General features: G+C 51.8%; 58 protein-coding genes (2 of these 58 cut by a window edge). 1 reads left to right on the plus strand and 57 read right to left on the minus strand.

Features of this window, described 5'->3' with window-relative positions:
* The 56 genes from rimP to MKX63_RS31270 all read right to left on the minus strand — a co-directional run.
* Window positions 1-365: the 5' portion of a ribosome maturation factor RimP gene (rimP, locus tag MKX63_RS30995; protein WP_341022632.1), read on the minus strand. Its footprint begins 103 nt before the window's first position; 365 of the gene's 468 nt are visible here — the first part of the coding sequence; its start codon is at window positions 363-365; the stop codon falls past the left edge of the window.
* A gap of 202 nt (window positions 366-567) precedes the next feature.
* The gene (locus MKX63_RS31000; protein ID WP_341022635.1) at window positions 568-4,899 is read right to left on the minus strand and encodes a PolC-type DNA polymerase III; all 4,332 of its coding nucleotides are present in this window, start codon (window positions 4,897-4,899) and stop codon (window positions 568-570) included.
* Between the two features lie 178 nt (window positions 4,900-5,077).
* Window positions 5,078-6,526 (minus strand): proline--tRNA ligase, encoded by a 1,449-nt coding sequence (gene proS / locus MKX63_RS31005; protein WP_341022639.1) that lies wholly within the window; start codon window positions 6,524-6,526, stop codon window positions 5,078-5,080.
* 52 nt (window positions 6,527-6,578) lie between these two features.
* On the minus strand, window positions 6,579-7,853 hold the full coding sequence (gene rseP / locus MKX63_RS31010; RefSeq protein ID WP_341022642.1) for an RIP metalloprotease RseP: 1,275 nt from the start codon (window positions 7,851-7,853) through the stop codon (window positions 6,579-6,581).
* 148 nt (window positions 7,854-8,001) lie between these two features.
* A complete protein-coding gene (locus tag MKX63_RS31015) occupies window positions 8,002-9,141 on the minus strand; it encodes a 1-deoxy-D-xylulose-5-phosphate reductoisomerase (RefSeq protein WP_341022644.1) in 1,140 nt (379 codons plus the stop codon).
* 23 nt (window positions 9,142-9,164) lie between these two features.
* Window positions 9,165-9,968, minus strand: coding sequence for a phosphatidate cytidylyltransferase (locus MKX63_RS31020; RefSeq protein WP_341022645.1), 804 nt, complete (start codon window positions 9,966-9,968; stop codon window positions 9,165-9,167).
* Window positions 9,969-9,988: 20 nt separating this feature from the next.
* Window positions 9,989-10,756, minus strand: a complete 768-nt coding sequence (locus MKX63_RS31025; RefSeq protein WP_341022647.1) for an isoprenyl transferase — start codon at window positions 10,754-10,756, stop codon at window positions 9,989-9,991.
* 78 nt (window positions 10,757-10,834) lie between these two features.
* On the minus strand, window positions 10,835-11,389 hold the full coding sequence (gene frr, locus MKX63_RS31030) for a ribosome recycling factor (RefSeq protein WP_341022649.1): 555 nt from the start codon (window positions 11,387-11,389) through the stop codon (window positions 10,835-10,837).
* A complete protein-coding gene (gene pyrH, locus MKX63_RS31035; protein ID WP_341022651.1) occupies window positions 11,390-12,118 on the minus strand; it encodes a UMP kinase in 729 nt (242 codons plus the stop codon).
* A gap of 102 nt (window positions 12,119-12,220) precedes the next feature.
* On the minus strand, window positions 12,221-12,871 hold the full coding sequence (tsf, locus tag MKX63_RS31040; RefSeq protein ID WP_036724710.1) for a translation elongation factor Ts: 651 nt from the start codon (window positions 12,869-12,871) through the stop codon (window positions 12,221-12,223).
* Between the two features lie 130 nt (window positions 12,872-13,001).
* On the minus strand, window positions 13,002-13,703 hold the full coding sequence (rpsB, locus tag MKX63_RS31045; RefSeq protein WP_036692565.1) for a 30S ribosomal protein S2: 702 nt from the start codon (window positions 13,701-13,703) through the stop codon (window positions 13,002-13,004).
* 161 nt (window positions 13,704-13,864) lie between these two features.
* The gene (locus MKX63_RS31050) at window positions 13,865-14,467 is read right to left on the minus strand and encodes a hypothetical protein (protein WP_341022652.1); all 603 of its coding nucleotides are present in this window, start codon (window positions 14,465-14,467) and stop codon (window positions 13,865-13,867) included.
* A complete protein-coding gene (locus tag MKX63_RS31055; RefSeq protein WP_341022653.1) occupies window positions 14,464-15,036 on the minus strand; it encodes a hypothetical protein in 573 nt (190 codons plus the stop codon). Before MKX63_RS31055 ends, MKX63_RS31050 begins: the two co-directional genes overlap by 4 nt.
* 68 nt (window positions 15,037-15,104) lie before the next feature.
* Window positions 15,105-15,413 carry a hypothetical protein gene (locus MKX63_RS31060; RefSeq protein ID WP_341022655.1) on the minus strand — a complete coding sequence of 103 codons (309 nt, stop codon included), beginning with the start codon at window positions 15,411-15,413 and terminating at the stop codon, window positions 15,105-15,107.
* A gap of 69 nt (window positions 15,414-15,482) precedes the next feature.
* Complete coding sequence (locus tag MKX63_RS31065) at window positions 15,483-16,886, minus strand: DUF342 domain-containing protein (protein WP_341022656.1); 1,404 nt, start codon at window positions 16,884-16,886, stop codon at window positions 15,483-15,485.
* Window positions 16,887-16,916: 30 nt separating this feature from the next.
* On the minus strand, window positions 16,917-17,705 hold the full coding sequence (locus tag MKX63_RS31070; protein WP_341022658.1) for a FliA/WhiG family RNA polymerase sigma factor: 789 nt from the start codon (window positions 17,703-17,705) through the stop codon (window positions 16,917-16,919).
* Between the two features lie 78 nt (window positions 17,706-17,783).
* Complete coding sequence (locus tag MKX63_RS31075) at window positions 17,784-18,194, minus strand: hypothetical protein (protein ID WP_341022659.1); 411 nt, start codon at window positions 18,192-18,194, stop codon at window positions 17,784-17,786.
* Between the two features lie 2 nt (window positions 18,195-18,196).
* Window positions 18,197-18,694 (minus strand): chemotaxis protein CheD, encoded by a 498-nt coding sequence (locus MKX63_RS31080; RefSeq protein ID WP_036724701.1) that lies wholly within the window; start codon window positions 18,692-18,694, stop codon window positions 18,197-18,199.
* The gene (locus tag MKX63_RS31085) at window positions 18,687-19,313 is read right to left on the minus strand and encodes a chemotaxis protein CheC (protein WP_341022661.1); all 627 of its coding nucleotides are present in this window, start codon (window positions 19,311-19,313) and stop codon (window positions 18,687-18,689) included. The genes MKX63_RS31080 and MKX63_RS31085 overlap by 8 nt, the downstream gene beginning before the upstream one ends.
* Before the next feature lie 3 nt (window positions 19,314-19,316).
* On the minus strand, window positions 19,317-19,778 hold the full coding sequence (locus MKX63_RS31090) for a chemotaxis protein CheW (RefSeq protein WP_036692546.1): 462 nt from the start codon (window positions 19,776-19,778) through the stop codon (window positions 19,317-19,319).
* 27 nt (window positions 19,779-19,805) lie between these two features.
* The gene (locus MKX63_RS31095; protein ID WP_341022663.1) at window positions 19,806-21,896 is read right to left on the minus strand and encodes a chemotaxis protein CheA; all 2,091 of its coding nucleotides are present in this window, start codon (window positions 21,894-21,896) and stop codon (window positions 19,806-19,808) included.
* Between the two features lie 34 nt (window positions 21,897-21,930).
* A complete protein-coding gene (locus MKX63_RS31100; protein ID WP_341022664.1) occupies window positions 21,931-23,319 on the minus strand; it encodes a protein-glutamate methylesterase/protein-glutamine glutaminase in 1,389 nt (462 codons plus the stop codon).
* 35 nt (window positions 23,320-23,354) lie between these two features.
* Entirely contained in the window at window positions 23,355-24,236 is an 882-nt protein-coding gene (locus tag MKX63_RS31105; protein ID WP_341022667.1) for a MinD/ParA family protein, read from the minus strand.
* Window positions 24,233-25,651 carry a flagellar biosynthesis protein FlhF gene (gene flhF / locus MKX63_RS31110; RefSeq protein ID WP_341022668.1) on the minus strand — a complete coding sequence of 473 codons (1,419 nt, stop codon included), beginning with the start codon at window positions 25,649-25,651 and terminating at the stop codon, window positions 24,233-24,235. The genes MKX63_RS31105 and flhF overlap by 4 nt, the downstream gene beginning before the upstream one ends.
* Window positions 25,648-27,681, minus strand: coding sequence for a flagellar biosynthesis protein FlhA (flhA, locus tag MKX63_RS31115; RefSeq protein WP_341022670.1), 2,034 nt, complete (start codon window positions 27,679-27,681; stop codon window positions 25,648-25,650). The genes flhF and flhA overlap by 4 nt, the downstream gene beginning before the upstream one ends.
* 20 nt (window positions 27,682-27,701) lie before the next feature.
* Window positions 27,702-28,796 carry a flagellar biosynthesis protein FlhB gene (flhB, locus tag MKX63_RS31120; RefSeq protein ID WP_341022672.1) on the minus strand — a complete coding sequence of 365 codons (1,095 nt, stop codon included), beginning with the start codon at window positions 28,794-28,796 and terminating at the stop codon, window positions 27,702-27,704.
* A gap of 22 nt (window positions 28,797-28,818) precedes the next feature.
* Complete coding sequence (gene fliR, locus MKX63_RS31125; RefSeq protein ID WP_341022675.1) at window positions 28,819-29,610, minus strand: flagellar biosynthetic protein FliR; 792 nt, start codon at window positions 29,608-29,610, stop codon at window positions 28,819-28,821.
* A 4-nt stretch (window positions 29,611-29,614) separates the two neighbouring features.
* Window positions 29,615-29,884 carry a flagellar biosynthesis protein FliQ gene (gene fliQ / locus MKX63_RS31130; protein WP_036692523.1) on the minus strand — a complete coding sequence of 90 codons (270 nt, stop codon included), beginning with the start codon at window positions 29,882-29,884 and terminating at the stop codon, window positions 29,615-29,617.
* A 22-nt stretch (window positions 29,885-29,906) separates the two neighbouring features.
* A complete protein-coding gene (gene fliP / locus MKX63_RS31135; RefSeq protein ID WP_341022677.1) occupies window positions 29,907-30,671 on the minus strand; it encodes a flagellar type III secretion system pore protein FliP in 765 nt (254 codons plus the stop codon).
* Window positions 30,668-31,198 (minus strand): flagellar biosynthetic protein FliO, encoded by a 531-nt coding sequence (locus tag MKX63_RS31140; RefSeq protein ID WP_341022679.1) that lies wholly within the window; start codon window positions 31,196-31,198, stop codon window positions 30,668-30,670. The genes fliP and MKX63_RS31140 overlap by 4 nt, the downstream gene beginning before the upstream one ends.
* 9 nt (window positions 31,199-31,207) lie before the next feature.
* Entirely contained in the window at window positions 31,208-31,573 is a 366-nt protein-coding gene (locus tag MKX63_RS31145; protein ID WP_036692515.1) for a response regulator, read from the minus strand.
* Window positions 31,574-31,599: 26 nt separating this feature from the next.
* On the minus strand, window positions 31,600-32,934 hold the full coding sequence (gene fliY, locus MKX63_RS31150) for a flagellar motor switch phosphatase FliY (protein ID WP_341022680.1): 1,335 nt from the start codon (window positions 32,932-32,934) through the stop codon (window positions 31,600-31,602).
* Complete coding sequence (gene fliM, locus MKX63_RS31155; protein WP_036692509.1) at window positions 32,924-33,922, minus strand: flagellar motor switch protein FliM; 999 nt, start codon at window positions 33,920-33,922, stop codon at window positions 32,924-32,926. The genes fliY and fliM overlap by 11 nt, the downstream gene beginning before the upstream one ends.
* A 40-nt stretch (window positions 33,923-33,962) precedes the next feature.
* Window positions 33,963-34,430, minus strand: coding sequence for a flagellar basal body-associated FliL family protein (locus MKX63_RS31160; protein ID WP_341022681.1), 468 nt, complete (start codon window positions 34,428-34,430; stop codon window positions 33,963-33,965).
* Window positions 34,427-34,651, minus strand: coding sequence for a flagellar FlbD family protein (locus tag MKX63_RS31165; protein ID WP_036724671.1), 225 nt, complete (start codon window positions 34,649-34,651; stop codon window positions 34,427-34,429). The genes MKX63_RS31160 and MKX63_RS31165 overlap by 4 nt, the downstream gene beginning before the upstream one ends.
* Before the next feature lie 73 nt (window positions 34,652-34,724).
* A complete protein-coding gene (gene flgG, locus MKX63_RS31170) occupies window positions 34,725-35,543 on the minus strand; it encodes a flagellar basal body rod protein FlgG (protein ID WP_341022684.1) in 819 nt (272 codons plus the stop codon).
* Window positions 35,544-35,665: 122 nt separating this feature from the next.
* Window positions 35,666-36,049 (minus strand): TIGR02530 family flagellar biosynthesis protein, encoded by a 384-nt coding sequence (locus MKX63_RS31175; protein ID WP_341022685.1) that lies wholly within the window; start codon window positions 36,047-36,049, stop codon window positions 35,666-35,668.
* Window positions 36,046-36,597 carry a flagellar hook assembly protein FlgD gene (gene flgD, locus MKX63_RS31180; protein WP_341022687.1) on the minus strand — a complete coding sequence of 184 codons (552 nt, stop codon included), beginning with the start codon at window positions 36,595-36,597 and terminating at the stop codon, window positions 36,046-36,048. The genes MKX63_RS31175 and flgD overlap by 4 nt, the downstream gene beginning before the upstream one ends.
* A 27-nt stretch (window positions 36,598-36,624) precedes the next feature.
* Window positions 36,625-38,100, minus strand: a complete 1,476-nt coding sequence (locus MKX63_RS31185) for a flagellar hook-length control protein FliK (protein WP_341022689.1) — start codon at window positions 38,098-38,100, stop codon at window positions 36,625-36,627.
* Between the two features lie 22 nt (window positions 38,101-38,122).
* Entirely contained in the window at window positions 38,123-39,067 is a 945-nt protein-coding gene (locus MKX63_RS31190; RefSeq protein WP_341022690.1) for a MotE family protein, read from the minus strand.
* 18 nt (window positions 39,068-39,085) lie between these two features.
* Entirely contained in the window at window positions 39,086-39,529 is a 444-nt protein-coding gene (gene fliJ, locus MKX63_RS31195) for a flagellar export protein FliJ (RefSeq protein ID WP_340940068.1), read from the minus strand.
* Between the two features lie 6 nt (window positions 39,530-39,535).
* Window positions 39,536-40,849, minus strand: coding sequence for a flagellar protein export ATPase FliI (gene fliI, locus MKX63_RS31200; RefSeq protein WP_341023377.1), 1,314 nt, complete (start codon window positions 40,847-40,849; stop codon window positions 39,536-39,538).
* Window positions 40,842-41,705, minus strand: a complete 864-nt coding sequence (locus MKX63_RS31205; RefSeq protein WP_341022693.1) for a FliH/SctL family protein — start codon at window positions 41,703-41,705, stop codon at window positions 40,842-40,844. Before MKX63_RS31205 ends, fliI begins: the two co-directional genes overlap by 8 nt.
* Window positions 41,698-42,714: a flagellar motor switch protein FliG gene (fliG, locus tag MKX63_RS31210; RefSeq protein WP_036692485.1), complete on the minus strand. Its 1,017-nt coding sequence runs from the start codon at window positions 42,712-42,714 to the stop codon at window positions 41,698-41,700. Before fliG ends, MKX63_RS31205 begins: the two co-directional genes overlap by 8 nt.
* A 4-nt stretch (window positions 42,715-42,718) precedes the next feature.
* Window positions 42,719-44,308 (minus strand): flagellar basal-body MS-ring/collar protein FliF, encoded by a 1,590-nt coding sequence (fliF, locus tag MKX63_RS31215; protein WP_341022695.1) that lies wholly within the window; start codon window positions 44,306-44,308, stop codon window positions 42,719-42,721.
* A 34-nt stretch (window positions 44,309-44,342) separates the two neighbouring features.
* Entirely contained in the window at window positions 44,343-44,651 is a 309-nt protein-coding gene (gene fliE, locus MKX63_RS31220; RefSeq protein ID WP_341022697.1) for a flagellar hook-basal body complex protein FliE, read from the minus strand.
* Window positions 44,652-44,680: 29 nt separating this feature from the next.
* Window positions 44,681-45,127 (minus strand): flagellar basal body rod protein FlgC, encoded by a 447-nt coding sequence (flgC, locus tag MKX63_RS31225; protein ID WP_341022698.1) that lies wholly within the window; start codon window positions 45,125-45,127, stop codon window positions 44,681-44,683.
* Window positions 45,128-45,133: 6 nt separating this feature from the next.
* Window positions 45,134-45,541, minus strand: a complete 408-nt coding sequence (gene flgB / locus MKX63_RS31230) for a flagellar basal body rod protein FlgB (protein WP_341022699.1) — start codon at window positions 45,539-45,541, stop codon at window positions 45,134-45,136.
* A 376-nt stretch (window positions 45,542-45,917) separates the two neighbouring features.
* Window positions 45,918-47,318 (minus strand): ATP-dependent protease ATPase subunit HslU, encoded by a 1,401-nt coding sequence (hslU, locus tag MKX63_RS31235; RefSeq protein WP_036724651.1) that lies wholly within the window; start codon window positions 47,316-47,318, stop codon window positions 45,918-45,920.
* 33 nt (window positions 47,319-47,351) lie between these two features.
* On the minus strand, window positions 47,352-47,894 hold the full coding sequence (gene hslV / locus MKX63_RS31240) for an ATP-dependent protease subunit HslV (RefSeq protein WP_341022701.1): 543 nt from the start codon (window positions 47,892-47,894) through the stop codon (window positions 47,352-47,354).
* A 40-nt stretch (window positions 47,895-47,934) separates the two neighbouring features.
* Window positions 47,935-49,323: an FADH(2)-oxidizing methylenetetrahydrofolate--tRNA-(uracil(54)-C(5))-methyltransferase TrmFO gene (trmFO, locus tag MKX63_RS31245; protein WP_341022703.1), complete on the minus strand. Its 1,389-nt coding sequence runs from the start codon at window positions 49,321-49,323 to the stop codon at window positions 47,935-47,937.
* Window positions 49,324-49,346: 23 nt separating this feature from the next.
* Complete coding sequence (gene topA / locus MKX63_RS31250; RefSeq protein WP_341022705.1) at window positions 49,347-51,443, minus strand: type I DNA topoisomerase; 2,097 nt, start codon at window positions 51,441-51,443, stop codon at window positions 49,347-49,349.
* Window positions 51,444-51,541: 98 nt separating this feature from the next.
* Window positions 51,542-52,660 (minus strand): DNA-processing protein DprA, encoded by a 1,119-nt coding sequence (gene dprA, locus MKX63_RS31255; RefSeq protein ID WP_341022707.1) that lies wholly within the window; start codon window positions 52,658-52,660, stop codon window positions 51,542-51,544.
* Between the two features lie 205 nt (window positions 52,661-52,865).
* Window positions 52,866-53,795, minus strand: a complete 930-nt coding sequence (gene sucD, locus MKX63_RS31260; protein WP_341022709.1) for a succinate--CoA ligase subunit alpha — start codon at window positions 53,793-53,795, stop codon at window positions 52,866-52,868.
* A 66-nt stretch (window positions 53,796-53,861) separates the two neighbouring features.
* The gene (gene sucC, locus MKX63_RS31265; RefSeq protein WP_036724647.1) at window positions 53,862-55,019 is read right to left on the minus strand and encodes an ADP-forming succinate--CoA ligase subunit beta; all 1,158 of its coding nucleotides are present in this window, start codon (window positions 55,017-55,019) and stop codon (window positions 53,862-53,864) included.
* 414 nt (window positions 55,020-55,433) lie between these two features.
* Window positions 55,434-55,904: a MarR family winged helix-turn-helix transcriptional regulator gene (locus MKX63_RS31270; protein ID WP_341022710.1), complete on the minus strand. Its 471-nt coding sequence runs from the start codon at window positions 55,902-55,904 to the stop codon at window positions 55,434-55,436.
* Window positions 55,905-56,051: 147 nt separating this feature from the next.
* Here MKX63_RS31270 and MKX63_RS31275 point away from each other — a divergent pair, with 147 nt between their 5' ends.
* A complete protein-coding gene (locus tag MKX63_RS31275) occupies window positions 56,052-56,480 on the plus strand; it encodes an organic hydroperoxide resistance protein (protein WP_341022712.1) in 429 nt (142 codons plus the stop codon).
* 102 nt (window positions 56,481-56,582) lie between these two features.
* Here the strand turns inward: MKX63_RS31275 and MKX63_RS31280 are convergent, their stop codons facing one another.
* Window positions 56,583-57,671: the 3' portion of a YifB family Mg chelatase-like AAA ATPase gene (locus tag MKX63_RS31280; RefSeq protein ID WP_341022715.1), read on the minus strand. It continues 609 nt past the right edge of the window; 1,089 of the gene's 1,698 nt are visible here — the last part of the coding sequence; its start codon lies beyond the right edge, outside the window — the gene reads right to left on this strand; its stop codon occupies window positions 56,583-56,585.

Consider the following 57,671-nt stretch of genomic DNA (forward strand, 5'->3'; position numbering starts at 1 on the left):
AAACGGCCTTCGAATTCTTTGAGTCCTTGAATCGGCTCATAGACCGTTACATATACGTCCTTGCCTACCGCCTTGGCGACATCCGCAGCTTTCTTGAGCGGACGCTCAGCTCCCGGCGAGGAGACTTCAAGGAAATACGCTTCGGAGAACGGATCATTCTCATCCAGCTTCTGGCTGATATATTCGCTGATGGTACCGCAGTCATCGATATCGATGCCGCCTTCTTTGTCTACGAATACGCGCAGAAACCAGTTGGAGCCTTCCTTCACGTATTCAACGTCCACCAGTTCGAAATCATTGTCCTCGAGATAGGACCCGAGCAGCTGCTCTACCGTTTGTTTAATTTTGGATTTGGGTGTGCTCAAAAGAAGATTACCTCCACGAACTTGTCTTTTGCTATATACCAAAGATAAAGAGTGGGTTTCCCCACTCTTTACACAACGGACTTATCTCATTATTACCAAAAAAATTATACCATAGTGAGGCAGCACTGACAAGTACCAGCCCTTGACTCCCCTTTCTAAGAGGTCAATAGAGGGCTGTACATCCTGCCACTTCGGGCAGCCGTCAGAACAGCGAAAGCTGGTTGCTCTCCGGCAATCCGCGGAAGCAGCCCATTCCTGTGAGCAGCTCTATCACCGTTTTACTGGCCTTGGATTTCTGCTGAAAATCCTCAATGGAGAGGAACTCGCCTGCGTCCTTGGCAGCGGCGATATTAATGGCAGCATTATCCCCAATCCCGGCAAGCGAAGAGAACGGAGGAATCAGGCTGGTACCGTCCACCGTGAATTTGGTAGCATCCGAGCGGTACAGATCAATGTTCTTAAAGGTGAAGCCGCGTGCCGTCATCTCCAGGGCCATCTCCAGCACCGGAAGCATGGCTTTTTCCTTAGGCAGCGCCTGGAAGCCCTTGGCTTCAATCTCTACCAGCTGGCGCGCAATGGCTTCGTAGCCTTTGCAGCACAGCTCGATATCGAAATCCGCAGCACGGACAGAGAAGTAAGTTGCATAGTATTCTATCGGATGATACAGCTTGAAGAAGGCAGTGCGCACCGCTGAAATAACATAAGCCGCGGCATGGGCCTTCGGGAACATGTACTGGATTTTGAGACAGGAATCAATGTACCACTGCGGCACCTTGCAATTCTTCATCTCCTCGATCCACTCCGGCGGCAGGCCCTTCCCTTTACGCACGCTCTCCGTAATTTTGAAAGCCAGACTGGCATCCATGCCCGCCTTATAGATCAGATAGAGCATAATATCGTCACGGCAGCCGATTACCGTCTTAATGTTGCAGGTATTGTTCTTGATCAGCTCCTGAGCATTTCCCAGCCATACGCCGGTTCCGTGGGACAGCCCGGAAATCTGCAGCAAGTCGGCAAAGCTGGACGGCTTCGCTTCCACAAGCATCTGACGGACGAATTTCGTCCCCATCTCCGGCACCCCATAAGTAGCTACCGGGGTTCGGATCTGATCGGGCCTCACTCCCAGCGCATCTGTGGAGTTGAACATGCTCATGACCTTCGGATCATTCATCGGAATGGTCGTCGGGTCTACGCCGGTCAGATCCTGCAGCATGCGCATCATGGTCGGATCATCGTGGCCGAGAATATCGAGCTTGAGCAGATTGGCATCGAAGGCGTGATAGTCGAAATGGGTAGTCTTCCACTCAGCTGTAACGTCATCCGCCGGGAACTGCACCGGAGTGATATCTTCAATCTCCATGTAGTCCGGCAAAACTACGATACCGCCGGGGTGCTGCCCCGTACTGCGCTTCACACCGGTACAGCCGGCGGCAAGCCGTCCGACCTCCGCACCGCGCCAGCGCTTCTGGTGATGCTCTTCATATTTCTTGGTGAAGCCGAAGGCGGTCTTCTCCGCCACCGTACCAATGGTCCCCGCACGGAATACATTATCAGGACCGAACATCGTTTTGGTAAAATTATGGGCGTTCGGCTGATACTCCCCGGAGAAGTTAAGATCGATATCGGGAACCTTGTCCCCTTTGAAGCCCAGGAAGGTCTCAAACGGAATATCCTGGCCCTCTCCCTTAAGCTTGCCGCCGCAATCCGGACAGTCCTTATCCGGCAGGTCGAAGCCGCTTGGCACACTTCCGTCCAGGAACCATTCGCTGTGCCGGCATTCCGAATTGGCACAAATATAGTGAGCCGGAAGCGGGTTAACCTCCGAGATGCCAAGGAATGTTGCCACTACAGACGAGCCTACCGAGCCACGGGAACCGACGAGATAACCGTCCTGGTTCGACTTTTTGACAAGCCGTTCCGAGATCAGATAGTTGGCGGAGAACCCGTATTTAATAATCGGGGCAAGCTCCTTCTCCAGACGGGCAACCACAACCTCAGGCAGCTCCTCTCCGTAGATCGATTTGGCTGTGTCATAGCAGGTATTGCGGATCTCATCATCCGCCCCTTCAATAATAGGCGTGAAGAGATCGCTTGGGAACAGATCGTATTCCTCGAACCGCTCAGCCAGCTCAACCGTATTCGTGACCACGACCTCCTTCGCTTTGGCTGCACCCAGGTATTCGAACTCGGCAAGCATCTCATCAGTTGTACGGAAGTGGGCATCCGGCTTGTTCTGGTCCTTCAGCGGACTGAACCCGGTAATCCCGTGGATTGTAATATCGCGGAACAGCTTATCGCGCGGCTCCAGATAGTGCACATTCCCGGTGGCTATCACCGGCTTGTTCATCTGCTCGCCGATCTCACAGATTTTGCGTACAACACCCCGAAGGTCCTCTGGACTCGCTACGAACCCTTTATCCACCAGATGCATGTACATGGTCAGCGGCTGAATTTCCAGCACATCATAGAACTGGGCAACCTCAATCGCCTCTTCCACGGTTTTGTTCAGCACAGCCTCGAAGAACTCGCCCCGCTCACAGCCGGATATGACGAGCAGTCCGTCACGATGCTCTTCAAGCTTCGATTTGGGAATGCAGGGTACCCGCTTGTAGTACTCGGTATGCGACATAGAAATCAGCTTATAGAGGTTCTTTTTGCCGGCCGGATTCAGTGCATAGATGCCGCAGTGAAACGGACGTACATTCGACAGGTCATTACCTACATAATCATTCAGCCGGTCCAGCCGGGTTAAGCCCTTCATCTTCTCCGCATCAGCCAGCAGACCGTTCAGAATACCGCCCAGTGCAATCGTATCATCCACCGCACGGTGATGGCTCTCCAGCAGTACCTTGTACTTGTCAGCAAGCGTATTGAGCCGGTGATTCTTCATACTCGGGAAAAGCAGACGCGCCAGCTCCAGCGTATCGAGTGATGGATTCGGCAGCTCAGGCTGTCCCAGCCTTTTCAGGGAAGCCTGAATGAAGCCCATATCAAAACGTGCGTTGTGCGCAACGAGAATGCTGTCTCCTACGAATTCCACGAACTCACCCAGTACCGGTTCCAGATCCGGGGCATCCTTGACCATTTCATCCGTAATGTTCGTCAACTGCTGGATGTGGTAAGGGATTTTCTCATGCGGGTTGACAAAGGTAGTGTAACGGCCCAGCTCCTTGCCTTCGCACATCTTGATCGCGGCAAGCTCCGTGATGTTATTGCGTGTGATCGACAGGCCTGTGGTCTCGATGTCGAAGACGACATAGGTTGCTGTCTTGAGCTCCAGCGGCTGCGCATTCTCCACGATGTTAACCGCATCATTGACGACATTAGCCTCCACACCGTAGAGCATCTTGAGCTTATGCTTATGGGCGGCGTGATTCGCATCCGGGAAGCTCTGAACATTGCCGTGATCGGTAACTGCAAGCGCCGGGTGGCCCCATTTCGACGCTGTTTTGACATAGGCATCAATCGGTGCTACCGCATCCATCGTGCTCATAGTCGTATGCAAGTGGAACTCCACACGCTTCTCCTTGGCATTGTCCTTACGGGCAGGCGGCGCCGACACCTCGGCCAGATCCGAAGGAATCATCACCAGCTCGGGAATCTGCATGAACCGGTCATATTCCACTTTGCCGCGCGCCCGGACCCATTTGCCGTTAGCCAGCTGCCCCATGATCTTCAGCTCTTCCTTGGTCTTGGCGAACATCTTCATCTGCAGGGAGTCTGTAAAGTCCGTAATGCAGAAGGTGAACAGCGTATTTCCGTTACGCAGCTCCTTGCGGTCCAGCCCGAAGATCGTCCCCTGGATCGTAATCTTCTTCTCTTCATCCTGAATCTCCAGAATGGAGACGGCCTGCTCTTTGATGTCATTCCCTACCTGAAGCTTAATGACCTCATTCGGGTCCCCGGCTTCTTCAGGCTCGTCCGGCTCGCTATTCATCATCATGAGCTCTACCAGTTCACGCTGCTCCTGCTGGAGCTTCTGCTGGAATTCCTCATAGGCATCCGCTTTGCTCTTACTCTCGTCCTCGGCCATTTGCAGCTTAACCTTGAGGGGAAGTGCGAAATATTTATCATAATATTTAATAATGGCGGCTTCGATACCCTTCTTGCGGGCCAGCTCAAGTGACATGGTATCATTCAGACTCAGGATGAGCGTACCGTCCCGCAGCTCCTGACTGGAACGCGTCAGCCAACCGTTGACGGAAGGAATCTCACGCTGGACCCACTCGAGGAACATGCTCCAGTACTCCTGCACAATATCGGCTCTGCTTACAGTATCATCATATAGGAACAAGAAGCTGACCTTGGCAATATGCTGCAGCTTCTCACGCATTCTTAGGATAAAGGCCCGGTAGGTCTGGGCGGGAATCAGGGTTGTCTTCGCAATCACGATATGCCAGTCATGGTTGCCGCGGCTAATCTCCACCCGTTCAATCTGTCCGTCTACAAAATAAGGATCAATCATGGCAGGCGGAATCTCCCCCTGCTTCATCAACAGCTCAAATCTCTTTCTTCTCTCCACGTTCTGCTCCATGCATTCCCCACCTAACTCGGCAATAATTGGCGTAAGACTTTGGCGTCAGTCTAATATAATCACTCGCTCACTCAATTGTAAGAAAAAGCCTCCGGCTTGAAAAGCATTGGGTACTTGCGGCCCGCCGACTCCTCTCGCCAGAAGCTGATATAAAAATTAACAAATATATGTCTGCCGATTAATACGCTTTGGCAAATACAACCGTGTGCTGAGCAGGTTTGCCGCAGCAAATACAGGTCTCTTTCGTTTCTGACGGGTGGAACGGAATATTACGGCTGCCTGCACCGGTCTCTTCCTTGACCTTATCCTCACATTCTTCAGAGCCGCACCAGCCTGCAAGCGCAAAGCCGCGTTTCTCCTCCATAGAATCCTTCATCTGCTCAAGTGTATCTACGGAATAGAAATGGTCCTCACGGAATTTCAGTGCCCGCTCGTACATTTCCTGGTGGACCTGTTCCAGCATAGCATTCACTTCTTCAACCAGGTTCTCCTGCTGAATGACCTTCTTCTCGCCGCTGATCCGGGATACGAGCACACAGACTCCATTCTCCATATCACGCGGTCCAAGCTCCAGACGGACAGGAACGCCGCGCATTTCATATTCATTGAACTTCCAGCCCGGGGTTACATCGGCACGGTCATCTACGCGCACACGGATTCCGGCACTCTTGAGTTCACCAAACAGTTCATCGGTACGTCCGATGACCGCTTCGCGGGTCTTAGGCGGTCCGATTGGAATCATAATCACCTGCGTAGGCGCTACCTTCGGCGGCAGAGCCAGTCCGCGGTCGTCACCATGCACCATGATGAGGGAACCGATCAGACGCGTGGTAGAGCCCCATGAGGTGGTATGTGCATGTTCCAGTACATTCTCCCGGTTCAGATATTGGATATCAAAAGCAACTGCGAACTTGGTGCCCAGGTAATGCGAGGTAGCAGCCTGAACGGCCCGTCCATCCTTCATCATCGCTTCAATGGAATACGTATCCACCGCACCGGCGAACCGCTCGGATGGCGTCTTCTGTCCGGTCACTACCGGAATAGCCAGAAAAGTCTCCACGAAGTCGCGGTAGTTCTCCAGCATCTTCATCGTTTCTTCGCGTGCTTCCGCCTCATTCTCATGCGCGGTATGGCCTTCCTGCCAGAGGAATTCCGTCGTACGAATGAACGGCAGGGTACGTTTCTCCCAGCGGACCACGTTGGCCCATTGGTTAATTAACACCGGAAGGTCACGGTAAGACTGAATCCACTTGGAATACATATGGCCGAACATGGTCTCGGACGTAGGACGGATGGCCAGACGTTCTTCCAGCACATCGCCTCCGGCCTCAGTGACCCAAGGCAGCTCCGGGTTGAAGCCCTCCACATGCTCCTTCTCCTTCTGGAAAAAGCTCTCGGGAATGAATAACGGGAAGTAGGCGTTCCGGTGGCCGGTAGCCTTCAGGCGGCGGTTCATCTCCTCCTGAATATGCTCCCAGATTTCATAGCCGTCCGGTTTGAATACGATACAGCCGCGGACCGGTGAATAATCCATCAGGTCCGCTTTTTTGATAACATCGATATACCAGCGTGAGAAATCCTCGCCCTGCGGCGTGATCTCTGTAACGAACTGCTTGTCTTTGGCCATGTGAAGAAATCCTCCTATTAATTATCACGGGATAAAAATGATATGACATCCGTCAGCCGCTTATGAGGCGTAAAATATCATTATACGTAACAGCGATCATCACCAGGAACAGCAGGGCAAAGCCTACAAAGTGGACCATGCCTTCCCTGCTCGGGTCTACCGGCTTGCCGCGCAGTGCCTCAACGCCCAGAAATACAAGCCGGCTGCCATCCAATGCAGGAATCGGCAGCAGATTAAAGATCCCTAAGTACAGGCTGAGAATTGCTGCCCAATAAGTCAGATATTGAATTCCCTGCTGGGCAATCTGTCCGGTCAACTGGAACGTGCCTACCGGCCCGGAAATATCATCCATATTAAATTTGTTGATCAGCTGCTTGAAGCCGACAAAGATTAACTCCGTGGTGTCCACCATAGCCTTGCTTGACTTGGTAATCGTCTCGCCCACTCCGGCCTTGCGGGTAGGCAGCTCCGGCGTAATTCCAACCTTGCCGCCTTGCTCCCCTTCCATTCCCCGGGGAACCATGGTCACACTGAAGGTCTCTTCACCGCGTTTCAGCGTCCAGTTCATTTCTTTGCCTTTGGAGGCCGAGGTCAGCTTGATCATCTTCTGGTAATCTCCGCCGATGGCCTGCCCGTCCACAGTGACGACGATATCGCCCTTCTGAAGACCAGCTTCCTGCGCAGGCATGCCTAAGCTGACATCACCGATCTTCACATAGGTGGGATTCTCCACCGGAATTCCAGCCATCTGCAGATGAAGGGCAAACAGCACAAACGCCAGAATGAAGTTCATCACCGGACCGGCCAGGATGGCTATCGCCCGCTGGCCGACGGTTTTGCTGCCGAACTGGCGGTCCCTCGGCGCAATTTGTGTCTGCTGGGTGCCCTTGATCATCATCGCCTGCGGATTCACATCATAGGTGGTCACTTCACCATCTACATCAAGGCGGATCTTCAGTTCATTCTCCAGATCCGTGAACTGCGCTTCGCCGCGTATAACATTTCTGCGCGTATCCAGGGAATCAAGGTAAATATTCTTCACCTTATTATCCTGGCCCAGCCGGACGGCAATGGTCTGCCCGGGGCCGATCTCAACCATCTCCGGGTCTTCGCCGGCCATACGGGCATATCCCCCGAAGGGCAGCAAGCGAAGCGTGAACTGGGTTTCACCGCGTTTATAAGAGAACAGTTTCGGACCGAAACCGATCGCAAATTCCCGTACAAGAATTCCGGCGCGTTTGGCAAAATAATAATGCCCCCATTCATGGACAGTCACCAGAACAAAGAACATAAACACCGTTAAAAAAACAACTCTTACCATCTCCATAGCGCAACATTCCCCCTTAAGGTGTAAGACCGAAGTATGTCCTCTTAATTTATCATTATTCCAAGGCAGGGCACAAGAGAATCAACAGTCCACACCTATTTTTCAGGGTACAGCCATATTCACCGTTTATAAAGTGCCTCTTATCCCTTTACAGGAAAGCCGCAAGCTCCCGGGAAGCTATATCGCTACTGTGAATCTGTTCCAGACCAGGGTTCGCCTCATTCTGATGGCGCTGAAGCACTTCATCAATAATCTCATCAATCCGCAGGAAGGGAATCTCACCGCGCAGGAAGCGGGCTACGGCGACCTCATTGGCTGCATTAAAGGCTGTTGTAAATGTGCCGCCCGCAATACCGCAGTCAATGGCCATCTTCAGTGCCGGATAGCGCTCATAATCCATCTCCCGGAAGGTCAGGCTGGCCACCTGAGCCAGGGACAAGCGCTTCGCAGGAGACGGCCAGCGGTCAGGATAGGTGAGTGCATATTGAATGGGAACCCGCATATCAGGAGTCCCAAGCTGAGCAATAATGCTGCTGTCGCAGAACTCCACATACGAGTGAATGATGCTCTCCGGATGCAGCACCACATCAATCTGCTCATAGGGAAGGGCGAACAAATGGTGGGCCTCAATAACTTCCAGGCCTTTGTTAACCATGGTTGCCGAGTCAATAGTAATCTTGGCCCCCATGCTCCAGTTGGGGTGACGCAGTGCGTCCGCTACGGTAACATTCGTAAGCTGTTCACGCTTATAATCACGGAACGAGCCACCAGAGGCTGTAATGGTAATTGAAGCTACATCATTACGGTTCTCGCCATTTAAGCATTGAAAAATTGCTGAATGCTCGCTGTCAACTGGCAGCAGCTTCACGCCTTTGCGTCCAGCAAGCTCTGTAACCAGATGTCCGGCGGTCACCAGTGTCTCCTTATTAGCCAGTCCAATATGTCTGCCGGCTTCAATCGCCGCAAGTGTGGACTGAAGCCCCACACTGCCTACAAGCGCAGTTACGACCGTCTGTGCATCGCCTCCGGCAGCAATCTCCACCAGACCTTCACTTCCGCTATACAGCTCCACACCGGCAGGCAGACTGGATCTGATCTCCTCTGCAAGCTCCTTCGTGGAGACCGATACACGGCGTGGCCTGAAGCGGCGGACCTGTTCCAGCAGCAGCGAAATATTACTTCCCGCCGCCAGTCCATCGACTTCAAAAGCTTCCGGATGCATAGCTACCACATCCAGCGTCTGGGTACCGATGGAACCCGTGGAGCCGAGAATACTAATTCTTTTCACAGTTGCTTTCCTTCTCCCTGTCGTTAATAGTAAGGCATCAGCATTACGATATGTACGAAAGGAAATACGATGATCCAGCTGTCGCAGCGGTCCAGGATGCCTCCGTGACCCGGCAAAAGTGAGCCTGAATCCTTAATACCGTACACCCGTTTATAGGCAGATTGTACAAGATCTCCGAGTTGACCCAGCACCGCGCAGGCAATTCCAATTAGCAGCGCGCGTAGGATGGTCAGCAGATCAGGAACTACTATGGCAAACACAATTGATATGACAGCAGAAATTACCACTCCACCAAGAGCACCCTCAATAGTCTTGTTAGGACTGATTGCAGGCCACAGCTTGTTCTTTCCGAAGCTTCTGCCGACAAAATAGGCTCCGGCATCACTGCCCCATATACAGCACAGCAGCAGGATCGTCCAGAAGAGGCCATGGCCATCACCCGCACCGCGGGCGATTCCCATATACGAGAACCCCATCCCTATGTAAACAATGCCTGTGAACATCATTGCGGTAATTTTGATATCCAGCTTATTCTTGCTGAACACAGTGACCAGCAGGAACAGCAGCAATACCAGCCATATCCCCTGTTCCCAGGAGAATAGTTTTTTCATTTCCAGGAGGTCCCAAGGAATCATAAAGCCTACAACAGAGGCATAACCAAATACAGCCGTCAGTCCGAAGGTTGCTGTACCTGTCATTTTCACAAATTCATAATAGCCGATGAGGGCCATGGCAGTCAGCATCAGCTGATACGGCCAGCCGCCCCAATAGCATAACCCTAAAAACAAGGCCCCGGCAACAATTCCGGTAATCAATCGCTGCTTCAAAGAATCCCTCTCCCATCAGGCTACTTCAATCCACCGTAACGGCGTGTGCGGCGCTGATATTCAGCCACAGCCTGCATCAGATGCGACTTGTCGAACTCCGGCCAGTAAGCATCCGTAAACCAAAATTCACTATACGCGACCTGCCACAGCATAAAGTTACTTAGCCGCATTTCACCGCTGGTGCGGATCAGCAGGTCAGGATCAGGTAACCCCCCGGATAACAGCCTGCTGTCAATCAGCTCTGAAGTAATCTCTTCAGGAGACAGGACTCCTGCCTGAATATCCCTGCCCATGCCGCGCATACAATCCTCAATTTCTTTACGGCCGCCATAGTTAAGTGCAAAATTCAGAATAAGTCCGGTATTGCTCTGGGTACGGGCCACAGCTTCTTCCATCGCCTTGCGCGTATGGGAAGGCAGCGAGTCGGTATCACCCATAACGCGAACCTGCACATTCTTTTCAATTAATTCGTCCAGTTCAATCGCCAGGAATTCAACGGGGAGACGCATCAGGAAATCCACTTCATCCTTCGGCCGGCTCCAGTTCTCCGTAGAGAAAGCGTACAGAGTCAAAAATTCTACTCCGAGGTCGTTCGCTGCAATCGTAGCACGTTTGACTGCCTTCATCCCGTTCTGATGGCCTACAACCCGGGGCATACCGCGCCGTTTCGCCCAGCGACCGTTGCCATCCATAATTATCGCTATGTGCCGGGGAATATTATCCGGTGAAATCTCGACTGGCTCCTGCCTGTCTTTACGGCTCAGCCATTCTTGAATCCGTTTGATCATTTCCGTTTCCTCCAAGCTCTTATCAGAAAGAGACAAACCCCACCATTAACGGAGGGGCCTGAAGTCTCATGAATTTCGTTATACTTCCATAATCTCTTTTTCTTTGGACAAGAGCACTTTGTCGACTTCAGCTATGAACTTATCCGTTGTTTTCTGGATATCTTCCTGATGTCCATGGGACTCATCTTCAGAAATGCCGTTCTTCTCCATCTTTTTGATGTCATCGTTGGCATCGCGGCGGATGTTGCGGATCGCTACCTTAGCTTCTTCACCGAACTTCTTGGTGAACTTCACCAGCTCAGTGCGGCGTTCTTCAGTAAGCGGAGGAATCGACAGGCGGATGATTGTACCGTCATTAGCAGGTGTAATCCCGATGTCGGATTTCATAATCGCCTTTTCGATGTCTGACATTGAGGTTTTGTCCCACGGCTGGATCAGCAGGGTCCGGGAATCCGGTGTGCTGATGTTAGCCAGCTGATTGATCGGAGTTGGAGCACCGTAATATTCAACCTGGATGCGATCCAGCAGCGACGTCGAAGCGCGTCCTGCCCGCAGTGTTGCCAAGTCGCGTTTCAGCGAGAGAATCGCTTTTTCCATACGCTCTTCGGCATTCTTCTTAACCGATTGTGGCATTTAATTTACACTCCCTTTAACGATCGTCCCGATTTTTTCACCGAGAACGACGCGTTTAATATTGCCTTGCTCTGTAATAGCAAACACAATGAGCGGTAGATTATTATCCATGCAGAGTGAGGAAGCGGTAGAATCCATAACCCCCAGGTTTTTGTTCAGAATATCCATGTAAGTCAGCTGCTCGTATTTGACAGCCGTGCTGTCCTTGAACGGATCTGCTGAGTAGACGCCGTCTACCTTATTCTTGGCCATGAGGATAACCTCGGCTTCAATTTCGGCTGCTCTAAGCGCTGCCGTAGTATCAGTCGAGAAGAACGGATTCCCTGTCCCTGCGGCAAAAATAACTACGCGGCCCTTCTCCAGATGCCGGATCGCCCGGCGGCGGATATAGGGCTCAGCGATCTGCTGCATGGCGATAGAGGTCTGAACCCGGGTAGGGACATCAATCTGCTCCAGAGCGTCCTGTAATGCCAGCGAGTTCATCACAGTGGCCAGCATCCCCATATAATCGGCCGTTGCCCGGTCAATACCGCTTGCACTTCCGGCGATTCCGCGCCAGATGTTGCCACCGCCGCATACAATCGCAACCTGAACTCCAAGCTCCACGACTTCCTTGACCTGCTCTGCAATAGAGATGATCGTATCGGCATCGATGCCATAGCCATTCTGTCCGGCGAGCGATTCACCGCTTACCTTAAGGACCACTCTCTTAAATACCGGTTGTTCCAATTGTATACCCTCACTTTCTGCAAAAGACGGAACACTACTTGTATGTGTTCCGCTCTTTTGATGCTTGCCTGTATTCAGTTCTTATTCAATGACCTGCAGTTATTATTGTTTTACTTGTGCCATAACTTCTTCTACAAAATTGTCGACTTTCTTCTCAAGACCTTCACCCAGTTCGAAACGAACGAAGCGGCGGATGGTGATGTTCTCGCCGATTGTGCTGATTTTTTCATTCAGCAGCTGGGAGATTGTCTTATCCGGGTCTTTAACGAAGGATTGCTCCATCAGGCAATATTCTTCATAGAACTTGCTGATGCGGCCTTCCACCATTTTTTCAACGATCTTCTCAGGCTTGCCTTCGTTCAGCGCTTGTGCCTTAAGAATTTCTTTTTCCTTCTCAACGTCTGCAGAAGGTACTTCTTCACGGCGAACATACAGCGGGTTCGCTGCTGCGATCTGCATAGCGATATCGCGTGCGAATTCTCTGAAGGAATCCGTTTTGCCTACGAAGTCAGTTTCGCAGTTAATTTCCACCAGAACGCCAATACGGCCGCCAGCGTGGATATAGGATTCTACAGTACCTTCAGTAGCAATACGTCCTGCTTTGTTTGCTGCTGCGGACAAACCTTTTTCGCGAAGCAACTCAGCTGCTTTGGTGATATCGTTGTTTGCTTCTTCCAGAGCTTTTTTACAATCGAGCATTCCTGCCCCTGTTCTTTCGCGAAGTTCCTTCACTGCTTTTGCATCTACTGCCATTGTTATTCCCTCCAGGGTCATATTCGTTGTCATGCACTTGCTTGCATTTTAAAAAAAGGGCAGTGAGAGGTTATCCACCTGCCAACCACCCTTTTTCATTTAAGTTCTCATTTTATGTTCCGGTTGCTACTTAAGCTGTAGTTGTGTCTTCGCCCTGATGAGCTTCAACAACAGCATCAGCCATTTTACCAGTCAAGAGCTTCACGGCGCGGATAGCGTCGTCATTGCCTGGAATTACGTAGTCAATTTCATCCGGATCGCAGTTAGTATCAACGATAGCTACGATAGGAATACCCAATTTGCGAGCTTCTGCTACTGCAATGCGCTCTTTACGCGGGTCAATGATGAACAGCGCGCTTGGAAGACCTTTCATGTTCTTGATACCGCCCAGGAATTTCTCAAGACGATCTTTCTCTTTGCGGAGAAGGATAACTTCTTTCTTAGGCAATACTGCAAAGGTACCGTCTTCTTCCCATGCTTCCAGTTTCTTCAGGCGGTCAATACGCTTCTGAATGGTCTGGAAGTTAGTCAGGGTACCCCCGAGCCAACGCTGGTTAATGAAGAACATACCCGAACGTTCAGCTTCTTCTTTAACGGAATCCTGAGCCTGCTTCTTTGTTCCTACGAATAGGATTGTGCCGTTGTCTCCAGCGACGCTCTTTACAAAGTTGTAAGCTTCCTCTACCTTCTTGACTGTTTTTTGCAAGTCAATAATGTAAATTCCGTTTCTTTCAGTGAAGATATAACGATCCATCTTTGGATTCCAACGACGAGTCTGATGACCGAAGTGAACCCCAGCTTCGAGAAGCTGCTTCATGGAGATTACTGCCATCTTCACACACCTCCTAGTTTTGGTTTATTGTGTGTCTCCTCCGCCGCGCGTCATCTTTCAGCAAGACTTTCTTCAGAAGAAAGCACCCCTTACCGAAATCAACCGGCGTGTGTTTTAACACCGTCAATTAATATATCATAATAAAACAACCTATGCAACGATTACTTTTTTACGGTAATCAGCTTGTCAATGATGGAGTTGATGCTCTCTCCCTTGGTGAAGCTGTAGCTGCCGTATTGAATGATAGTGTTCACCTTACGGCCGTTTGCCGTCTGGAGAAACTTATTCTTGTCCTCAATTACCCCGGCTTCCGCAAGTAAATCTGCCGTCTGAGAGAGGGTAATTCCAGTAGGAATCTTCAAAGAGATTACTCCGTCTACCGCAGCCACAGGTGCTTCAGGCGTAGCCGGAGCTTTGGTAACAGGTGCTGCGGTGCTCTGCGGCTGTGCAGGAGCTGAAGGCTTGCCCGGAGTCGCTGCGGCGCTTGGCGCTGCGGCCGGCTTGGGCGGAACACCAGGCGTAGAGGCCGGTGTTGCTGCTGGCTCACCGGAAGCCTTGGCCCGGGCACCCTCCTCCGGCGATGGCGTTGCTGTTGCAGCAGCTTCTGCCGGATCTACAACGGTCAGGTTCAGGCTAGCCGCTTGCCGGATCAGTTCTTCTTTGGTCAGCGGCGCCGTCCGCCCGGCTATCATCAGCTGCAGCAGCAGCGCTCCGGCTATAAGCCCGATCCCTAGTCCCAGCATAAAGAACCGGTTCTTCATCATACGGATTCCTCCTGCTGGGCAAGCTGCAGGATCAGCTGCACCTCGCCCCGCTGAAGACCGGCGGTCTTAGCGATAGAGTCGATCGATTTCCCCTGCTCATGCAGCTCGAACAGCCGGGGATACCGCAGCTTAATGGAGCTCACGGGTCTTGGCTTAACAGGAGGTACTGCCTCAGTTGCCTGCTCTGTGCCCTGAGGCTTCTCCGCGTGGCCGGGCGAAGCCTCCCGCGAGAAGGTGGCGGCCAGCTGAAGCAGACCCTTCTCTTCCGCAGTCAGCCGCGCATCCATCAGCAGCAGGCTCTTCTGCAGCTCGCCCACCTGCTCCCGCAGTACAGCGATTTCTTCCTGGAGGGCTGCCTTATTGCTCTGTGACTGTGTCTTAATGCTGCCCACCAGCTTCAGCAGCTCGGAGTTCTCATGCTCGATATCCGCCATGTAGAGCTCCAGAGCTGCCTCCGTCTCCTTCAGGCTCTTCTTCTCTGAGTCTTCCTTGCCCGTCCTGGCCGGCAGCCGCAGGGCATAAACAATAGCAACTGCACCTACCAGCACAATATATACCCATGGTTCCAAGTGTGTAATCTCCTTCTGCGTTTAATTCATAAGATGCCTTAACTGCATTTGAGGTTATTCTGTCCCAATCAGAGACTGAAATCTATACGGTGCCCCTTATAGGGATGTTCGGCATCATGGGTGTTCTCCTGCTTATCCGGCTTGCGGGGTTGAGGCTGACTGCCAGAACCGTTCCCTTTGCCGCCGTCCCGCAGGGCCGATTCGGCAGACTCGTCAACCTCAGTGCTGCGCAGCGAGATTTCCTGGCTATGCTTGACATTCTGGCCTGCCAATTGCTGCTGGTCGAGTGCAGGTCGCTGCTGAAGGTTGTTCTGAACTTTGGCCGCATCATGGGTACGGGGCAACGCAATTTGCAATTCCACCGGTTTCAGACTCATAAGATCCCTCTTCTCCAGTCATTGGTTTCAGAATCAAGGAATAGCAGGCCGCCTCGGCTGCCTGCCTGATTATACATACGGTATTATGGATATATCCCCTTCACTATAAATGAAGGATACCCGCTCCGTCGGGTCTTTGACAAACCTGGTGTACCTTCCGATTACGATCTTAGAGCCTCCATAGATCGTTTTGACGACATCCACCTTAGCTCTGCCGGTGTCCTCCAGCATACGCTCGATCTCCAGTACACGCTCTTTAATTCTCTTTTCATCACGCATATGGGATTGCTTGGTTGCATTAAGCTTGACGCGAAGCGCCACCTTATCCGGCGACAGCTGCCCATTGTTCGCCAGCTGATTAAGCAGATACAGCGCCTTATTGGTCTTGTCCTCATTCTCTAGAAGCTGCCGGAGCTCCTGGCGCAGTTCGTTGATCTCATTTCTCAGCTCTGGAACAACGCCCACTTCAACCGCTGTAGCTGTAGACATGGTATTGCCGATGGTACGGGCGATCACACGCTCCCCTGCCTGTACGATCCCCCCGACGATTAAGCCTTTGGCCCCGTTGCACAGCACATCATGACCTGCCCGGATGCTGGAATGCATAATGCTTTGGGAAACGATAATATCCTCCCCTGCCACAACATTGCCGTCCTGGATGAACGAGACCTTAACATTTTTACCGGCGCTTACGAGGCCTTTATTATAACCGATGATACCGCCCGTAATCTCGATGGACCCGCCCGATATCAGTTCGGCTCCCTCTACCCCGCCGACCACCCGGATATCTCCTGCGGATTTGACGGTGAAGCCGGTAAGCACATTGCCGCGGATGACCACCGTACCCACGAAATCAATATTGCCTGTGCTGTAATCCACATCCCCATTGATTTCATACACCGGAAAAACATTGATTTTGCCCTTGTCTGTCAGCGTAACCAATCCGTCAATCGCCGAATACATGGAGGTCTCTTCCTGATCCACCACCACATTCTTGCCTACCTTGAAATGAGCCTCCTTCCCTGCCCGGAACGGAAGCTCTTCACCTGTTACCATTTTGCCGCTCACGCCGTTCTCTGCCGGAATAACCTTGGCAATAAGCTGGCCCTTCCTTACGTTATGCAGCCGGACCAACTCCTTGTAATCCACCTTGCCGTCCTCTTTCTCGAGAGGCTTGCGGTCCTCCTCCATGTCAACGGTCAGCACAACCCGGCCGTCCTTACCGTTGACAGCAGGCTGTCCAATCGCGATAGGCACCCGGTTCCAGAAATATTCTTCCGGGTTACTGCTAATCCGCTGAACAATATCATGCTGTATACCGAAACGAATATTGTGACTGAACAGGAAGCTCTCAAGGTCCTCGACCGAACAGGTGAAATTCTCATCCTTCTTGGTGAACTGAAGGTAAGCGATCCCCTTATCCTCCGAAAAAGTAATGCTCAGGTATTGGCTCAATACATATTGACCGATCAATTTCTGCTCCCCCTTGTCACCGTCACCCGGTTAATCATTTTGCATTAGAAGGTCCCGGTTCTTCTCAAGTGTGCCTCTTAGCCGCAAAATAGCTTTGGAATGAAGCTGGGAGATTCGCGAAGGAGACAGTGACATCACTTCCGCAATCTCGCTTAAAGATAAATCTTCATAATATAAAAGGGACACGACGGTCCGTTCTTTCACTGTTAGTTTCTCGATGCCTTTGGTTAGCGTATCCCGCAGATAGAACTCATTCACTTTACGGTCCGGATTCTTGGCCTTGTCATCTACCAATATGGACATTCTTGTCTCTGATTCCTCTTCGCGTATAGGATCTTCCAATGAACAGAGCGACATGACTGCGACATCCTGCAGCATCGTCTGAAACTCCGTTTCCGAAATATTCAGATATTGGCTCATTTCATTATCAGTTACTGATCTCAAATACTTCTGCTCCAGCTGCTGGTAGGCATCCTCGATTTTTTTCGCTTTTTCGCGTACGGATCTGGGAACCCAGTCACTTTGCCGCAGAGAATCAAGGATTGCTCCCCGTACCCGCCACGATGCATAAGTCTGGAATTGAAGCCCCCGCTTGTAGTCGAATTTTTCGATGGCATCAATGAGTCCCATAACGCCGTTGCTGGCCAAATCGTCCTTGGAGACGTTTTTAGGCAGTCCTACTGCCAGACGGCTGGACACATAATCAACAATGTGGAGATAACTCTCAATCAGCTTTTTTTTAGCTTCAGGATCGCCGTGCTCTTTCCACTGCTCCCAAAGCATATCTGTATCCGACTGAGCTGCTTTACGCTCGTTCAACGGCTTTCACCCTTCCCAAAGTTTAGTCAGCGGGCAAACATGCGGCGCAAGATGACGGACTTTCGCCGCAACACTCGCTTATTCTTCTTTCAGGTGACGAACGGCCTTGGCCAATTCTTCAGGATCTTTCATAGAGACTAGCTTCGGAGGCTGCAAAGGCGTGAATCCCCCTGGCTCTTCACTGGCCGCCTCCCGTTTTGGGGTAAGCAGGTCCTTGAGCTCCTGATCCTCTTCAGGTGTACTAATATCAAGCTTCACGCCAAGAGACTCTCCGTTATCGAACAAACCGGCTTCCGGGTCTGAGGATTCTTTTCCGATAATAAAACCCAATACCCATCTCAGGCAAAAAGCAAGCACAAACCAGATAATAAATCCGTACATGCCCCGGATCAGGCTGGTACCCAGCAGGTTCTGCCCGTTGTTAGCAAGGAAGGTTAGTACAAATCCGATCAGTCCGGCCACAATATTCAGCAATAGTTTCCTGCTCATGGCTAAATTTCCTTCGGGCCTTTTTGAACGCTGCGGATAAAAATCACTCCGGTATTGCAGGAGATTTCTATCGTGCGCCCATAATTGCCGCCCGTATCCTCCGCGATAAGCGGAATATGAAGGCTCTCAAGAGCAAGCTTGCAGGATTCCACATTCCGAGGCCCGATCCTCATGGTGTCACTCCCTCCGGCAAAAGCAAACATCTGCGAGCCTCCGGCCATCTTGGCCACAATCCGGCTTCTAACCGCTCCCAGCCCCAGCAGGCGGGCCAAAAGCTCAGGTACAGCAGTATCTGCGAACTTGGCGATATTCAGCTGTCCCTCCCGGGCAATCTCTGACGAAGGCAGCATGACATGAGCCATCCCCGCCAGCTTTTTACCAGGATCAAACAGAGTTAGACCTACGCAGGAGCCAAGACCGGTCGTACGGATAAGGCTGTCCTGGCTGCCTACGTTCAAATCCGCCATCCCTACTTTAATGATGCTCTGCTCTTCAATCATTGTCGAACGGTACTCCTAAAGCCTTGAATATTTTGGGGAACGATTCCGGATCGGGAATGAGGAAGAATTGTCCTTCAATTTCATTTTGGCCTTCTAAAAAAGTCGTATCGATCAGCAGCGCATCATCACCCATCTGACCGAACTGCAGCAGCCCGTAGCCAAGAATGGCTCCGGCCATATCCATCGCAAGCGCCGGCACTGTCGGATACATGCTCAAGGAGGTGAAGTCCGCCAGGGAAGAGAGATAAGAGCCGGCCAGAATATTGCCGATCTCGCTTAGTGCGGATAATTCCATTTCACTCAGCTCATCGCCGCCGGAGACTTCAATGCCGGCAATCCGGCTAAGCAGGTTGCTTGCCGCTTCCGGGGTAAGAATGAAGAACAGGTTCCCCGGGGCTTCACCTTCCACACGCAGGAATACCGCGTATACCAGCTCCTCCGCTCCGCCCACCTTATCGGTGATTTCCTCGAAGCTGAGCAGCTGTACCTTAGGGACGGCCATGTCAATCGGCTTATTGAGCAGTTGGGATAAGGCGGTGGCTGCGTTGCCGGCCCCGATATTCCCTACTTCCTTAAGCACATCCATTTTGAAGTCTTTGAAATTCTTGAATAGCTCCATAGGCTAGCCCTCCAGGCTTTCCAGCTGCACGATTTCACTCTTGTTCAGCACTTCAGACAGGTTGAGCATAATCAGCAGACGGTCATCCCCGATTTTGGCGACCCCGTCCAGATACTTCGCCTTGATGCCGCCAACAACATCCGGCGGTACATCGATAATGTCACGGTTCAAGTCGATGACATCGTTGGCTGAATCGACAATGAAGCCCACTTCCATCTCATTCACATTGACGATAATGATCCGGGTCTGGTCCGTGTGTTCCGCTTCCTCAATGCCGAAGCGTCCGCGCAGATCAATAACCGGAATCACGACGCCGCGCAGATTGATCACACCTTTGATGAAGGAATAGGTCTTCGGTACGCGGGTAATCGGCATCATACGTTCAATCGTCTGGACCTTCTCTACTTCAATGCCGTATTCTTCAGTGCCAAGCTTGAATACAATTACTTTGATATCTTCAGCCATGGAATGAGCCTCCCTGTTCTAACCTGATTATTTGATAAAAGCATTCGGATCGATAATAAGCGCTACCTGTCCGTCTCCAAGAATCGTGGCTCCGGAAATTCCCTGCACCTCAGGCAGATACTTGCCGAGGTTCTTGATTACGATTTCGTTCTGGCCAATGAAGTCCTGCACAGCCAGGGCAACCAGCCGTTCTCCTTTGCGGACAACCACGATCTCTGTCTCCTCTTCCGTGCTTTCATCATAGTCCGGAACGGAGAAGATCTTGCTCAGGGAGACCAGCGGAATATGGCTGCCCCGGAACTCCAGCATCCGGTTGCCGTGAATGGTGCGGATCTGGGCTTGCTTCACAATTCCTGTCTCTACGATGGAAGAGAGCGGAATGGCATATTTCTCAGAACCAAGCCGGACCAGCATCGCTGCAATGATTGACAGGGTCAGCGGAAGCTGAACAGAGAAATTCGTACCTTTGCCAGGTGTTGAATAGATGGTGACGTTACCGCCCAGCGAAGAGATTTTGGCTTTGACCACATCCAGACCTACGCCACGGCCTGATACGTCGGAGATTACCTCAGCTGTACTGAAGCCCGGCGCGAAGAGCAGCTGGTATGCTTCATCATCAGACATTGTATTAGCCTGCTCCTGGGTAATCGCACCCTTTTTGACGGCAGAGGCCAGTACATTCTTCGGATAGATACCTTTGCCATCCTCTTCAATCTCAATGAAGACATGATTGCCGCTATGGAAGGCCCGCAGCTGCACAGTGCCTGTCTCCGGCTTCCCGGCAGCAACCCGGTCCGCGATGGATTCAATCCCGTGGTCTACTGCATTGCGCAGCAGATGCACCAGCGGATCGCCAATCTCATCAATCACCGTACGGTCAAGCTCCGTATCGGCTCCGGTGATGATTAAATCCACCTTCTTGTCCAGCGATTTCGCCAGATCACGGATCATCCGCGGGAAACGGTTAAATACGGTATCCACCGGAACCATGCGGAGCTTCATGACTATATTTTGCAAATCTCCGCTCACCCGGCCCATATGCTCGACCGTTTCGGTAAGATCGCCGTTCTGCACCTCTGAGGCCAGCTGCTCCAGCCGGACACGGTCAATCAGCAGCTCGCTAAACAGATTCATCAGCACATCCAGCCGCTCAATATCAACACGGATGGTCCGGGAAGGCGACGGTGCTCCTCCAGCCCGGGCCGGGGCAGCTTTGCCGTTCTCTTCCTTGGGATGCAGAGAAGCCGCAGGGGAAGCATTACCCGCAGCTGCCGGAGCAGCCTCCTGCACCGGAGCAGGGGCAGGCGCTTCGGCTGTAGCTGCTGCAGTGTCTTGTCCCATCTGGCGAAGTGACTCCTGATCAAGCGCCACAGCGGTGACCGCTTCAATCTCCGACAGATTCAGAATCATCTTCTGAATTTCACTTGCATCCTTTTGGGTTATGTAGTAGAGGGAGAATCCGTAATCGAATTTCTCCTGCTCTATGTCCTGAACCGAAGGGAAGGATTTCACGACTTCTCCTGAACGCTCCAGAAGGTCGAAGACCATGTAGGCACGTACGGCTTTGAGCTGACAGTCCTTCCGGATCGCCACATCTACATAGAGCACCTGATGGCCTTCCTGAAGGGATTGCTCCAGCACAGAGTACTGGAATTCATCCAGGAACACCTGGGCTGCGCTGGCATTGCCGGATGCAGCAGCAGTGACTTCAGCAGAGGCATTGCCGGCAGAGGGAACCTCTCCGCGTACGATGGCCTGCAGTGATGAGACAATGGCTGTTACATCGGCCTTGCCCGCTCCACCGCCGGTAATATCCTCCACCATGGATTCCAGAGCGTCAATACTTTTGAACAGGGTATCAAAAATGAAGTCTTGCATCCGCAGTTTGTTATTGCGCACCAGATCGAGCACATTCTCCATTTGGTGCGTAAGCGAAGCCAAATCTTCAAAACCCATTGTAGCCGCCATACCTTTCAAGGTATGGGCGGAGCGGAAAATCACCTGAACAATACTCAGATCCTCCGGATTCGCTTCCAGCCCCATCATGCTCTCGTTCAAAGACTGCAGATGATCATTTGACTCATCAATAAACATGGATAAGTATTGGTTCATGTCCATGAGCGGGTACCTCCCCTTCGAGTTCGCTATTCCATTATTTAACGGCTTGTACCAGCCTTGGCGCAATTTCTTGCAAAGGCAGGATGTGTCTTACACACTTTAACTCTACTGCAGACCTCGGCATTCCGTAAACCACACAGGTTTCTTCACTCTCTGCAAAGGTAGATGTCACCCCCGAATCATAGAGTGCTTTCATCATCCGGGCTCCGTCGCTGCCCATCCCCGTCATAATGACGGCATGACGTTCCAGCGAGGTAAGCTGCAATACCGATTCAAACAGTGTATCTACAGAAGGACGATGTCCATTGCGGACCTCTTCCTTAGTAAGCTCTATCATGTATTGGCCGCCAGGCGCAGGTACCACTGTGAGGTGATAGCCGCCGGGGGCAATATACGCCGCACCCTGCCGGAGAACCATACCCTGTTCCGCTTCAGCGACTTCCAGTGCGCTAAAGGTATTCAGGCGCTGGGCCAGCGATTTGGTGAAGTTAGGCGGCATATGCTGGACAATGACAATCGGTGCCGGGAAGTCGCCGGGGATGTTCTCCAGGAACGCCTTCAGCGCTCTCGGACCTCCGGTTGAGCAGCCTACAGCTACCAGCTTGCGCACGCCCCTGCTTCCGCTTGCCTGGCCTCCTGCTGCAGGAGGTTCCGCGAATGAGCCGGCAGCCATTTCAGCAGCCGCCCGTTGTCCAGCCCATCCGGCACCCTGCGCCTCCTGGGGACGGCCTTTGAGCCTGTCGGGAGCCGGTTTGGGCGCTGCCGGCGCAGGCTTGACCACCCGCTTCGCAGTGGGCGGCTCAGTGCGGGCTTCCGGCTTGCGTTTGTCAGCCGGCGGTTCAAGCGGTGCCCTGACCCTCGGCTTCTCCGTGCCCTGAAGCGGCGCTTTATCCGCTTCCTTCTTGGACGGCTCCAGCTTCCGTCTCACCGGCTCCACAACAGCCCGTGGAGCAGACGATTCAGCAGCGGGAGGAGGAGGCTCAGGCAACTTGACGGAGGAGGCGCGGGCTTCGCGCCGCTCGCGCGCCATCATCGCCTCCTTCATCTGCTCCCGGAGGGATTCTCCGACAGCGATGATATCCTGGGAGTTTGAAATGGACGGCTTTCGGATGAAATCGAAAGCCCCCCACTCCAAGGCCAGAATCGTCTCCTTCATCCCCTCTTCATTGATGCCGGACAGCATAATTACCGGGAGCGGATGCTGGGCCATGATACTTTTGAGCGCCTCCAGGCCATTCATCTCAGGCATCTCCACATCCATGGTTACGAGATCCGGACGAAGCTCGTTAACCTTCTCAATCGCCTCGCGTCCGTTGGCAGCTGTCGCTGTGACTTGAAAGTCGGCATCATTCTCTATTAAATCGGAAATGATCTTGCGCATGAATGCAGAATCATCAACAACCAGAACTTTATATGGCCTCATAGCTTTTCCACCTCTGTCCCTTAAATTCAGAACAATTATCTGTTTCGTTTCAACCACTTGCTGATGAATCCCTTGATGCCTTGTACTTTAGCGGTTTCTACTGAATCCGCAGCCAGATAGCTCTGCGCAAGCCTCTGCACATCCCTGGCTGCAATACTGTTCGGAAAAGCCACTGAGAATGGAATTTGTTTCTTAACAGCCTGTACTACATGCGGATCACTGCTGATGTAACCGAGGAAGGGAAGCTCAAGCTGCAGGAAGCGGCTGGCTGCCATCCGGATTTTGTCACTGGTGGCCCGCGCCTCCCGTTCATCCCCTGCCTGATTGACAATCAGCCTGAATGAGACCTCCGGATGCGTATTATGAACAACCTTCATCAGTGCATACGCATCTGTAATTGCGGTAGGCTCTGGCGTGGTCACCACCAGGCAGTCGTCGGCAGAAGTGATGAATTTCATCGTTTCCTTGGACAGCCCCGCCCCTGTGTCAAACAGGATAAAATCCATGGTATCGGCAATGCTTGCAATCTGTGTGGTAAAGTAGTTCAGATCCGCCTCAGAGAGTGTGAACAGCTCGTCCATCCCGGAGCCCCCTGCAATGAAGGGTAAGGCTTGCGGTCCGAGTTGAATAATCTGTCCGATCTCCGCCTCCCGCTTGAGCAGGTGGTACAGATTGTATCTGGAGGAGACTCCCATCAGGACATCAATATTGGCCATGCCGATATCGGCATCGAACAGAAGCACTCTCCGTCCCATGGCCTTCAGCGCAAGCGCGAAGTTAAGGGTGAAATTCGACTTCCCGACTCCCCCCTTCCCGCTGCATACCGTGATGATCCGGGCGGAGGCACCGCTTCCGGGAGCCTGCCTTGTATCCTGGCTGGAAACCAGCCGTCTTAATGCCTGCGCCTGGTCCATCACCCGCCCCCTGTTCCCAGCAGCATGCCGCCAATCTGCTCCCCGGTGGCCATCAGAAGATCATCCGGAACATTTTGTCCGTTGGTAATATAAGAGAGCTTCAGCGGATAATCATTCAAGACATTGAACAGCGGGCCAAAGCTGCCCGTTTCATCCAGCTTCGTGAATACTACCTTGTCCAGCTGATATCTGCCGAAGTGCTCTGCAATCTTTTTCATATCACGGCTCTTCGAGGTCAGGCTCAGCACCAGCAGTGTCTCGCTCTTAAGCTCCTTGGCGAGCAGACTCTGCAGTTCAGCCACCAGGATTTCATTGCGGTAATTCCGTCCGGCAGTATCCATTAACACCAGATCACAGCTCTCCAGCCGGAACATCGCCCGCTGCAGATCGCCCGGTGATTGCACAACCTCCAGCGGCATGTTGAGAATGGAGGCGTAGGTTCTAAGCTGTTCAACGGCCGATATCCGGTAAGTATCCGAGGTAATCAGCCCAACCTTGCGGCCTTGCTTGAACAATTGCTCCGCTGCCAGCTTGGCGATCGTTGTTGTCTTGCCGACCCCAGTCGGCCCCGCAATATAAACAATCCGCGTATCCGGGGCAATACCGCCGGCAATGCGTCCCGCCAGAAAGCCGTCAATCTGCTCTCTGAGCACAGCCTCAAATTGCTCCGGCCCCCAGCTGCTTCCTTCCTCACGGTAACGCTCCAGAACATATCCGATCCATTCCTCTACGAGAACAGCGTCAGTCTCCTGGTCAATCAGGCGGCTGCGTAAGGATTCCAGCGCATCCGGCAGCTCGGCAGCCCCTGAGGAATAACGTGCGATACGTTCCATCCATTGCTTCATATCCCGGATTTCCCGCAGGACATCACTCTCAGTGGCTGCGGCACTCTCAGGTTCAGGCTGTTCTGCCGCAAGCGGATCATAGATGGCTGCAAGCTTCCTCCGGCTCTCCTCCGGCTGTGTTACAGACGGCTGGCCTGCTGTAATATCCTCAGTGCGGATATCCGGCGGCTCAGTCTTGGCTAAAGGCGGCATCACCGCTACACCTCCGCCCTGCTCCAGCGGATCAGCCAGCGCTGCGGCAATCTCGGCAAACGACTTGGCTGCTGCCGCCTCCCTTACCGTCACAGGCGGCGGGAGAGGAGGGGCAGCTGCTGAAGCAGCCTTCTGATAGGCCTCCGGCACTGCATTTCGCGGTATGTTCAGCGGCGGTGCAGGAATCTTCTCCTGCGCAGCCGCCTTTGCACCGTTCTCCACTGCAGCTACAACCTCGATCTTCTTTTTCGTGAACATGCCCATGAATCCGCCAACCTTTATTTCTTTGGTGCTTAAAATAACGGCATCGCTTCCAAGCTCGCTGCGGATCGAATGCATGGCGTCAGGCATCGTATCGACCACATAACGCTTCACTCTCATAAGTTCACCACCCCGACGCTTTGAATTTCAATGTTTGGCTCCAGCTCGCTGTAGGACAGCACAGGGATATCCTGCATGGTCCGCTCAATCACCTGGCGCAGATACATGCGAATCGTTGGAGAGGTCAGTACAATCGGCTGCTGGCCGGATTGCAGAAGACGGTTGATCTGCTCCGTAAGCCGCTGATAGACGGTTTGGGTAGATACCGGATCAAGCGCCAAGTAGCTGCCCTGCTCGGTCTGCTGCACGCTCTCGGAAATCTTTTTCTCCAGCCCGGGACCTACTGTAATAACACGCAGGGTCTCCCCCGTCTGAGAGAACTGCTGGGTAATCTGTCTGGAGAGGGATTGCCGCACATATTCAGTCAGAATATCCGGGTCCTTGGTATACGTGCCGTAATCGGCAAGCGTCTCGAAGATGGTGACGAGGTCGCGGATCGATATTTTCTCCCGCAGCAGCTTGCCCAGTACCTTCTGAACATCCCCGACAGCAAGAATGGAGGGAATCAGTTCATCCACCAGCACAGGGTAATTCTCCCTCAGATTGTCGACCAGCTGCTTCGTCTCCTGACGGCCCAGCAATTCGTGTCCATGCCGTTTGATCAGCTCGGTCAGATGCGTGGCTACTACGGAAGGCGGATCTACCACGGTATAACCGGATAACTCAGCCCGCTCCTTCACCGACTCATCGATCCATAGGGCAGGCAGCCCGAAGGATGGTTCAATAGTCTCAATCCCGCTAATCGACTCGTCATCATAACCGGGGCTCATGGCGAGATAGTGATTAAGTAATAATTCACCGCCGCCAACGTTATTTCCTTTAATTTTGATGACATATTCATTCGGTTTTAGTTGAATATTGTCGCGAATGCGAATAACAGGTACAACAAGACCCATCTCCAGTGCACATTGCCGTCGAATCATGATGATACGGTCAAGCAGATCGCCGCCCTGCCCCGTATCCGCCAAAGGAATCAGACCATAACCAAATTCGAATTCGATCGGGTCCACCGTAAGCAGATTGATAACACTTTCGGGACTTCGTACCTCTTCGATCTGCTTCTCCTCGACCAGTTGTTCATCGGCAATCTGCTGCCTGCTGGCCTTCTGTCCCATACTGTAAGCCGCATATGCCATCAGCCCCGCCAAAGGAAGCGTGGACATGACGGTAATCGGGGTAAAGAACCCCAAAAACGCAATGGTCGCAGCCACTATGTATAGAAGCTTCGGATAGGACAGCAATTGTCCCGTCAGATCCTCGGCCAGATTGCCCTCCGAAGCCGCACGGGTAACGATCAGACCCGAAGCCGTGGAGATCAGCAAGGCCGGAATCTGGCTGACCAGACCGTCACCGATGGTCAGCACAGAGTAGGTTGAGAGTGCTGTCTGGAACGACATCCCGTGAACGGTCATACCGATGATGAAGCCGCCGATCAGGTTGATAATGAGGATGATGATACTGGCAATGGCGTCCCCTTTGACGAACTTACTCGCACCATCCATGGCTCCGAAGAAATCCGCTTCGCGTTCGACATTACGGCGGCGTTCCCGTGCCTGCTGCTCATTGATCATCCCTGCATTCAAATCCGCATCAATACTCATCTGCTTACCGGGCATTGCATCCAGTGTGAAGCGGGCGCCTACCTCGGCCACACGCTCCGAACCCTTGGTGATAACAATGAACTGAACCACAACCAGGATCAGGAAGACAATGAACCCGATAGCGATCTGTCCCCTGGCAATCCAGCTTCCGAAGGTCGCTACGACCTCCCCGGCATGGCCATCAGCCAGAATCAGCTTGGTGGTTGACAGGTTCAGCGCTAAGCGGAACAGCGTTGTGATCAGGAGCAGTGAAGGAAATATTGAGAACTGCAGCGGATCTCTGGTATTCATAGCGACCAATATAATGGTCAGGGCTATCGAGATATTGATAATTAACAGTACATCCAAAAGCCAGACAGGGATGGGCAGAATCATCATAAGCACGATACCGATAATGCCCAGTAGAACTGTTAGATCTTTAGCTTTCAATGTCCTTAACCTCCCCCGGCTTATCTCCTCTTGCCTTTAAGCTTATATACATAGGCCAGCACTTCGGCAACTGCCTGGAACAGATCGGCCGGCACTACATCACCGATCTCCGCTCTCTGGAACAATGCCCGTGCCAGCGGCTTATTCTCCATCGTTACAACACCATGCTCCTTGGCCAGTTCCCTGATGCGGAGTGCCACATAATCCTGGCCCTTGGCTATAATCTGAGGAGCCTCCATTGTGGAACCGTCATACTTCAAGGCAACTGCAAAGTGGGTCGGGTTCGTGATGATTACATCGGCCTTGGGGACCTCCTGCATCATCCGTTGCATCGCCATTCTGCGCTGACGTTCCCTGATCTTGCCTTTGATGATGGGGTCGCCCTCCATCTTTTTGTACTCATCCTTAATGTCCTGCTTAGACATTTTCAGACTCTTTTCATGCTCGTATTTCTGATAGATATAGTCCAGTACAGCCATTATAAAAAGAGCCGCTGCAATCTTGATGCCCAGGCTCATGGTCAGCTTCGCAACGAAGGCATATGCCCCTTCCGCATCGACATGCGAGAGGCGTGCAAAGCTCTCCTTCTCTCCCCAAAGCGTACTGTAAACCAGATAGGCAATCAGGATGAGCTTGAAGATAGATTTGAGGAACTCTACTACGGAACGCATGGAAAAAATATTTTTGAAGCCTTTGATGGGGTTGATCTTGCTGAACTTCGGCGTAATTCCTTCGCCTGAAGCCATGAAGCCTACCTGGGCGAAGTTAGCCACGAGCGCCAGCAGGAAGGTGATGCCCAGCAGCGGAGCGAGCAGAATGAGGATCTGCAGCCCGTACTGGTTAAAGAGCGTAGAGATATTCTCCGGTGTTACCTCAAGCATCATCCGGTTCTGGAATACATCTGTGTAGAGCTTGATAAACCGTTCTTTCATGAAGCCGCCGAAGACGCTCAGTGACAGCAGCGCCGAGAAGAGGACCACTGCACCTGACATTTCAGCACTTTTTGCAACCTGCCCCTTCTTGCGGGCATCCTGCCGTTTCTTCGGAGTAGCTTTCTCTGTCTTATCTCCCCCAAAGAGCTGTAGATCCAGTTTGTATCTTGCCTGTTTTGCCAAGACAATCTCTCCTTACCGTAGCCTAAGGACTCTTCCCAATGAGGCCAAGCAGATTGTGCATGGACTCGAACATAATCTCGAAGAGATTCTGGAACAGCGCAGCCATCCCCGGCATCAGTATAAGAAGCAGCGCCAGACCGATAATGATTTTGAGCGGAACACCGATGACAAACACATTATATTGCGGAGCCGTTCTCGCCAGGAAGGCCAGGCCTACATCCGTCAGGAACAGTGCAGCGACCAGCGGTGCCGACATTTGAAAGGCCAGCATAAAGGATTGAGCAAAGGTGCGGATCAGAAACTCAGATAAGCTTCCGCCAATCATTTTGAGGAACAGATCATTATCTATCGGCACCCATTTATAGCTATATACGATAGCATCCAGCAGGTAGTGGTGGCCATTCATGCTCAGGAACAGCAGCAGTGCAATCATATACTTGAAGTTACCGATAATCGGCGCCGAAGCCCCGGTCATCGGGTCAATGACGTTCGCAATCCCGAACCCGATCTGAATATCGATAAAAGAGCCCGCAGTCTGAATCGTCATAAACATCAGGTAGGCGATAAACCCAAGCAGCAGCCCGATTAAAGCCTCCCTGATAATCAGGAGGATAAACCCCAGATCCTGCGGAACTGTAATATTCATGCTGCCTGAGCTGAAGATGACCATCGATACAAAAAAAGACAAACCAATTTTGAACGTTGTCGGCACGCTCTGCGACGAAAAGACAGGAACGACAACAAAAAAGGCGGTAATTCGACAAAAAATCAACAAAAAGACAGGAAAACTTTGCATTAGGGTCTCTATATTCATAGACTCAACCGATATACATATAGAGACTGCCCAGAATTTGGCTGGTGAAGTCCACCAGCTTCGTTATAATCCACGGACCGAACAGCAGTAGAGCAAGCAGTACGGCAACGATTTTGGGAACAAACGCCAGGGTCTGCTCCTGAATCTGGGTTGTGGCTTGAAAAATACTGACGATCAGTCCTACCACCAGACCAAGAATCAGCATGGGGGCGCTGGTCTCCAGCACTAAATATACGGCTTGGCCGGCCAGGCCGATAATAAACTCCGCATTCATCCCATGTACCTCCTCTTACAAGTCAGGTGTTAAAACTCAGCAGCAGTGATTTGACTACTAGGTACCAGCCGTCCACCAGCACAAAGAGCATAATTTTGAAAGGCAAAGATATCATTACCGGCGGCAGCATCATCATCCCCATGGCCATCAGGGTGCTGGACACCACAATATCAATAATAAGAAAAGGAATAAAAATCATAAAGCCCATGGTAAATGCCTTTTTCATCTCGCCGATTGCAAAAGCAGGTACCATTACTGTTAAAGGAATATCATTATAGCTGGCTGGCTTCACTGTAGCGTTATTGCCGGTATAGTTCATGAACAGCAGCAGGTCCTTCGTATTCGTTTGCTTGAACATAAACTCCTTAATCGGCTCCTGCGCTTTGTTCAGTGCTTCGCTCTGGGTCAGAGTGCCCTTCATATAGGGCTGTAAGGCCGTCTCGTTCACCGTTGCCAGCGTGGGCGACATAATGAACAGGGTTAAGAATAAAGCCAGTCCTACAAGCACCTGGTTCGGAGGCATCTGCTGTGTACCCAGTGAGGTTCTCACGAACCCCAGTACGATTACAATCCGCGTGAAGCTGGTCATCAGCACCAGGAATGAAGGAGCAATGCTAAGCACCGTTACCAGCAGCAGGATGGAGATGGAGCTCGTCCCCCCGCTTGAAGCATCGTTGTCCCCTACCGAGATATTGATATTAGGAATCGGGTCAGCATGAACCGGATGCAGGAGCAGCACGCTGAAAATACCCAGCAATAGAAAAGAAAGAATCAGCTTTTTTTTCATAAATCCTCCGACTCTTTCCTGAGATCCTCATCCCTGCGCAGTTCCTCCAGCTTCTCCTTGCGCTCTGGCGCCAGGGCAAGCTTGGATTGCAGCGTCTCATAGAAAGACGAAGTCTCATGAATCTCGATTTCCTGGGACGGCACCTCACCGCGCAGCTTGGCCTTGATTTTGGCGATAAGCGGTGCAATGAAGTTGTCCGTTCCTGAGGCCTGGTCTTCAAAAGAGGATATAATCAGCGCCACCTCTGCCGGATCGGTGATCTTATCCATCATGGTGATGTCCTCGCCCACTCCGATCAGATAGAGGCTGCCGCCTAGCTCAATGACCTGAACCGACTTATTCGGACCCAGCCCCAGCGCACCCAGCGTACGGATGGAACGGCCGCTCATCAGAGTCTGATTGCGGCGTCCCAGAAAACGGATCAGCAGCACGATAAGAATAACAATGACTGCCAGAACAAAAACAACCTTCAATAAATTCAGCAGGGCATTACTACTGTCTCCGAGCGTTCCGGAAGCAAATAACATACCTCGTTCCTATATACCCAGCGTTTTGTTGATGGCTTCAATGACACGGTCTGCCTGGAAAGGCTTCACAATAAAGTCCTTGGCACCGGCCTGGATTGCATCAATAACCATAGCCTGCTGACCCATGGCTGAACACATAATGACTTTGGCATTGGCATCTACTTTTTTGATTTCTTTAAGGGCGGCGATTCCGTCCATTTCAGGCATGGTGATATCCATCGTGATCAGATCCGGACGCAGTTCCTTAAATTTCTCTATAGCCTGTGAACCGTCCTGGGCCTCACCCACTACCTCAAATCCGTTCTTCGACAAAATGTCCCGGATCATCATTCTCATAAATGCTGCATCGTCCACGATTAGAATTCGGTTAGCCATTTTTACAAAATCCTCCCTAAGTATGCTTATTGTAATTTTTGTATACGGTCCCACTGGCTGACGATATCCGTAACGCGGACACCGAAGTTCTCGTCGATAACTACGACTTCCCCCTTGGCAATGAGCTTGTTGTTAACCAGAATGTCAACAGGCTCACCTGCCAGCTTGTCCAGTTCAATAATTGAACCTTGCGACATTTCCAGAATATCTTTGATCTGCTTCTGGGTCCTTCCTAATTCTACGGTTACCTTCAGTGGTATGTCCATCAATAAATTTAAATTATTTTCGTCAATATTGCCAAAAGCCCCTGCACTCAGATTTGCAAATTGTACAGGCTGCACATTTACATTACGGCCCTGTGCCGGATTCTGCGGCTGAGGCTGCGGATAGGGCGTGCCCTGCGGCGGCATTCCGTAAGGCGGCATGCCCTGCATGCCATACGCCGGCATCCCTGCGGGAGGATAATAATATCCCCCTTCCGGCATTCCCGGATAAGGCGGCATGCCCTGACCCTGCGGCGGATATTGCGGCGGGTACCCTCCCGCCTCCGGCGCAGGCATCTGCTGCTGGGCTGTAGGCGGTGCCTGCGGTGGTTCCGGTGCAGGCGCTGGTGCGGCTGCCTGAGGCGGAGGCGGCGTTGCTTCCGCAGAGGAGACGGCCGCTTCCTGGTCAGCCTGGCTGACATCGCCCAGCAGCATGGTCACCATATCCTTGGCGAATTGTACAGGCAGCAGTTGCATGATGGTGGAATCAATCAGATCGCCGATCTTGAGGCGGAAGGAAATCTGGATGAGAGTCTCATCATCCGGCAGGCTGCCTACACCTTCTCCGCTTGACATGTTAAGAATGTCAATGCCTGGTGGTGAAATGTTGACGAATCTGTTGAAGATCGTTGACATTGAGGTAGCGGACGAGCCCATCATCTGGTTCATCGCTTCCTGCACTGCACTGATATGAATCTCGTTCAGTTCCTCGTCTTTAGGATCTCCTTCGCCGCCGAGCATCAAATCGGCAATGACCTGTGCATCCCTGATCTTGATAACCAGAGAATTAATGCCCTGGAAACCGTCAACATACTGTACGTGAACAGCTACATGAGGTTTGGGAAAGGCTTCCTCGAACTCTCCGCGTGTAATAATGGATACCTTAGGGGTAGTAATGTCTACCTTCTTACCCAGCAGGGTAGAGAGTGCCGTTGCCGCACTTCCGAAGGTGATATTGCCGATCTCTCCCAGTGCATCCTGTTCAAAAGGTGTTAAGTAATCATCCACGGTCTTCGGTGAAGGAGCCAAATTGCCTTCCGCAGACTGTCTAAGAAGAGCATCTATCTCTTCCTGGGACAAATAATCTTTACTCGTCAAACTCTTCAACCCCTTCGCTGACAATCTCGTCTATTTGCACAGCCACACGTTCTTTGATCATCCCCGGACTTCCAATGAATTTCAGCTTGTCCCCCACCTTAATCGACAGACCGGAATCCACCGTCTTGTTAAGAGAAATCACGTCGCCGATGCTGAGCCCGAGAAATTCAGCAATGGATAAATTCGATTCGCCCAGCTCAGCCACGATTGGAAGCTGCGCCCGGTGAACTCTTGCCCGGATGGCTTCGAGCTCCACCTCATCCCGCACCTTTTTCTCGGAGACAAACCACTGGTGCACGGAGAGCCTTGACATAATCGGCTCCAGCACAACGTGCGGGATACAGAGGTTGATCATCCCCGTCGTGTCTCCTATTTTGGTACTGAGGGAGATCAGAGCAATCGTTTCATTGGGCGATACAATTTGCATAAACTGCGGATTCGTTTCCAGCGCCTCCATCCGGGGATGGATATCAAGCACTGTCTTCCAGGCTTCCTGCAGACTTTCAAAGCATCTGCTGAAAATCCTCTCCATAATGGTCGTTTCGATTTCAGTCAACGCATTGATTTTGGAAGGTGCCGTTCCGAAGCCGCCAAGCAGACGGTCCAGCATGGCAAAAGCAATATTCGGATGCACCTCCATCACCATTCGGCCCTCCAGCGGCTCGGCCTCAAAAATATTCAATATCGTCATTTTGGGAATGGAGCGGATAAACTCGTCATAAGGGAGCTGCTCTACTTGAACGACATTGATCTGCACGAAGGTGCGCAATTGGGCCGAAAAGTACGTTGTAAGATAGCGGGCAAAGTTATCATGAATCCGGGTTAAGCTGCGGATATGATCTTTGGAGAAGCGTACGGCCCGTTTGAAATCATAGGAGCGGATCTTTTTAGTGGTTTCTTCTTTTTTAAGTTCGTCGGCATCCATTTCACCGGATGAAAGTGCGGCAAGCAGAGCATCAATTTCGTTTTGTGATAGTACATCAACCAATTTCAATCACCCCCCCATCAAAGAATTGACCCGCCTGCAGCTACATTTGTGCCAGTATAAATTTGGTGAATTCAATCTGGGTGATAGAACCTTCAGTCAAATTCTTGTTGATGATGTTCACCAGCTTGCTGCTGAACTGATCTTTGCCGCTGGCCCCATTCAGCTCCTCGGGTTTGGCATCGGCAATCGCTTTGATAATCAGCGGTGTTATTTTAATAGATTTTATCTTTTCGAATTCTTCCTTGGACGACGCCGAGTCTAATTGCAGCGCGATGTCAACTGAAAGGATGTAATCGGGATCGGCAAGGTTGGTTTTGATATCTTTGATTTCGGCTGTCATCTCAACAATTTGATCAGCCGTCATCTTCTTCGTCTCCACATTCTGGACAGCCTTGTTCACTGCATTCCCGTCACCAGGGAAAAATTTGTCCATCAATAAGAATGCAGCGACTACGATAAGTGTAACGGCCAGCAATATCGTGATGAGCCATGGCAGCATCTTTTTCATGAAAGCTCCTCCATTGACTGGACTTTAATGGTGGCAGCGTGTGTGCCTATGTCCCTGTTATATTCCTTGATCTTGCTAATGACTTCATCGGCCTTTTCAAGCACGATCAGCCTTTTGCCGGTTACCAGCGTAATGTACGTGTCCGGTGATTCCTCAACCATTTCAACCAGCAGGGCATTCAGCCACATCCCCGCCCCGTTCAATCTTGTTACCGAAATCATGACAGGCCTCCTAACCTAAATAGGGGGAGGAGCTCCTCCCCCACGACTGCAAGTTACATATTAAAATTCAAGCTTAACGCTTCAGATTAACTACTTCCTGCAATACTTCATCGGAAGTAGTGATAATCCGCGAATTCGCCTGGAATCCACGCTGGGTAACAATCATTTCTGTAAACTCGCCTGTCAGATCCACATTGGACATCTCCAGCTGGCCGGCAACGATAGTACCTGTTCCCACTTCTGCATTATTGGCAGTTGTCGGCTCCAGCGCACCTTCAGCATTCGCATTTAAGGACATCCGGTACAGGTTGCCGCCTATTTTTTCAAGTCCCTGCGGATTGCTGACTTTACCAATGCCGATTTGAACACCAGCTGTTGTAGTACCGTCTGCCATAGTCTGCACAATCGTTCCGTCACTGGAGATAGAGAATGCCGTAACGTCATCAGCGAGCTGAATGACTTCACCTCCGGAGTCAACGACATGTAAGCCATCCGATGTAATCAGATTGCGGCTGGCATCCACATGGAAATCTCCAGCGCGGGTCAGGAACGGTACATCCTGGTCACCCGTGAGCTTTACCAGAAAGAACCCGTCTCCGTCGATCCGCAGATCTGTAGGATTATTGGTAGTCATCGCACTGCCAGCTGTATGCATGGTGTCGACAGAACCGATGGACACTCCAAGACCAATCTGCTTGGCATTGACGCCGCCTTGACCACCATCCACGGGTGCTGTAACGCCCGAGACGGTCTGGCTCATGATATCCTTGAACATCACGCGTCCTGACTTGAAGCCAATGGTGTTAACATTCGCAATATTGTTACCAATGACATCGAGCTTCGTTTGAAATCCGCGCATACCTGAAACCCCTGAGTACATAGATCTTAACATGATTAATCGTCCTCCCGGTTATAGAGTCTTCTGACTCTTAAGATTTAAAAGATGAAGCTGGAGCGGTGGCCGCGTCAGTCGGTCGGCAGCCACTTTCGGCTCTCCAGTAAGGACCAGCCGAGTTAAGATATAATTACTGCACTGTCAATCTGCGTGAATACATTATCTTTCATTGAATTACCGTCCATCGCTGTAACCACTGTCCGGTTCTTTACACTCACAATCAACGCCATGTCCTTCATAAGAATCAGAGATTCCTTGCTGCCCTTGGCGGCTGCTTTGTCTACTGCCGAAGAAATCTGATCCAACTGGCGGCTGCCAAGCTCGATTCCCCGCTGCTCCAGTCGTTTGGCTGCATGGTTGCTGAACTTCAGCATATTCTTCTGCAGCACGCTCTCGAACGATGCTTCTGGACTTGTGGAACCCTTAACAGATTGCTGACGCTGCAGAACGGAAGGATGGACAGCTGCCGGATATAACTGCCCGATAGTTATTCTGTCGCTCATGATGTTTCCCCGCTCTCCCCGCTTGCGGCAGTCTCACTGGCTGCGGGAGTCCCACTGGCTGCCGGTGTCTCGCTACCCGCAGGTGTCTCGCTACCCGCAGGTGTCTCGCTGCCCGCTGGAGGTGTAGTGCCGGCATTCTGAATTTGCGTAATATCCGTTAAAGCAATCCGCTCCTTGCCTACCACTGCGTATTGTACACCGCTGCTGACAACAATCGATTCAACATTGCCCGATTTCGGCAATTTTGTCTCGGCATCCGCCCAGGTGATATCCTTCCCAATCAATCCTGACACCGAGCCAAGAGACTGATTCAATGCTGTAAGCTGGGTGGAGATGTTCATAAGCTGCTCTACGGATGAGAACTGCGCCATCTGAGCGATGAATTCCTTATCCTCCATCGGCTGCGTCGGGTCCTGGTTCTGCAACTGTGTAATCAGTATTTTCAAGAACTGATCCTTGCCCAGTGTAGAGGTGCCTGTATTCTTAGGTGTTTTATCATTCGCTACATAATTCCATTGGTTGCTGTTAGACACGGGAGTCGTTGCCATATCATTTCACCTCACTTGTTATTATCATTAAATCTTGGTCGAGAATCCGCCGCTCTGGTTGCTGTCCTGCTGAGCTGCTGACACCCAGTCCTTCCATTCTCCATTAAGTTCTGCGGCAAGCACGGCATCTGCCGATTCTTCCTGGCGTTCCCGTGAACGTCTGCCTTGCTGCTGTCCGCCCGCGCCTGCCTGCTGGCCCTGTCCTCCGGTCCACTGCGACTGAGGGGAGTTGTTGTTCTGCGTCACTTCGAGGCGCTCTACCTGAAGTCCCTGGGACTGCAATGCCATACGAAGCTGGCTCATCTGCTGCTCAAGCATATCCTTGGTTCCGGCATGCTGGGTCATGAACTGTGCCACCAGATTTCCGTTTTGCATGGTAATCTTCACATCCACTTGTCCAAGATTCTCCGGGAATAAGGTAATCGTAGCTTCAGCCACTCCGCCCTTCTTGACGATCTCAAGCTTACCGCTGATGAAGGTGTTCATCTCCTGGGCGAATTGCTGGACTGGCACCGGTGCGGCTTCCGCCTTCAGCGGGGCAGTAATTCCGTGCCGCAGAGATAATTGGCCGGCCGTTACAACCTCAGGCTCCTTAGTCGTCCCATCGCCAGCGAGCAAAGGATCTTCGGCAGGCACTGTCCCCTTCAATGCGGCAGGCACTACCGTGGCACTAGGAGTTGAACCCTCAGGTACAGTTACAGCTTCGGAATTGCCAGCTGCAGCCGCTGCATCCAGCATAGAACGAGTGCTCGCTGAAGCTCCCAATAGCCTACGGACATCCGCTGCCAAATCTGCTTTGCTATACATTTCCGCCTTGGGCTCGCTTCCCGTTGCCTGCTTAAGCAGCACCGCTGGAGCATCAACAACTGCTGGAGCCTTGTTAGCCATGGACTTGTGATTAACAGGCGCACTCTCCGCCATAATAGCCGAGAATTGATTCAGAAGCGCCGCTCCTTTGGCAGCAGTCTCCTGATCGCCGCTGACAGCTGCCGTCTGAACCCGTTGAACCAGGCTGTTCAGTTCATCCTGAACGGCAAAGCGCAAGGTTTCTGGGTTCTGAGCAAGCGGTGACAAGCCGGCTGAAGCTTTAGAAGCAGTCGATCCAGCATCCTGCGAATCTGTAGAGGGATTACCGGACACAAGAGCAGATACTTGAAGCAGCCAGCCTTGAAGCGCTGCAATTAGCGCCGGATCAGCTTCCAGACTGGTGTCCAGCTTCTTTATATCCTGCACCAGACCTTCCAGCAGATTCGTTTGCTTGACATCTGTACTGCCTGCCTCTTCTCCCTTAGCCTGAACAGCACTCAGAAGTCCTTGTAATAATGAAGCCAAATTACTGGCTACAGGAGTCTCAGTGCCTTTGACAGCTGTAACTCCTACCATGCTCTGTACAAGCGTCTGGGCAAATGGCGTAGCCGGATTAACCGTCCCGGTATTTCCCTGCGTGGTTCCGCCTGAAGCTGCCAGATTGCCTGCGGTTAAGGTTTGTAGAATAATACTCATCTTTTTCACCTCCCTTCAAAGTTTATTTTCCGCCCATCAGACGGTTGACGATTTTGGCTGTCTGCTTGCTGTCTTTCTTGGTCATCTCCCCCAGAATGGAGGAACGGACCGAGTCACTGACCGTATTCAGGACCGTAATGACTTTATCCGGACTAAGGCTGTACATGGAACCGAGCAGTACTGCTGCATCCGCAGCGGGCATGCTGGTGAACGTCTGGCCTAGCTTCTCCTGATCCAGATTAGCTGAAGGCTTGGGTGTAGCCGTACCCGCCTCCTGCTTTAGCCGGGATTGCAGGGCTGCAATAGCCATATCGGTTGAATTTGTGGTTTCTTTTAGCTTTATGGAGACATCTGCCGCTTTCTTGGCATCCATTTTTTCCAGGATGGCCGATTTGCTGGCATTATTCATCACACTGAAGATTTGTACCATCTCTTCGGTAGTCAAATTCTCCATAATCGGTGCCGCTTTGGAGGCCTTCATCCCGGCATACAGCTTGGCCAGATCCGTCACTTTCTTCAGATAAGGATCTTCCTCATCTTCGGGGGCTGCGACTGTTTCAGCAGCAGTCTTTAACTCATCAACCTGCTTTTGAAGCGCTTCGGCCTTGGTGACCTCCGCTGCCTTGTCTTCCTCCGCCTTCTTCAGCTTCTCCTCCCCGGCAGCAAGCTGAGCTTTGAGTTCTTTAATCGTGCTGGCAGAGCTGGCAGCCTGTTCTTTGCTCTCTGCCGGTTTCTCTGCGGCATCACCCGGCGCTGCCGGGTCCGCAGGCGGATCAGGCACCCATTTTTCTACAATAGGAATTTTGTTAGCAATCGCCAGCACGTTATTGCGGATATCCATATTAAATAGGGTCAACAATACCCCAAGCAGTACAAGCGTGAAAATGATTGGAATCATCAAGAACAAAAAACGCTCAAATTTGCCTGCCGACCCTTCATCTTCAAATTCCATCTGATTATTTGCCACTGGCGGAAACCTCCCGGGTTAGAGGGATTTCATCGCGAAGCGGACGGTAGCCATCTCATCCAGTTCGTTTTGTTCCCGTAAACTCATATTCTGCAGAAATGCGGTTTGTGCTTTGTCTTTGGCTTTGAGCCATACCTTCTCATCCAGAACCTTCGTACTCAGGTGGTCCTGCTTATTCTGAACCTCAACATGTGCCCGGCTAATGTCAGAATGCTTGCGGGCAATACATTTATCAAGATAATCCACGTAATCCTGCATTTCGCGAAGCTTAGCCATCGGTGTCTTCTGCTGTGCTGCACTTTGCAGGGACAACATCAGCGTGCTGCGCTGGCCGATTAATTCATCAAGGCTTTTTTCCTGTGCCTGCAGTTCTCCGAGCGCGCTTGAGAGCATCCACTCTGCCTGTGTTTTTTCGTTACCCTTCAAGTCCACCACTTTTTGAAAAGTATAATGGAATCTCATGATCAATCAACTCCTCGAGAACTGTGAAATTAAAGTCTGCTGCACTTCGCTAAGGGTTACCTTCTCGTTCACCTTCTGCTTGGTGAACTCCCAGATGCTGTCGATGTAATGCATCGACTCATCGATTTGCGCATTCGAGCCCCTCTGGTAAGCCCCGATGTTAATGAGATCCTCGGAATCCTTATATACCGCCATCAGGCGCTTCACATTCTCGGCTGCAGCAATCTGCTCCTCCGGGGCGATATCCTTCATCACCCGGCTGATGCTGGCGAGGACGTCAATCGCCGGAAAATGTCCTTTGTTGGCTATATTCCGGTTCAGAACAATATGCCCGTCCAGAATACCGCGAACAGCGTCTGCTATCGGCTCGTTCATATCGTCACCGTCAACCAGCACCGTGTAGAACGCGGTGATAGAGCCTGTAGGACCGGTTCCAGCCCGTTCCAGCAGCTTAGGCAAACTGGCGAATACAGAAGGTGTATACCCTCTCATCGCCGGAGGCTCACCGACTGCCAGCCCTACCTCACGCTGCGCCATCGCATAACGTGTTACCGAGTCCATCATTAGCATGACATTCAACCCACGGTCGCGGAAATACTCGGCAATTGTAGTGGCGATCAGCGCCCCCTTGATCCGAATCAGCGCAGGCTGATCGGAAGTGGCCACAATGACCACCGAACGCTGTAGACCCTCGGGTCCCAGATCGCGCTCAATGAAATCAAGCACCTCTCTGCCCCGTTCACCGATCAGCGCAATTACATTGACATCTGCCGACGTGTTGCGGGCAATCATGCCCATCAGAGTACTCTTCCCCACACCCGAGCCGGCAAAAATCCCTACCCGCTGCCCCTTGCCGATCGTCAACAGTCCATCGATAGCCCGGACTCCAATGCTGATCGGTTCGGCGACCCGCGGACGGTTAAGCGGATTGGATGGAATATTGAACGTGGAGCTATGCGGCATTCTGGCCGGTATCAGCGAACCGTCCAGCGGCTGTCCCAGACCGTCAAGAACCTTCCCGAGCAGCTCCGAGCCGACTTGAACGCTCAGCGGTTTGCCGGTGCCCACTACATCACAGCCAGGCCCGATAGCCTGCAGTTCTCCAAGCGGCATTAACAGTACCTTGTTATCACGGAACCCTACAACCTCTGCCTGAAGCGGCTTACTGCCTTTGGCAGGATAGATATAACACACATCACCGATGCTGGCGTCAGGCCCTTCCGACTCCACCATCAGCCCGATAACCTGTGTAACCTTCCCGTTAATCCTTACCGGATCGAAGTTACGCAGCTGATCTTTGTATCTTCTGCTGTCAAGCATCGTCGTCCCCATTTCTGTGTTCATCCGAGTCCAGAGCGATTCTTAGCAGTTCTTTTTTGATCTCAGCAAGCTGGGTATCGACACGTGCATCGATGCTGCCGAAGGAAGACCGGATCACACACCCCAGATCTCTGACCGTTGAATCCGGGAGAATCTGCAGCTCAGCCTGTGAGTCCACTGCAAGCGAGAGCTCTTCCCGGGCCGCATTGACAAAAGCAAACTGTGCAGGAGAGACACAGAGTGAAATCAGCCCCTGCTCGCGTTTGCGGGCCAGATTCTTACGGATCAGATCCATGGCAAATTGCGGTTCTACGGTGAGCTGCTTGTCCACGATTTTCTCAGCAATATCGCAGCTCAGCTCTACAAGAAACGGTTCCGCCTCCTGAATAATTACATCTCTAGCCCGGTACGCTTCCTGAAGCACGGTCCGCGCTTCTTCCATCATCTCGGCAAGGCGCCGGGACATCTCCTGCTCTGCTTGAGCGAGACCTTCCTGATACCCCTGCTGATAGCCCTCGGATTTGACGGCTTCAATCAGCAGCTCATCCTGTTCCCTGCGCTCACGCCACCATTCTTCAGCTTCAGTCCGCGCTGATTCCACAATATTCTCCGCTTCCTCGGAGGCGCTGCGGACTTGACTCTCCGCGAACTCCTGAGCATCCTTCAGCATTTGCTTGCGTGACTGCTCCGCTGCCTCCCTGGCGGGGTCCTGGTAGTGGACTTCACCCTGAGGCTCTTCAGGAGCCGGCTCTTCAGGAGCCGGCTCTTCAGTCAGGCCTGCATGATGCCTGGCCTGTTCAAGACGCTTCAGCACATCTACCGGAATATATTGAGAATGTTTGATCAGCTTAGACAATAATGTCATCTCCTCCGCCACGGGCGATGATAATTTCACCAGACTCTTCGAGTCTGCGGATCGTGCCTACGATGCGGGTCTGTGCTTCTTCCACATCACGCAGCCGCACGGGTCCCATGTACTCCATTTCCTCGCGGAAGGTCTCGGCCATACGCTTGGACATATTGCGGAAGATAACATCCCGCACTTCCTCGCTGGCCACCTTGAGCGCAAGCTGCAAGTCGGCGTTGTCGATATCCTTGATAATCCGCTGAATCGAGCGGTTGTCGACATTGACGATATCCTCGAAGACGAACATCCGCTTCTTGATTTCCTCGGCCAGCTCCGGGTCCTGAATTTCCAGGGAATCGAGAATAGTACGCTCTGTACCGCGGTCTACGCCGTTCAGAATCTGTACAATCGATTCGATACCGCCTGCATTCGTATAATCCTGGGTGACTGTAGCAGACAGCTTCTGTTCCAGTACACGTTCTATCTGGGTGACCACCTCTGGAGAGGTGCTGTCCATAATCGCTATTCTTCTGGCTACCTCCGCCTGCTTCTCCTGAGGCAGGGAAGACAGAATGGAGGCCGCCTGTTCAAATTGCAGATACGAGAGTACAAGGGCAATTGTCTGTACATTCTCGTTCTGAATGAAGTTGAGAATCTGGTTCGGATCTGCCTTACGGGCAAAATCGAAAGGTCTTACCTGCAGCGTTGCTGTCAGGCGGTTGATGACTTCGAGCGCCTTGGCCGAACCGAGAGCTTTCTCGAGGATCTCCTTGGCGTAATTGATACCGCCCTGCGAGATATATTCCTGAGCGAGACAGATCTGATGGAATTCGGACATGATCGACTCTTTTTCCCCGCTGTCCACTTTGCGTACATTCGCAATTTCCAGCGTCAGCTGTTCGATTTCCTCATCCCGCAGATGCTTGAATATTTGTGCCGATACTTCAGGCCCTAGTGTGATAAGCAGGATCGCCGCCTTTTGACGGCCGCTGAGTCCCTGCTGGCTAGCTTTTGCCATTTCTTCACCTCTGTTCTTCAGCAAGCCAGGTGCGGAGCAGATTTACGAATTCATCCGGCTTCTTCTTCGCCAGACTTTCCAGCTGCTTGCGGACCTGACTCTCATTCGTCACGCTATCCATATTAATTGAAGGGAACTCGGTAGGAACCTGCAGCGGAATATCTTCTTCCACCTCTTCCTCCTGCTTGTTCTTCCGGCTGCGGTAGATCAGATAACCTCCGCCTGCACCGACCAGCAGAGCAGCAGCACCAATCGCCCAGATCATCCAGGTTGCCAGTCCGCCGGTTGTATTCTCGGCAGTGGCACCTCCAAATTGTTGCGAGAATACCGAAACTTTTTTGGTCAGGTCGGCGTCTGTATAAGTAATACCTGAATCTGCCAGGGACGCACGGACAATGTTGACCAAGATGTTCTGTATGGCTCCTGAAGTAGCCTCGTCCAAAGTTGTTTGTCCTGCAGGTGGTTCAACCGCGACATTTATGGTTAAATCTTTTACAGTATATGGACTTGCGATGATATCCTTAGTGATTCTAGTAACTTCATAGTTCCTTGTCTCCGATGATTCCTCAGAAGAAGAAGCACCTGTGTCAGCCCCCGCAGGATAACCTGCAACATCTTCAGATCCTGTACCTGCGACTCCTCCGGAAGTGTTCCCTTGGCCCGAGAATGTTTTGCTGATAATCTGCGAGCTGATCTCAATCCCCTTCATATTCTCAGCATCCACCGGTACTACGACATCTTCCTTCCTGTTCTCCTTATCGAAATTAAGCTTGGAGAACACCAGGACATCGACCTTATCGGGACCTGTGAGGGTACTCAGGAATTGCTTCACATCCCGCTTCACATCATCTTCGAATTTCTTCTTGAGTGCGAAGTTCTCTTCAACCTGGCTTGCAATCCCCGCCTGGCCGCCCCTGGCCGTCGGTTTTAGCTCCACCTCGTTACTGGTAATTGTAATGTTCTCGATAGGAAGATTAGGCACAGCGGTCTTCACCAGATTGAAGTAAGCATCAATATTCTCCTGGGAGGGTCTGAATCCCGGATCAAAGCTCATCCCCACGGAAGCCTGTGCTTTCTCCTGATCCTCCTGTGCGGCAAATACTGTCTCCTTCGGCAGGGTAATAAGCACCTTGGCGTCTTTTATCCCCTGCATCCTTCTCAGCAGCTGTTCCACTTCACCATTAAGCGCATTGTTGTATTTAACATTAAATTCACTGTCTGTAGTCCCGATCATGGACGAGGATTCATTGAACACCTTGTATCCGATCGAGCCCTGCTGAACGATTCCCTGAGAACCAACAGCTATCTTGATACGTGCAGCATCTGTGCTGGGAACGGAGATACTTTTGCCATCCGGGCTTAAACGGTAAGACACCCCCGATGAATCCAAATAACTCATAACTCCCGCTGAATCGGTACTGTCCAGGTCCTGAAAAGCTACCTCGTATTCCACCTTCGATAACTGCATAGTTGTAACTACGATTACTATAATGATAATAAACAGAGTGGAGAAAAATAGTATCTTCTGTTTACCGCTGAATCTGTTCCAATACTGGGTTATCTTCTCCCGGTACTGGGCCAATCTTTCATTCACAGTGTCACCCCATCCGAAACGTAGCTAGGATTATTTAGATTTGAGTTCTCATAATTTCCTGATAGGCTTCAATCACTTTGTTCCGGACTTGTGTAGTCAACTGCAAACTCAGCAATGCCTGTTGGGACGAAATCATAGCCTCATCAATGTTGACCTCTCCCAGTACAAATTTGTTACTCATGTCTTTCGCCTGCTGTTCCTGATCTGCCACCTGGTTAAGCGCATTCTCCAGGTATGAACCGAAGCTCTGTCCCGGCTCCTGCACGGCCGATGATTCTGCAGCTGCAGACTTCATAGCGAGCGGCTGAACCGCCTGGTTCCCGATCAATAAATTCTGTATCAATTCTTCTCCTCCTAGACAGTCAATTCATTCTACCGGCCGATTTCAAGCGCCTTGGTCACCATGGATTTGGATGCGTTCAGCATCGTAACATTCGCTTCGTAAGAACGCGAGGCAGACAGCATATCCACCATTTCCTTGGTCACATCCACATTAGGCATGTATACATAACCTTCAGCGTCCGCATCAGGGTGGCTCGGATTATATACCGGCTTGAGCGGAGAAGAATCCTCGATAATCGATTTCACCTTGACGCCATCATTCCCCCCGCTCATCTTGGAGCCGAGTATATTTGCGAAGCTGTCAGCCTGGGTAGTTTCCAGAACTGTGAGCTTACGGCGGTATGGTACGGCTTTGCCGTCCACCACGGAGGCTCTTGTGGTCTCGGCGTTTGCTATGTTGGAGGAGATCACATCCATCCGTAGACGCTGGGCGGTTAAAGCCGAGGCGCTAATACCAAAGCTGCTGCCAAAGTTCATTATTCATTACCCTCCCTGTACAACTGTACGCATCATTGTGATCTGACTGTTCAGCTGTTCTACATAAGAGTTGTATCTCAGCTGGTTCTCGGCGCTCAGCGCCTGTTCACGTTCCATATCCACATTATTGCCGTTGTTATTCATAGATGTAGTCTCATCGGTACTGACCACAGCAGCCGGCATGCCGGTCACTGTCCCGAAGCGGAAATGGCGGGAGTCTGATACCTTCGCACCCAGAGTGGCTTTAAGTCCGCTCTCCTGATCTCTCAGGAAGCTCTCAAAGCTAACATCTGAACGTTTAAAATTTGGTGTATCATTATTTGCTACATTATTAGCCAGAACACTTTGTCGTTTGGTGGCGGCATCTAGGCCTCCTTGTAATCTTTGAAAACTGACACTGTTCAGCAAACCCATAGTAATCCCCCTTCCAAACCTATCATAATGAAAAGAATTCCACAACTTTGTTCAAATCCCTGCTTTTTTTCGACAAATAAAGTCATTTTTTTCACAACATATTCGCCTTAAAGTCGAACCATGTCGATGAATGATTCTTATGTCAATCTCACATACATTGATTCTCTTAGAATTTGTATATTATTACAATAAGAAATAAGCCCTATCTTTTCAGAAAAGAGAGGGCTTAAAGCATGTTTTTACAATTATTTTCCTTTTTTATTACATTTTCTGCTTTATTATAGATTTTTTTAACTTTTAATGCATGAATTTAGAATCAAATTTATATAGCCTTAATTCTAATTACCTATATTGAAGATTTTGTGGCTCTGTGAGCTTAAAGGATATATTGGCTTAAGTCGCGGTCCTGCGCGATTCCTGCCAGTTTTTCGCGAACATACTCCGGCGTGATGACCATGGTGTCCAGTGTCAGCTCAGGTGCCTCGAACGATAGATCCTCCAACAGCTTTTCCAGGATCGTATGAAGACGCCGCGCCCCGATGTTCTCCATATTCTGATTCACGGAAGCTGCAATCTTGGCAATTTCCTGAATAGCTTCCTTCTGGAACTGGATTTCAATGTTCTCTGTCTGCAGTAAATGGACATACTGTTTCGTAAGTGCGTTCTCAGGCTCCGTAAGAATAGATACAAAGTCCTCAAGTGTAAGACTGCTCAGCTCCACACGGATCGGGAAACGTCCCTGAAGCTCAGGGATCAGATCGGAAGGCTTAGCGATATGAAAAGCACCTGCAGCGATGAACAGCACGTAGTCTGTCTTCACAGGCCCGTATTTGGTCATGACAGTCGATCCCTCGACGATGGGCAGAATATCACGCTGCACGCCTTCGCGGGATACATCGGGACCTGAGCCCTTGCCTTGGCTGGCTACCTTATCGATCTCATCGATGAAAATAATCCCGGATTGCTCTGCGCGGGCTACTGATTCCTGAATCATATCGTCTGTGTCTATCAGCTTGGCCGCTTCATCCTGGATCAGCACCTTGCGGGCCTCACGGATCGGCAGCTTGCGCTTCTTCGTGCGTTTCGGCAGCAGGTTACCGAACATCTCCTGCATATTCATGCCCATCTGGTCGTTACCCTGGCCCGCGAACATATCCATCATGGATGGCGTCGTGTCCTCGACATCAATCTCAATGACGTCATCCTCTAACTGGCCGGCAAGCAGCTTGAACTTAATCCCTCTTCGGCGTTCGCTCAGGCTTCCGTCCTCCGGCTCTTCCTTGGATTCTTCGGCCCCGCCGTTGTTTCCGCCAAAAATCATCTCAAACGGATTGCGCTGCGATTTGCCCTTCGAGGAGGATGGAACCAGAATCGCCACAATCCGGTCATTCGCCAGCTCTTCTGCGCGGTCCTTCACCTTTTCGGTCCGCTCCAGCTTCACCATACGGATAGAGGTCTCCACCAGATCACGGACCATAGACTCCACATCGCGCCCCACGTAGCCGACTTCCGTAAATTTGGTGGCTTCTACTTTGATGAACGGGGCATTAACAAGCTTAGCCAGACGCCGGGCAATCTCTGTTTTACCTACACCGGTAGGTCCAATCATCAGAATATTCTTCGGCACGACCTCATCCCGCAGCTCCTCGGACAACAAACTGCGCCGGTACCGGTTGCGGAGGGCAACGGCCACTGATTTCTTGGCCTGCTTTTGACCTACGATATATTTGTCAAGCTCTGTTACGATCTGGCGTGGCGTAAGCGATTGATTCACCATTGTGACTTCCTCCCTTTATATATGGCACCTTGCCTATAGCTCTTCGACAATAATATTGGAATTGGTATATACACAGATCTCGGAGGCAATTTGCAGCGCTTCTCTGGCAATGTCACCGGCCCCCAGTTGCGGAGCATGGCGCTTAAGTGCCCGCCCGGAAGCCAGGGCAAAGTTCCCGCCGGAGCCGATCGCCAGCACATCATCATCCGGCTCGATAATTTCACCGTTGCCGGAGATCAGCAGCATGCCTTCCTTATTCATTACGATCATGAGCGCCTCCAGCTTGCGCAGAATGCGGTCCTGACGCCAGTCCTTGGCCAGCTCCACCGCCGCCCGCTGCAGATTGCCGTGATGCTCCTCAAGCTTGCCCTCGAACTTCTCGAACAGCGTAATTGCATCAGCCACAGAGCCCGCGAACCCGGCAATGACCTGACCTCTGTATAGGCGGCGGACCTTCTTGGCCGTCGTCTTCATAATGACACTCTCTCCGAATGTAACCTGGCCGTCCCCGGCAATCGCCGCATGGCCGTTATGTCTTACCGCACAAATCGTAGTTGCATGAAAGCTGGGTAACATGATGGGCACCCTCCTCAGATTAGGTGATACAGGTCTGGACCTATTGAGCCGGTTGTGCCGGACTATCCGCTTCTGCCGGATCAGCATCCACCGGCTCCGGCTCTGTATACGTCAATTCATGGGCAGCAGCATAAGCAGCAAGACTGTCAAGTGCCCGGTATGCCAGACGTTCGTTTTTCTCTTTTTTGCTGCGGAACCGGGTCTCAAGCTTCGGGAGCAGGCCGAAGTTGGCATTCATCGGCTGGAAGTGCTGCGGATCGGCCGAAGTGATATAGGCGGGCATGCTGCCCAGCACCGTATCCTCGGGGAAGATCAGGCTCTCTTCGCCAAGCGCAGCTCTCGCTGCATTCATACCGGCGATCATACCGGAAGCCGCAGATTCAACATACCCTTCCACCCCGGTCATCTGGCCGGCAAAATACAGTCGCTCCCGGCCCTTCATCTGGTAAGTGGGCTGCAGCAGCTTGGGAGAATTAATGAATGTATTGCGGTGCATGACCCCATAACGCACATATTCAGCTTGTTCCAGACCCGGAATAAGTGAGAATACCCGTTTTTGCTCGCCCCACTTCAGATGCGTCTGGAAGCCGACCAGATTATACAGCGTACCGGCAGCATTGTCCTGGCGCAGTTGCACAACCGCGTAAGGCAGCTTGCCCGTGTGAGGATTGAGCAGTCCAACAGGCTTCATAGGGCCGAACAGTGCCGTCTGCTTGCCGCGTCTCATCATAATTTCAATCGGCATACAGCCTTCAAAGTAAATCTCTTTCTCAAAATCTTTGAGTGCAGCCGTCTCGGCAGAGATCAGCGCATCATAAAAAACATCGAATTCCTCTTCTGTCATCGGACAGTTCAGATAGGCGGCTTCACCTTTATCATAGCGGGAGGCCAAATAGACCTTGCTCATATCGATGCTGTCTTTCTCTACAATCGGAGCTGCTGCATCATAGAAATAAAAGTATTCCTCGCCAAGCAGTCCCTTAATCTCCGAAGACAGGGAGGGTGAGGTCAGCGGCCCGGTGGCAATAACAACAATCCCTTCCTCCGGTATATGCGTAAGTTCTTCATTTATGACTTCCACCAGAGGGTGGTTATGCAGCATGGACGTAATTTCACCGGAGAATCCGTCCCGGTCAACAGCAAGAGCTCCTCCTGCCGGAACGGCATGTCGGTCGGCTGCACCCAGTACCAGGGAGCCCAGGCGCCGCATTTCTTCTTTAAGTACACCCACTGCATTCCCGAGGCCATTCGCCCGCAGTGAGTTGCTGCAGACCAGCTCAGCGAACTGATCTGTATGATGCGCCGGTGTCTTCACGACCGGACGCATCTCATACAATCTGACTGGAACTCCGCGCGAAGCGATCTGCCAGGCGGCTTCACTTCCGGCCAGACCTGCTCCGATAACGGTTACTTGTGCTTTTTCTGTCAATTTCCGTTCCTCCTGTAACCCTATTATTCTGCTAACTCATCGTTCTCGATTACAGCTTCTGTATGATCGCATGAAGTACACTGCAGCTTGGTTCCCTGCTTGTTGCGTTTCTCTATCATCCAGGAGCCGCAAGCCGGACACGGCTTCACTGACGGCTTATCCCAGGAGACAAAGTCACAGCCCGGATATTGGTCGCAGCCGTAGAAGACACGCCCCTTCTTGCTGCGCCGCTCCACTACCTTGCCTTCATGACATTTTGGACAGCTTACACCGATATCCTTAATGATTGGCTTGGTGTTGCGGCATTCCGGAAATCCGGAGCAGGCCAGGAATTTGCCGAACCGGCCCAGCTTATAGACCATCGGCTTGCCGCATTTCTCACACAGCTCATCAGAGACCTCATCTTCAATCTCGATTTCCTTCATTTCTTCTTCCGCATAAAGGAGTCTTTTCTCAAAGGATTCATAGAACTCGGCCAGTACCTTCACCCAATCCTCCGCACCTTCCTCCACATGGTCAAGGTCCCCTTCCATATGGGCGGTGAATTCCACATTGAGAATTTCCGGGAAGAACTCTTCCATTTGCTCTATGATCAGCTCTCCAAGCTCGGTCGGCATGAACTTCTTCTCTTCAATCGCCACATACCCGCGCTTCTGGATTGTCTCCAGAGTCGGCGCATACGTACTTGGACGGCCTATGCCCAGTTCCTCAAGCGTCTTGACGAGACGGGCTTCTGTATATCTTGGCGGCGGCTGTGTGAAATGCTGCTTCGGCTCAATCTCGCGCTTCACCAGCTCATCGCCTGCCTTCAGCTGCGGCAGGAACTTCTCTTCGTCTGTTGTGCCGTCGTCATTGCCTTCCACATACACCTTCATGAAGCCCGGGAACGAGACCTTGGACCCTACCGCTCTGAATATCGCTGTTCCGGCTGTAATATCTACCGACAACGTATCCAGCAGCGCGGAAGACATCTGACTGGACACAAAACGCTCCCAGACCAGCTTATACAGCCGGAATTGATCACGGCTCATGTATTCCTTGACCATGTCCGGCTCACGTAGCGCAGAGGTCGGACGGATCGCTTCATGCGCATCCTGTGCGCCCGCAGCCTTCTTGGAATATTGGCGCGGCGTCTCGGGAATGAACTTCTCACCGTATTTGGCTTGGATCAGCTCCTTGGCTTCATCCTGGGCCGTAGTGGATATACGCGTGGAATCCGTACGCATGTAAGTGATTAACCCCACAGTGCCTTCCTTGCCCAGCTCGACTCCCTCATAGAGCTGCTGTGCGACAGACATCGTCTTGGACGCGCGGAAGCCCAGCTTGCGGGCAGCCTCCTGCTGCAGTGAGCTTGTCGTGAACGGAGCGGATGGATGACGCTGTCTCTCCTTCTCTTTCACTTCTTTGACCTGGAAGGCAGCGTTCTTAATCGCTTCCAGCACTTCCTGCACATCGCTCTCCTGGCCCAGCTCCTTCTTCTCGCCGTTCAGCCGGTGAAATTTGGCTTCGAATTCAGAATCCCGAATCGCTAGCCGGGCAGTAATGCTCCAGTATTCTGTAGGAATGAATTCGGAAATTTCATTCTCCCGGTCCATTACAATTTTGACCGCTACCGATTGTACACGTCCGGCGGAGAGGCCTTTTTTGACTTTCTTCCATAATAGAGGACTAATCTTGTAACCGACAAGCCGGTCCAGAATCCGCCGCGCCTGCTGGGCATTCACCAGATCCATATTAATCTTGCGCGGCGTCTTGAAGGCATCCTTCACCGCCTGCTTGGTAATTTCATTGAAGACCACCCGGCATTCCTGAGTGTTGTCCAAATTCAGTGCATTTGCCAAATGCCAGGCAATGGCTTCCCCTTCACGGTCCGGGTCAGCTGCGAGATAGACTTTCTTGACTTTTTTGCTGGCATCCTTAAGTTCCTTCAAGATAGAACCCTTGCCACGGATCGTTATATATTTGGGATTGAACTGATTCTCCACATCCACACCGATCTGGCTTTTTGGCAAATCTATGATATGCCCCATGGATGCCTTAACAATATATTTGCTGCCCAGATATTTACCAATCGTTTTCGCTTTTGATGGTGACTCTACAATAACCAACGCATCTGCCATAGGTTTTCCTCCCAAAAGTTCGTAAGCAGGCTACCTCCTGAACCCGTCCTCGGACCGGCCCGACCAGGAAGTGCATGCTTACCACAGTTACTTCTATATTAAATTACCTTATAAATTGCACCCGGTAATTGTGTTACCGCTTTTTTTATGATTAAAGATAACAGAACTGAATGCAAATGTCCAAAATCCCACCTCGTTGACGCCAGCAGCTCATCGAGTGTAAACGGCCCTTGATGCAGTATATGGTAAAGGTGCAGCTCCTCACTTGTCAATTTCTTTTCCATCAGATCGGCCGGACTCTCCTGCTCTAATGCTCCTGCTGAGGCTATTCCAGTCCCCTTAGAAGGCAGGTAGGATACGTATTCTTCCACAATATCTGAGGCGCAGGTTACCAGCTTCGCACCTTGCTTAATCAGCTCGAGTGCCCCTCTGCTCTTGGGAGAGGTCAGCGGCCCTGGCACGGCAAACACATCCCGGCTTGCTTCAAGTGCAGCATCGGCGGTGATCAGGGACCCGCTGCGGCTGTCTGCTTCTACCACCAGTGTTCCCAGTGACAGGCCGGCGATAATCCGGTTGCGCTGCGGGAATAATCCGGGATGGCTCGGAGTTCCGATAGGATATTCGCTAAGAACCAGTCCTTCGCGCGAAATCTGCCGCTCCAGCTCACGGTTCTCTGGAGGATAGACCTTATTTAGGCCGGTTGCCACCACAGCGATGGTCCCTCCTGCTCCGCCTAGCGCTGCTTCATGACAGACACTGTCTATCCCCCTCGCCAAGCCGCTTACTACCGTAAGACCGGCTGCACTTAGCTGTCCCGCCAGCATCTCCCCCACCTTGCGCCCATAAGCGGTAGGCACCCGTGTCCCAACCATAGCAACAGAGGGACGGGAAGCAAGCTCCAGACGGCCACGATAGTACAATACCCAGGGCGGCTGAGGGGTCTCCCGCAGCTGTGCAGGATAGTGTTCGTCCAGCAAGGTGACCATCGCTACACCGCTTTCTTTCATTAAAGAGCAGCGCTTCAGCACCCATGCTTCATTAAAGTCTGCTGCCAGCCGGGCGGCTATCACACTGCTGATTCCAGCCCGCTCCCATTCCTCAGCAGAACAGGAGAAGACAGCATTCGTCAAAAGACCCGCCCGGCGGATCTTGTCGATACTTTTCCATCCAATCCCCTCCATCTCATGCAGACCGAACAACAGCTCGCGAATTTCCATATGTATTCTCTCCCCGTGCGGAAGGGCCAGCCTTCCTTATTGTCTTAAACCAAACCTGGCTTAAACCAAAAAAAGCAACCTTTCATCCGCGTCATCCGGGACAAAAGGTTGCTTACCTTCAATATTTATTATACCTGCTTCAGCAGGAAAAGCTGTGACAAAATAACCCCACAACATTTCGAATTACAACTAGCGCAGAAACGCTCTAGTGTGTGGTGAAGGCATTCAGGATGCCGCGTTCCTCAAGCACACTGACAAGGGTAGAGCCCATTTCAGCAGGCGTTGGGGCTACCTTAATCCCGCAGGACTCCAGCACAGCGATCTTCTCGCTCGCCGTCCCTTTACCGCCTGAAATGATTGCCCCGGCATGGCCCATCCGTTTGCCCGGAGGTGCCGTAACCCCGCCGATGAAGCCCACCACAGGCTTGGTCATGTTCTCTTTGATCCACAGCGCAGCTTCTTCCTCTGCCGTCCCGCCGATCTCACCGATCATAATGACAGCCTTGGTGCCCGGATCTTCATTGAACAGCTTCAGGATGTCGATGAACTCCGAGCCCTTCACCGGGTCGCCTCCGATGCCCACCGCTGAGGATTGGCCGATTCCGCGCTCCGTCAGCTGATGTACAGCCTCATAGGTCAAGGTTCCGCTTCGGGAGACTACACCGACATACCCCGGCTTATGAATATAACCCGGCATAATGCCGATTTTGCATTCTCCAGGCGTGATGACACCCGGACAGTTGGGACCGATCAGCACCGTGGAGCGGCCCTCCATGTATCTGGACACTTTGACCATATCAAGCACCGGAATGCCTTCTGTGATACAAATGACCAGGTCCATCTCCGCGTCCACCGCTTCCATAATCGAATCTGCGGCAAAAGCTGGCGGTACGTAAATGACACTTGCAGTTGCACCAGTGGCTGCTTTGGCGGCAACAACCGTATCAAAGACAGGCAGACTCTTTTCCGTGCCGTTCTCCAGGGTAATCTGAACCGTAGTGCCCCCCTTGCCCGGCGTTACACCCCCAACCATCTGAGTACCGTAGTCCAGCGCGCCTTTTGTATGAAATAAACCTGTAGCGCCGGTAATTCCCTGGGTGATGACTTTCGTATTTTTATCTACAAGAATGCTCATGCGATAGGTCACATCCTCACTTATATTGTCGAATACGAGACTGGCTCCCCACAAAGGCAGCTATGATTACACAAGAGCAACGATTTTGCGGGCACCGTCCGCCATGGAATCTGCAGCGACGATATTCAGTCCGGAGCCGGCGAGAATCTCCTTACCCAGTGCCACATTCGTGCCCTCAAGACGTACGACCAGCGGCTTGGTTAAGCCAAGCTGTCTTGCCGCTTCGACTACACCGGTGGCGATGACATCACAACGCATAATGCCGCCAAAAATATTAACAAAGATACCGTTCACCTTGTCATCGGACAGGATGATTTTGAAGGCTTCTGTTACCTTCTCAGTCGTCGCACCGCCCCCTACATCGAGGAAGTTGGCCGGTTCGCCGCCATAATATTTAATGATATCCATAGTTGCCATCGCCAGGCCCGCACCGTTCACCATACAGCCGATGTTGCCGTCCAGTGCGATGTAGCTGAGGTCGAATTTGGACGCTTCGATTTCTTTGGCATCCTCTTCGTCCAGATCACGCAGCTCCAGGATATCCTTGTGGCGGAACAGACTGTTGGAATCGAAGTTAAGCTTGGCATCAAGCGCCATGACATTACCGTCAGCAGTAACGACCAGCGGGTTGATCTCCGCAATCGAGCAATCTTTATCCACAAAAGCCAGATATAGCGCTTGCATAAACTTGACCGCTTTGTTCACCAATTCGGGAGGAATAGCGATACTGTAAGCCAGCTTACGCGCCTGGAAGGTCTGAAGCCCCACCGCCGGATCAACGATTTCCTTGAAAATCTTCTCGGGATGTGTCGCCGCCACCTCTTCAATCTCCGTACCGCCCTCTTCGGATGCCATCATAACGACACGTCCGGAAGCACGGTCCACAACCAGACCGATATAATATTCTTTGACAATCTGACAGCCCTCTTCAATCAGCAGCCGCTTCACTACCTTGCCTTCGGGTCCCGTCTGATGGGTCACCAGTGTCTTGCCGAGGATCTCGGACGCATACGCGCGTACCTCATCACTGTTCTTCGCCACCTTGACGCCGCCGGCTTTACCGCGTCCGCCAGCATGAATCTGCGCTTTGACTACAACCACAGGTGTACCCAGCGCTGCGGCAGCTTCCACTGCTTCGTCCACTGTATAAGCAACTTTTCCGTTCGGTACGGCTACGCCATACTTCTTAAGTACTTCTTTTCCCTGATACTCGTGGATATTCATTCCGGAAGCCTCCTAAAGTGTTGCGGTGACCGTGTAGCAGGCAGCCTGCGGTCATTCCGCATTCCGTTTTGATTGTCCAAAGCCGGGCCAGACCGGTTGTTAACCGGCAATATCCCGGTACAAGCAGAGCGCTGGCACCAGAAGCATATGCTGCAAAAGGTACAGTTCTCTGCCAGTAGCATATAGTTCCTATCACAAGGTGATATCTATAATTACCTATATGCCAGAATGTGAAACCCAGAATATTGTAACATGTTTTAAAAACGCTTTCCTTAAAAACTTTCACTATTTATACATACATTTTCGCTTGGTTTCATGCCGGAATGCGAACGATTGCATTGACATCCATGCTTAAACGGCTTAACCGCCCTTATTCAGGACGGCGAAACCTATATTTCTTATATGGGAGCGAGACTACGATTTCGAATTGCTAATATTTGCTTCATGCACCCGGTTCAGGAGATTTTTGAACTGTCCCAGCAAATCTATGAACTCTACCGGGGAGAGCATCGTGCCTTCTACCATTTTGCCGGGAATGCCCATTGCATCCTGCTGCAGCGCCAAGCCTTGGGGCGTTAATGAAATAAGCACCTTCCGCTCATCCTGCAAAGAACGTTCACGCAAAATTAGTCCTGCAGCCTGCAGACGCTTGAGCAGCGGAGTCAGCGTGCCTGAATCGAGGAACAGAGCTTCACCCAGCTCCTTGACTGTACATTGCTGTCTCTCCCACAGGACCAGCATAACCAGATACTGCGAATACGTTAATCCGATCTTATCCAGATGAGGCTGGTATAGCTTAGTAAATTCACGCGAACAGGCATAAATCGTAAAGCAGAGCTGGTTCTCCAGCATAAGCTCAGGGGTTGTAGTGGGTTCTTTTTGCATTTCTTCTTCACCTGCCTTTGTGACATTAGTTTATCACAATTCATACATAATATCATGTTAATAGCGGAAAATAGATTGACTTTTATTTTAATTGTGTTAAATTATGTTGTGTACAATACATTATGAAAACGAACGGGAGCGATATATATGATGACCATCCAACAGAAAATGTACGAAACAACAGTAAAAGCCGTAGGCGGCAGACAGGGTTCTATCGAATCCGACAGCCCTAAGCTGAACCTTACGATCAGCACACCACGAGAAATGGGCGGCGCCGGCGGTGAAGGCACGAATCCTGAGCAGCTGTTCGCAGCCGGATATTCCGCTTGCTTCGACAGCGCGCTGAACATGGTGGCACGTATGGGCAAGGTAAAGATCGAAGGCTCTGAAGTAACCGCTACTGTCAGCTTCGGTAAAGTGGAAGACGGCGGCTTCGGCATTGCTGTGAAGATGGATGTTCTGGTCAAGGGTGTTGACCGTGAAACCGCCAAACAGCTGGTAGAAGCGGCTCATGGCGCATGTCCTTACTCCCGCGCGACCCGCGGCAATATCGAAGTTGAACTGAACGTGCTGTAAGTATAACTTCAATATGTTAAAACGGTTCTATCACCCCTAACACATGCCGATACCGTTTCAGCATCCCCCTGTCCGGCGGCCCCGGACGGGGGTTTTGGCGTGTCAGGCTTCCTCCTCCACCATGACCTGCCTGTCCAGATTGCGGTACTGGACCGCTTCGGCCAGATGGGCAGCGCCAATCTCCTCCGTTCCTTCCAGATCGGCAATCGTGCGGGCCAGCTTAATAATCCGGTCATGCGCCCGCATACTGAGCCCAAGACTCTCCAGGATACTGCTGAGCAGCAGCTCCTCTTCCGGCCGCAGCGCAGCATAACGGCGAAGCGCCGCCCCGGATAGCTCACTGTTCCAGGAAATAGGCAGTGCGCTATACCGCTCCTCCTGAATCGCCTGAGCCCGCAGAACCTCAGAACGCATCTGTGCCGTCGTGACCGGAGGTATATTCCTGTCTCCTTCCCTTGGGCGCGGCACATCGACCTGCATATCCATCCGGTCCAGCAGCGGGCCCGAGATTTTGCCCCGGTACTGGGCGATTTTGGCCGGACTGCAGCTGCACCGCTGCTCTGCACTGCCACTGCCGAGAAATCCGCACATGCACGGATTCATGGAGCAGGCAAGCAGGAACTGGGCAGGGAAGGTGAAGGATGCCCGTGCCCGGCTGATGGTGACAATCCCGTCCTCCAGCGGCTGGCGGAGCACTTCAAGCACGGTCCGGGAGAACTCGGGCAGCTCGTCCAGGAAGAGAATGCCGCGGTGTGCAAGGCTAACTTCCCCAGGCTTCGGAATTCCGCCCCCGCCGATCAATCCGGCCGCCGAGATCGTATGATGCGGGGAACGAAACGGGCGCTCGCGCAGCAAGCCGCCTCCGCCGTCCCTAAGCTTCCCGGCAGCACTGAATATCTTCATCACCTCAAGTGATTCTTGATCACTAAGCTCGGGAAGAATTCCGGGTAACCGCTTAATCAGCATGCTCTTCCCGGTGCCTGGAGGGCCAATCAGAATAATATTGTGCATCCCCGCAGCCGCAATCGTAAGCGCCCGCTTCACATGATTTTGCCCGATAACATCGCTGTAATCTTCGTTGAAGAACTGCTTCCCTCCAAGCGGGGAGGGAATATTCTGCACTGGCTCAGTATCATATCTCAAATGCTCCAGGGACAACGCCAGAACAGGCGGACGCTTCCTGGAGGACGC

It is taken from the genome of Paenibacillus sp. FSL R7-0179 (genome assembly GCF_038002265.1).
GTDB lineage: Bacteria > Bacillota > Bacilli > Paenibacillales > Paenibacillaceae > Paenibacillus_AQ.

Bases quoted from the DNA above. Each gene is read 5' to 3' on its own strand.
- MKX63_RS31000 (WP_341022635.1), bottom strand. From the start codon at position 4,899: ATGGAGCAGAACGTGGAGAGAAGAAAGAGATTTGAGCTGTTGATGAAG.
- proS (WP_341022639.1), bottom strand. From the start codon at position 6,526: ATGGCCAAAGACAAGCAGTTCGTTACAGAGATCACGCCGCAGGGCGAG.
- rseP (WP_341022642.1), bottom strand. From the start codon at position 7,853: ATGGAGATGGTAAGAGTTGTTTTTTTAACGGTGTTTATGTTCTTTGTT.
- MKX63_RS31025 (WP_341022647.1), bottom strand. From the start codon at position 10,756: ATGATCAAACGGATTCAAGAATGGCTGAGCCGTAAAGACAGGCAGGAG.
- frr (WP_341022649.1), bottom strand. From the start codon at position 11,389: ATGCCACAATCGGTTAAGAAGAATGCCGAAGAGCGTATGGAAAAAGCG.
- tsf (WP_036724710.1), bottom strand. From the start codon at position 12,871: ATGGCAGTAGATGCAAAAGCAGTGAAGGAACTTCGCGAAAGAACAGGG.
- rpsB (WP_036692565.1), bottom strand. From the start codon at position 13,703: ATGGCAGTAATCTCCATGAAGCAGCTTCTCGAAGCTGGGGTTCACTTC.
- MKX63_RS31050 (WP_341022652.1), bottom strand. From the start codon at position 14,467: ATGATGAAGAACCGGTTCTTTATGCTGGGACTAGGGATCGGGCTTATA.
- MKX63_RS31060 (WP_341022655.1), bottom strand. From the start codon at position 15,413: ATGAGTCTGAAACCGGTGGAATTGCAAATTGCGTTGCCCCGTACCCAT.
- MKX63_RS31075 (WP_341022659.1), bottom strand. From the start codon at position 18,194: ATGAGCAGGAAACTATTGCTGAATATTGTGGCCGGACTGATCGGATTT.
- MKX63_RS31080 (WP_036724701.1), bottom strand. From the start codon at position 18,694: ATGATTGAAGAGCAGAGCATCATTAAAGTAGGGATGGCGGATTTGAAC.
- MKX63_RS31085 (WP_341022661.1), bottom strand. From the start codon at position 19,313: ATGGAGCTATTCAAGAATTTCAAAGACTTCAAAATGGATGTGCTTAAG.
- MKX63_RS31090 (WP_036692546.1), bottom strand. From the start codon at position 19,778: ATGGCTGAAGATATCAAAGTAATTGTATTCAAGCTTGGCACTGAAGAA.
- MKX63_RS31095 (WP_341022663.1), bottom strand. From the start codon at position 21,896: ATGGACATGAACCAATACTTATCCATGTTTATTGATGAGTCAAATGAT.
- MKX63_RS31100 (WP_341022664.1), bottom strand. From the start codon at position 23,319: ATGAGGCCATATAAAGTTCTGGTTGTTGATGATTCTGCATTCATGCGC.
- flhF (WP_341022668.1), bottom strand. From the start codon at position 25,651: ATGAGAGTGAAGCGTTATGTGGTCGATACGATGCCTGACGCCATGCAT.
- fliR (WP_341022675.1), bottom strand. From the start codon at position 29,610: ATGAATATAGAGACCCTAATGCAAAGTTTTCCTGTCTTTTTGTTGATT.
- fliQ (WP_036692523.1), bottom strand. From the start codon at position 29,884: ATGAATGCGGAGTTTATTATCGGCCTGGCCGGCCAAGCCGTATATTTA.
- fliP (WP_341022677.1), bottom strand. From the start codon at position 30,671: ATGAAAAAAAAGCTGATTCTTTCTTTTCTATTGCTGGGTATTTTCAGC.
- MKX63_RS31140 (WP_341022679.1), bottom strand. From the start codon at position 31,198: ATGTTATTTGCTTCCGGAACGCTCGGAGACAGTAGTAATGCCCTGCTG.
- MKX63_RS31145 (WP_036692515.1), bottom strand. From the start codon at position 31,573: ATGGCTAACCGAATTCTAATCGTGGACGATGCAGCATTTATGAGAATG.
- MKX63_RS31160 (WP_341022681.1), bottom strand. From the start codon at position 34,430: ATGAAAAAGATGCTGCCATGGCTCATCACGATATTGCTGGCCGTTACA.
- MKX63_RS31165 (WP_036724671.1), bottom strand. From the start codon at position 34,651: ATGATTTCGGTAACAAGATTGAACGGGGCGGGGATGTGGCTGAATGCC.
- flgG (WP_341022684.1), bottom strand. From the start codon at position 35,543: ATGTTAAGATCTATGTACTCAGGGGTTTCAGGTATGCGCGGATTTCAA.
- MKX63_RS31175 (WP_341022685.1), bottom strand. From the start codon at position 36,049: ATGAGCGACAGAATAACTATCGGGCAGTTATATCCGGCAGCTGTCCAT.
- flgD (WP_341022687.1), bottom strand. From the start codon at position 36,597: ATGGCAACGACTCCCGTGTCTAACAGCAACCAATGGAATTATGTAGCG.
- MKX63_RS31185 (WP_341022689.1), bottom strand. From the start codon at position 38,100: ATGAGTATTATTCTACAAACCTTAACCGCAGGCAATCTGGCAGCTTCA.
- fliJ (WP_340940068.1), bottom strand. From the start codon at position 39,529: ATGAGATTCCATTATACTTTTCAAAAAGTGGTGGACTTGAAGGGTAAC.
- fliI (WP_341023377.1), bottom strand. From the start codon at position 40,849: ATGCTTGACAGCAGAAGATACAAAGATCAGCTGCGTAACTTCGATCCG.
- fliG (WP_036692485.1), bottom strand. From the start codon at position 42,714: ATGGCAAAAGCTAGCCAGCAGGGACTCAGCGGCCGTCAAAAGGCGGCG.
- flgC (WP_341022698.1), bottom strand. From the start codon at position 45,127: ATGAACTTTGGCAGCAGCTTTGGTATTAGCGCCTCGGCTTTAACCGCC.
- flgB (WP_341022699.1), bottom strand. From the start codon at position 45,541: ATGGGTTTGCTGAACAGTGTCAGTTTTCAAAGATTACAAGGAGGCCTA.
- hslU (WP_036724651.1), bottom strand. From the start codon at position 47,318: ATGGTGAATCAATCGCTTACGCCACGCCAGATCGTAACAGAGCTTGAC.
- hslV (WP_341022701.1), bottom strand. From the start codon at position 47,894: ATGTTACCCAGCTTTCATGCAACTACGATTTGTGCGGTAAGACATAAC.
- topA (WP_341022705.1), bottom strand. From the start codon at position 51,443: ATGGCAGATGCGTTGGTTATTGTAGAGTCACCATCAAAAGCGAAAACG.
- dprA (WP_341022707.1), bottom strand. From the start codon at position 52,660: ATGGAAATTCGCGAGCTGTTGTTCGGTCTGCATGAGATGGAGGGGATT.
- sucD (WP_341022709.1), bottom strand. From the start codon at position 53,795: ATGAGCATTCTTGTAGATAAAAATACGAAAGTCATCACCCAGGGAATT.
- sucC (WP_036724647.1), bottom strand. From the start codon at position 55,019: ATGAATATCCACGAGTATCAGGGAAAAGAAGTACTTAAGAAGTATGGC.
- MKX63_RS31270 (WP_341022710.1), bottom strand. From the start codon at position 55,904: ATGCAAAAAGAACCCACTACAACCCCTGAGCTTATGCTGGAGAACCAG.
- MKX63_RS31275 (WP_341022712.1), top strand. From the start codon at position 56,052: ATGATGACCATCCAACAGAAAATGTACGAAACAACAGTAAAAGCCGTA.